Here is a 57671-nt window from a genome sequence, read left to right on the forward strand (position 1 = left end):
GTGTCAATTTTGGCATTGCCTTGTTTCAGAAGGGTGCTATTTACTTTGGTTTTGGATACGGATTTCTTGAACAGCAGATAGCCTTCAAGCTGTGCATAGCTTCCTTTGATCAGTTTGTTATGGATTTTTTGCAGCTCCGCGTTCTCTGGCTTGATCTGCTTCAGCATGGACACATACTTGGTGTAATTGGGAACCGCAGTATTGTTCAATTTCAGGAAGATGGATTTGCGGTTGGCGGATGTAACATACGTGCTGCCAATGGAATCCAGGGCTTTCTTTTCATAAACAGTTGTGCGATCAAGTGCATCCAGGTAGTTCAGGAAATCTTCCTCTTCAGCGCTAGGAATCGGCTCTTGTTCCGACGTGTCCACTTCCGTGTAGTTCTCTTCCGAATATGTAGTGGTGGTGTCTTCCGCTGCAGCCGCATAGGAACCAGCAGGAGCGAATACCCCGCCCAGCAATACAAAACTCATAATAATGGATAATACCCAAGACCTCTTTTTCACGTTACATGTCCCCTATCTATAGATGTGTTTTTATTCCAAGGGATAATCTAACATAGGATTACAAGAAATTACAGGAATAGTTTTACAAATATTTGGAGACCGGCGTTGTTTCCTTAAATTTGAATCGTTAGACTGATACTTCATATAGGTATAAAGGAATATCCATATGTTCAAATATGAATGCTCAGCTGAACATGAGTAGATGCCATCTGGCCCCCATAGAATTTGTAATGTGGATTGTTCATATAATCTCACCAAAAAATGCATGAAATTAACGTACATCGAAACCATCAGATGATATAATCGGTTGGAGTATCTATGTCACGTCGAACCGTTTTCGAAAAGGTTATCGGCGAAAGTCGCCATTTTATGTAACCGCAATCATAAATCACACAGAAAGTGAGAATACCGATGAACCAGAAAAAGCTTTTTAATGATGGATGGCAATTTGCGAAAACCAAACTGGATGTTACGAACCCTGCGGGACTGGCATTCGAGCCTGTGGAGCTTCCCCATGACTGGCTGATCTACAATACGCTCGACCTGTACGAAGACAGCATTGGGTGGTACCGCAAAACATTCCCGTACACGAAGGATGATCAGCAGCATCTGCTTTGTTTTGATGGCGTTTACATGAACTCTTCCGTATATGTGAACAACCAGCTGGTTGGGGAGTGGAAATACGGTTATTCCTCGTTTGAACATGAGATCACGGATGCGCTGGTGGAAGGCGATAATGAAATCATCGTAAAAGTGGTGCATCAGAGTCCGAACAGCAGATGGTATTCCGGGGCTGGAATTTATCGCAATGTATGGCTCAAGACGAGAGATCGCAACCATATCGTAACCGACGGCATTTACGTATCCATTAAGCAGCAGCCAGCGGGCTGGCAGGTTGAACTGGACACGGAGCTGAATATCGATCAGAACGCACAGCTTGTGCATACGATCCGATATGCGGGTCAGGTTATTGCGACTAATACAGCGGCGGTTACGGCTGCTGCAGGTGGAGATACAGAAGTAACGGACCGTCAGCAGATTGTGGTGGAGAACCCAAAACTGTGGAGCACCGATGAACCGAATCTGTATGAACTGGTTACGGAACTGCAAGTGGTGGATGCGGACCAGCATGTACAGACGCTTGAGTCGGTATCGCAGCGAATTGGCTTCAGGGACGTCCAGCTGGATCCGAACGAAGGTTTCCATCTGAACGGGGTCAAAATGAAAATGAATGGTGTGTGCGAGCACCATGATCTGGGCGCACTCGGGGCGGCTTTCAACCTGACGGCACTTCGCAGAAGGTTCAATCTGCTGCGGGAGATGGGCGTCAATGCGATCCGGACCGCGCACAATATGCCTGCCAAGGAGTTCATGGAGCTCGCAGATGAGATGGGCATGCTAATCGTCTCGGAAGCCTTCGACATGTGGGAAAGATCCAAAACGCCTTATGACTATGCGAGATTTTTCCCGGAATGGGCACACACGGATGTGAAGAGCTGGGTGAAGCGTGACCGCAACCATCCAAGTCTGGTCATGTGGAGTATCGGGAATGAAATCTATGATACCCATGCGGATGAACGGGGACAGGAAGTAACGCGAATGCTGATGGAGTATGTACTGGAATTCGATCCAAAAGGCAACGCAGGCATAACCATTGGTTCCAACTACATGCCTTGGGAAAATGCGCAAAAATGTGCGGATATCGTGAAGCTGGCAGGCTACAACTATGCAGAGAAATATTACGACAAGCACCATGAGGAGCACCCGGACTGGATTATCTACGGTAGTGAAACATCATCTGTGGTGCAAAGCCGTGGGATCTATCACTTCCCGTTCGAGCAATCCATTCTGGCAGATGATGACGAGCAGTGCTCCGCACTGGGCAACAGTACGACAAGCTGGGGTGCGAAGTCTGCAGAATACTGCATTTTGGCAGAACGGGATCGGCCATATTCACTGGGGCAATTCCTGTGGACCGGATTCGACTATATCGGAGAGCCGACCCCATATCATACGAAGAATTCATATTTTGGACAGCTGGACACAGCGACGTTCCCGAAAGACTCCTACTATATCTATCAAGCAGCCTGGACCGATTACAAAACAAGCCCGATGGTTCACCTGTTCCCTTACTGGGATTTCAGCCCTGGTCAGCTGATTGATGTACGCGTGTGCAGTAATGCGCCGAAGATCGAATTGCAGCTGAACGGCAAGACGATCGGGACATATGATATTGATCATGCGAACGGAACTCAGCTGGTTGGCTGGTGGAAAGTGCCGTATGAAGAGGGCGAGCTGAAAGCGATCGCTTATGATGAGAACGGAGAGATTATCGCAACGGATGTACAGCGATCCTATAAGGACGCACAGAAGGTTCGTCTGCAAGCGGATAAAGAGCAGCTGCAAGCGAATGGAACTGATCTTATTTTCGTGGAGATTCAAGTGGAAGATGAAGCGGGCAATCCCGTGCAAAATGCAAACAACCGTGTACAAGTTCATGTGACAGGTGCAGGGCGACTGCTTGGTCTGGATAACGGGGACAGCACGGACTATGATCCGTACAAAGGTCTGAGCAGAAGATTGTTCAGCGGCAAGCTGATGGCAATCATCGGGGCAACACATGAACCGGGCAGCATCCGGATCGAAGTAACTTCCGAAGGACTCCAGGGTGCAGCAGCCGAGTTCGAATCGAAGGCAGTGGATGGCGAATTCATGAGTGCGTCCGCATCCGTTGCGACTCAGGGAAAAACCGTGTTAACCGAGAACGAAGAACGCCCAGTCCTCACCGGACGTGCGCAAGAGATTCCTTTGCGAAAAATCGAGATTATCAGTGAAGCTGGACAAGCCTTCGATCCGTCGATCCAGGAGATGGTGGTTACCGCCAAGCTGTATCCTGAGAACACGTCGTACCGTGACATTGAGTGGGCTGTGGTCAATGATGCCGGTATTGAGTCCAACATTGCGAAGGTCGAAGCGAACGGTCTGGAAGTACGCGTGTCGGCGCTGGGCGATGGCGAATTCCGCCTTCGTGCAACGAGCAGCAATGGTACGGACAAAACAAAGCTGATCTCGCAGCTTGAATTCAAAGCAACGGGTCTGGGTACAGCCTACAAAGATCCGTACGGCTTCATTACTGGTGGATTGTACGATTACACCAAAGGCGATGTCGGTAACGGCAACGAACGCGGTGTAGCGACAAGTCGTGATGGGGAGACGCATGTCGGCTTCCGTAATATCGACTTCGGACCTTACGGCTCCGATACCATTACGATTCCGATCTTTGCACTGTCGAGCGAGGATTATTTCCTGCAAATTTGGGAGGGCATGCCGGATGAGGAGGGCAGCACGCTGCTGGCTGACGTGGTCTACCAGAAGGAATCCAGATGGAATGTGTATCAGGAAGAGACGTATCAGCTGTCCAAGCGGCTGAGCGGCATTACGTCGATCTGTTTTGTACTGAAGCAGAAGATTCATATCAAGGGCTTCTCGTTCGAGCGTCAGAGTCGTGCATTTGAGCAAAACACGGCCGCTTCATGCGACCATCTCTACGGCGATACGTTCTCGATCCAGGATGAGTATGTAGAGGGGATCGGTAACAACGTGTCACTGGAGTTCGAAAATATGGACTTTACGGCAGAAGGCACGTCGAAGCTCGTCATCTATGGCCGTTCACCGATTGATAAAAACACGATTCATATCCGCTTCGCAGGCGAAGATGGACAGAGCAACCAGCTGGTCGAGTTCACGCACTCGGAAGAGTATGAGGAACGGGTATTTGAGCTTGAACAAGTATCAGGCGTGCAAAAAGTAACCTTTATCTTCCTGCCGGGAAGTCAGTTTGACTTCGGATGGTTTCGGTTTGAGAAGTAAGTGGTTTTAAGAAACAGATGCTTCTATAGTAAAGAGTAAACTAAAGTGAAAATAGATCCCCTTCAAGGTGGTGCAGTTCGTGTTCAAGTGAACCTGTACCGCACGCGTGAAGGGGATTTTGGTATGTAAAATATTCGACAGATTAAGGATTAACGGAATTGTTCTGCACGTATGGAGAGGTCCATTTCATGCCCTATTCTGCTGTAGATATACACCTTGACACTAGTGTTTTGCAAGGCAAGGAGATTGACGGTTTTTTCACTGTTTTTGCTGATCATGGTCTCCATAGGCTCACTGTAGTCGTCGACATACAGGTTCATATACATGGGGTGATTACTATGATTTTCAATGATGATGTCTGCAAGTGTTCCATTGTCAGCAACCATCGTGAAGCTGCCGGTGTATGCTGCACGGCCTTGGTGATGGGTTTGACCAATGAGCAGAGCATTCAGATCTGGTTTTACTGAATCTGCTGCAGTATTGACTACCTTGGATGACGGTTCAGTAGGGGATTTCCCTTTCGCATCCAATGTACTAACGGGCATGAGCAGGACAGAGAAAACGATACCTGCACCTATTATCTTTTTTAACCACATTGTAATGAATCCTCCTGTACATTATGAATGATCTCGTTGCTACGTATCACTTTGGATAGTTAGCTTGCTTGTCTCTTCATCCCAGTTCACAGTAAGCCACAGGGCCTCAAATACTTCAAAGGGAACGGTCGTCGCACCCGAATAATTGCCCGTTGGTTCTGGTAATGAAATGGATTGAGCTGTAGAGGAAGAGGTGGATTTCACCATGGCCTCCGTCTCGTTAGGGCGGATTGTGACGGTACGATCTTCATATTGCAATGAATAAGCTTCGACTAGTCCGTTTACCTGGTTCATCTCAAATGTTGCCCCAATCGCTTTGGCTACGGCTCTGACTGGAAGTTGAACGGTATGTTGGGTTTGGACTGCCGAATACGTGGACTGGAGCAGCTCATCGTTGATATACACATCGATGCCCAGCTTGGCCTGAACGGGTTGGTAAACCATGCCTCCAGATGATGTTGCAGGTGCGCCAGCCTCCTGATACTTGTCACTTCCCCAACCCCAGACAGTTCCATTGGAGGATAAGGCCAAATTGTGGTGATACCCTGCCGAAATATCGGTAATACCCGACAGATGCTTAACTCTGCCTTCTTTGCCTGTAACCGTCCTCCCGTAGCTGTACACCTCACCGGAAGTGGTTAACAGCAGGATATATTGCGAATTCCCGTCCATCTGCTTCACCTTGAGGTCGTGATGCAGAGCAACTGGCTTACCCTTCACGTCCAGCCCCCACACTTTCCCGTTCTGGTCCAGTACAAGCAGCGACGTATCTGTGCTTGTGATCGATGATATGTTGGACAGACCCTTTAGCCTGGCTGGCTTGGATGGGGATTTATCTGGTTGGTTCGGTTCATCCCATGTCCACAAGGAGCCATCCTTCTTCAAGACATATCCTTGTTGGCCGGATGATCCTACCTGAATGATGTCTTTCAATCCGCTTACGGCGTGTGGACGGTGCATAACTTCAGATTTGTTTCCTTGAGTACTTGGGCGCTGCCATGACATAACTGTACCGTTCCGGAGAAGGGCAATATTGAAAGAACCAGTCACCACATCCTTTGCAGAGGAGATGCCTTCGACTTGGTGGGGGAGTGTACCAGCGCCCCATTCCCACACAGTTCCATCTGCCTGAACGGCAGCGTTAATCCCACCTCCTGCAGCTGAAATAGCTATAACATTCGAAATTCCCGGAATGCGAACGGGACTAGTTGTATGGCGATAGCGGATGTCTTCACTGACACCAAGCTCTCCGAACATATTCCGACCCCAAGCCCAGACGGAACCGTCATTTCGCAGTGCGATCGTATAATAATGAGCCCCCTCCACAGCGGTATAGTGAAGTCTGTTTTCTGTGGTTGCTGCGGTGGAATGGACCGTAGATGTACCGCTGGGTGGCAGCGGAGTTGTTGCTGCGTACGATATGGAGCCATGGCCCAGCCCCGTTAATAGGGTTGTGGTTAACCAAGTAGAAGCGACCGCCAGGCGCCATCTACGAGCAGGTTTACTTTTTACAGGGGGATCGGGTGGTATGAAGGAATTTTGTTCTGGGTTAGTTCTATGATCAGATGGCTCTGGCCAGCTCATGAAATCGCCTCTTTTTCGAGTGGGTTAGGGGACTGTGGTTTTTCTATATTTCTAAACGCTCTTAGGAGTGATGAAGTTACAGAGAAATGATAAAATGCCTATATATTGAAAATATTTTAGATCTAGCTATGGAATCGATGGACCATTCAGGTAAGGGAGAAAAGGAGGATGAACCATGAAGTTTAGTGAAGATGTACTATGGAATCAACTGCAGGATGTGAGGCAATTTACGCTGGACGTGTGTGACTCTATGGATGAAGGACAGGTTCATGATGTACCGAAGGGATTCAATAACTCCATCCTGTGGAATGTCGGACACATCATTCTGGACCAGGATATGTGGTTTCATTATCTTATTGCTGATGACTCGGAAGTTCCCGCGGACTATGCAAAGTTCTTCGGTTATGGGACAAGCCCGGCAACGTGGGATGCCGCACCCCCATCTTGGACCGAATTGATAGAGCGCCTAAGGGCACAACCAGACCAATTGAAAAACAAATTTGCAGGTCGTCTGGAAGAGCCGTTGCTCCGAGAGAGCGAGTTAGGTATGAGTACAATCGGCGAAGTGATTCCGCGTACGCTCTATCACGAGTGGTACCATCTGGGATACATTCAATCTATTCGTAGATGTCTGAGTGTATCTTCAGTGGGTTGAGGCTTACTTATATTAAAATTGTGTTGGATGGAGAAATCCTGTGGAGCAGAGTAGAAAATAAGAAAGAGTTAACTCATGGCGATCATGAATTAACTCTTTTTCAGTTCCAGTGTATATGGAGAGTAAGTGCTATGTTCCAGCGGTGCTGATTCATCAGACACTTCAACTGCAAAGTACAGTATGATAGGGAGAATGAGCACAATAAGGCCGATAATTATAGCAATGATGATCCTTTTTTTGTTCAAGCGGACAGACTCCTTTCTAGAAATAAGGTTTTAGCTTTTTGAATTATAATGTAAGATTAACCAATTTATAAGTTTGGAGGGGGTTTGGTTATGAGAAGATACGGGATGTTGTGTCTGTTAATACTACTGATGGCGGGATGCAGTCAGAATAATAGGGAGAAAGCCATTGAATATCTATACCAGCACCAAGTCAATGATGCTTCACTAATTGTGTTTACAAATAAACCCGCAGAGCGCTCTTTCATTACTGAGTTGCAGACGAACATGGATTATATTAATAATCAGAAGCTAAGAGAAGAAGGTCCCGTTACCAATGTGAATTTTTATGATGTTCGTGATGAACAACAATTCAATTACGAACAGATATTTAATATGAGCACTTATCCGTACATGATCCTTATTGAAAAGGGTCAGATCGTCCTAGAAACACAGGAACCTGAAGAGATTGTAAAGTATTATGAAAAGAGATAAAGGTTATAGATTCTCCAGTTGAATCGTGAAAGTACTTAAAGAGGGTAAAACTTTCAAACGAGGATTAAATTGTTTGTTACGACGATAAGCTAAATCGGTGTTGTTGCAGTGATGTTTAAAGAGATCAGGAGAGTACTTTTAAACAAATGTGTGTGCACTAATGCGAAAGTATACCACCTAAAAGTATGTTGCTCGACTACCGTATAACCTTAGAGAAAATGAATCCCTCGTTTGATTCCAATACCCCTTCTGACTTGTTAAAATTTAGGTATATATACTACGGTCAGGTTGGCGGTGAAGAGGAATGCAGCGAATTGAGGTTCATCCCGATGTATTAGATGAAAAGGCGAGGTTCGTTCAGCAAAAGAAACAGGAACTGGAGCGGATGGTCTGGGAACTTGAAAAGTCGATCTATCTCTTACAATCCGATTGGTCTGGCGTAACAGGAGAACGATTCTTTTGGGACTTCATGCAAGTAAAAGAAATTTTCCCTACGACATTGGGTCTCTTGGATAAAATACAGAATGAGTTTACCTTTGTAGCCAAAAATTTCAGGACGACAGATGGTTCAGGCGAGGTTGCGCTCTATATTCCCGAGGAGCTTAAACCAACTTTTGCTAAGGGGCTTGCGGATGGTTCAGTTGGAGAAACGGTAACTGGAATGGGGCAGACGGCCGAGGCGCTCTTTTATGATCCGTTCGGCACGGTGGCTAGTTTTGCCTATGCGATGACTCTTGGTAAAGTTGTCGATGCTGGGCGAGGCATTAAGTTTGCTTGGGATGCAGCATGGGGAAATGGTACGGCCAGATCCGATGTGGAACAATTTGTGGAAGAGCAGAAGAAGCAGGTAGACCAAGATGGACTTGGTTATTACAGCGGATCGATGGCAGGTCAGGTACTGGCCTATGCTTTCTTTGGCAAAGCGTTTCGGGCTGCTGAAAATAAGCATAGCGATCTGGGAGGGTCGGGTGGAAGTAAGCCGGAGGCAGGAAAGGGAACTGGAGGGACAGGCAGTTACAGTAGGAATAACCTAATAGAACCTTCTTTACCACTAGGGGGAATCCCTAAAGGAAATTATGCTAATGTTGAAGGTGGACGAGGAAATGTTAGGCAAAATGAATCTGCTAATTTACTCGCAGAACAGGGTTATGATATAGAAATGTTAGATGAAGTTGTTGGCGGGAATGGTTATGGTATCAAAAAAGGAAAAAATCCAGATTTTATAATTGAAGGAAGAGTTTTTGATTGTTATTCACCTGATACTGATACTCCAATTGATAGTATTTGTGCGAAAATAAAAAACAAAACGAAAAATCAGGCGCAAAGAATTGTGCTGAACCTGGATGATTACCCTTCGGAGAAAATAGATGAACTCCTGGAAACTATTTTGAGGCAGACAAATCCACAAGCAAACTTAAAGCACTTGGATGAGCTAACTATGATTAAGGATGGAAAAATCACAAAAGTTTTTGGGAGGTAGTAGAAGGTGGACTACGAACTATTTATAAATAATAGCTCTGAGGCAGAAAAAATAGGTAATATTATATTTGAAATAATGAAAGAAGTTATAGGTAAGGAAGTCAAATTCGAAAAATTGCAGCATAAATTAGGGTATCAATATGTTTACATTGAATCAGAATATTTAACAATTGATATTGATTTGGATGATGAAGATGGTGAAATGGAAGAATACCACGAGATGAACCTGAAATATTATAGCGTAAATACAAATATGCGTATCAATATTCAACTGTTCTCACAGACCTTTGATACAAGTTGGTCGAAATTGATTGAAACAGTGGGGCAATTGTTATCTGTTGTGGAAGGAGATGTACTTTTGCTAGATGATAGATCCTTTCCAATAATGAAGAGAACCAACAATGTCTTGCTTGTAAATAATGATTTAGATGAGTATCAAATCAAGTATATTACTAAAGAAAGCTTAAAACTTCTTAACTGTCATTATGTAGAGAGGAGTTTCAAAGCTGAATAGAAATCTTGTAATTGATGCGCTGTGCAATTCAACCTCAATAGTTTGAGGATTTTGCATATTTCAGGAGAGAAAAGTCATGGAATATTCTCTAAAGGTTACTGGAAAAGAAGAGGCGTTATGGTTAAAGGAATTATTAGAAACTAAAAATCTCGAATTTCGTTATATAAACAAACAACATAATTCATTGTCTATTGATGAATTTGATCTAGCCAATGGTCTGAGAATAAGTGTTTATGAAAATAATTTTCCACCCAATCATCCGGCGGCTACTTATGAAACTATGTTTCAAGAAGAGGACTTTGTTTATGAACAAACAATATCTTATGAGTTAGAGAATAACGAACAATTCGAACTTTGTTATAAAACGATGTACGAAGTTTCTTTCTCTATCTTAGAATCTCTCAAAGTAGATGGGGTATTTTATCATACATCAGGAGAAGAGATATTTTTCTATAGAGATGGAAAGTACACCTTTAACGGGAAATATCTTGAATTGCTCGAAGACCAATACAGCGAAATTCTTAAAAGTATCAATTATACGCTTTTTGGTAGCTAGAGATTAAACTTTAGGACATATTCGAAATGAAATTAATTAAGCACTTCTACCAATACAAGAGTAGAGGTGCTTTTTGCTATGAATTCAAAACAACTAATGAAATCTTCCACACGTTGGACGATAATATAGTAGAAACATGATGTAGTTCTAACCTGTACATACAGAATATCTACAACCATCCTACACCCACACGAGGTATATTCATGAAACAAGGCATATATGAACAGCTTATCAACACCATCACCAGGCAGGAGATTTCGGCACTAGATCCGGATGTGTATAACATTGGGACTGAGAAGCTGGATGCAGAGGAAGCGCGAAAACTACTATCCACGTATTTGGCTGCGGTGACCCGCCGAGCTCTGAAGATTGTGAGAGAACAAACCGAAGATAGTACAGCAGTACTTGCACAGATCCGTACATCTAATGAAATTATCGCTACGTTAAAAGAGACGCTGGGGGAAGAGGAGTATAGTGAATTACAGCTGGATGAGCAAGGTGAAGTGCTGACCCATGTATATTCCAAGCTAAACAATATTCGGGCCGTACGGAATTCTAAAATCATTCGCCCAGATACGCCTATCGCTCAAAGCTCATTATTTACTGGGGCAAAGTCTGAGCCGAGTATGCTTCTGGAGTTGCAAAAAGAGATCGTGACAGCAGACCGGATCGACTGGCTCGTGTCTTTTATCAAATTCAGTGGGCTTCGCCTACTCTTGGAACAACTTCAGCAATTTACATCTGGTGGCGGGAAGCTGCGAATCATCACGACCACCTATATGGAAGCGACGGACCTTAAGGCCATTGTCGAACTCAGCAAACTGCCCAACACCGAAATACAGATTTCATATGATACGAAGGTTACACGGCTACACGCCAAAACGTACATTTTCCACCGTGATACCGGATTTACGACCGCCTATGTAGGCTCTTCCAATCTGTCCAACCCTGCACTGACCAGTGGTATGGAGTGGAACCTCAAGGTGACGGAGAAGGATTCACTCGATGTATTGCGCAAGATTGAAGCGACTTTCGAGAGTTACTGGAACGACCGTGAATTTACAAGGTATGTGGCTGAGAATGAGAGACATGAAGCGCAGCTGAAGGCGGCATTGAATCGTAAAAAAGATAACCTAAATGCATTTCACCTCGATATCCAGCCATACGATTATCAAAAAGAAGTGCTGGAGCAGTTGCACGCGGAGCGTACACTGTATGGGCGAACCCGTAACCTGATCGTCGCTGCCACAGGTGTGGGCAAAACGGTTATCTCTGCTTTCGACTATAAGCGGTTTCTGGCAAGCTGCGCGGGAGCCAAAATTCTTTTTGTCGCACATCGTGAAGAAATCTTGAAGCAAAGCCGTGATACGTTCCGGTATATCCTGAAGGATATGAACTTTGGTGAGCTGCATGTGGGGAATCATCAGGCACAGGCGCTTGAACATCTATTTATTAGCATTCAGAGCCTTAACTCCATGAAGTTGACAGAGATCACAAGTCCGGAGTTTTACGATTACATTATTGTGGATGAATTCCATCACGCTGCAGCACCTTCGTACCAGAAGTTGTTGTCTCACTATGAGCCGAAGATTTTATTAGGATTAACAGCTACCCCTGAAAGAATGGATGGCAAAGATATTACCGCCTACTTCGATCATACGATTGCCGCCGAGATTCGTCTGACCGATGCAATTGATCGGAAGCTGTTGAGCCCGTTTCAATATTTTGGCGTAACCGATACCGTCGATCTGTCCCGAGTAAAGTGGTCACGTAAAGGGTATGACCTTAATGAACTGGAGAAGCTGTATACTCACAATAAAATCCGAGCCACTCAGATCATCCATAGCCTGAACAAATACGTGACTGATCTTGAAGAGGTCAAGGGACTCGGGTTTTGCGTAGGGGTGGATCATGCACTGTATATGGCAAAAATCTTTAACGAAGCAGGCATTCCATCCATGGCCCTGCATGGCGGGTCGAACGAGCAGGAGCGTCATTCTGCGAAAGGGCAGCTGGTGAGCGGGAAACTGCGAATGATCTTTGTGGTTGACCTATACAATGAGGGCGTGGACATTCCGGAAGTGAACACCATTTTGTTTCTAAGACCTACCGAGAGTTTGACTGTATTCCTGCAACAATTGGGTCGCGGATTACGTATGGCAGAGGGCAAAGAGTGCCTGACCGTGCTCGACTTCATCGGGCAAGCGCATCAGGAGTACAATTTCCAGGACAAATTCCGGGCCCTGATCGGCACAACCAAACACTCCATCTCGCACTACGTCGAGCACGGCTTCTCCAATCTGCCTCGCGGCACATTCATTCAGTTGGAGAAACAGGCAAAGGATTACGTCATGCGTAATCTGAAGCAGATGAGCCGTAGTCGCAGAGCGTTGATCCAGAAGCTGCAAACGTTCCAGCAAGACACCGGATTGCCGCTGACGCTGGCTCATTTTGTGGAACATCACGGAATGACACTGGTTGAATTCTATGGCGGGCGTTCGGGAAGAAGGTATTTCCGCGGTATGTTGGCCGAAGCTGGATTGACAGAGCCTATCGAGAATGAGCAAGAGGAATATATCCGCAGAATTCCATCTGTGCTGACGATCAACTCCCGAAGCTGGCTGACGTTCCTGATCGACTATATTGAAAAAGAGAAAGAACCCACGACAGCTGATGAACGGCGCATGTTGATCATGTTCTATTACACCTTCCATCGGGCTGCACCTGAGAAGCTGGGACTGAACAGTATCGAAGACGGTGTGAAGCGTGTACTGTATTGTGAGGCATTCCGGGCAGAGCTTGTGGATATCTTTAAATATAATTTGGCTCATCTGCGATTTGTGGATAAAAGCAATTCATTCCCGTACACTTGTCCACTGGATATCCACTGTATGTACTCTATCGACCAAGTGCTTGCTGCCTTCGGCTACTGGAATGTTGAGCAATCGCCCGCCTTCCGTGAAGGCGTGAAGTATTTTGCCGATGAACAGACCGATATCTTCTTCATTACGCTGAACAAATCGGACAAAGATTTCTCTCCATCTACGCTGTACGAGGATTATGCGATTAATGAACGTTTATTTCATTGGCAGACACAGAGCCGGGTGTCGGAGCATACGGCTACGGCGCAACGGTATATTCATCATCGGGAGACGGGCAACCGGATCGCGCTGTTCGTGCGGGAGTATAAGGAGGAGCATGGCTACACGTCTCCATTTGTCTTTCTGGGCGAAGCCGATTACGTAAGTCATGCAGGGAATAAGCCGATGAGCTTCGTGTGGCGGTTAAGGGAAGAGATGCCTGCGAAGATGGTGGCGGTGGCGAATAAGTGTATTGTTTGAATGAAATGAATGACCTGCTTATGTATAGCAGGTTTTTTTGTTTAATAATGTATTTTATAGTGGAAATGAGTAGTTTATTATCGGATAATAAGTCTGTGGTCCTAAATTAACTTTGACTTTACTGATCTATTAGACCTGTGTAAAGGTGCGTCGAAAAACAAGAAAAGAAGGTGATACATTGGGAAAAGATGTAGTATATGCCTACAATATCAACAGTAAAAGAAACGCTATAAATTTTGTACTGCAGTTGGATTAATAATAATATTGTTTAACGTGACAAACACGACTAAAGAGATTTTGATCAAGGTCGTAAAACTTTGATAGAAGATTTAAAAAAAGCGACTACACAACAAGAGTTAATATCTATTTCTATCTTCAATATGGACTTGGGACAGAATGGCTGGGTTCGTGGAGAATATTTTTTGTTAGACTTCAATAAGTCAGATTTAAAGGAGTACTAATGTACATATTATTTATGGGGCATAGTAAATAGTTAAATAGAGATATTAATAACATTATCAAATCCTTAAGGAGAATATTAATGAAAGAAATCATATGGTTCGTCATTGGAATTATAGCCCTAGGGGTTCTTGCTGGATTATTACAACCTTCAAAAAAGAAAAAAAGAAGAAGTTCCAGCACACGGAAGATAAAGACTACCAAAAAGCCAGTGAATAGCGGTTTTAATCGTGCTTCTTCTACGTGCAGACCTGACGAAGTGATTCTAGCTTTGCCGTTAGATAAAATGACTGGAGCAGAGTTTGAACGCTTGCTTACGCTCTACTTTAGAGACAAAGGTTATACGGTAAAAGAAGTTGGCGTTGGGGGTAAAGATGGTGGAGTAGACCTGGTTATCACGGACAAGCGTGGTGAGAAAACAGCGGTTCAGGCAAAGTGTTATGCTGAACATAACAAGGTGCAGGTGATGACTGTTCGTGAACTAGTAGGTGCGAAGAGGAATCATGACTGTATTTTATCTTTAATCGTAACTACATCTGATCTTACAGGTCCAGCAAGAAAAGAAGCAGATCAATTCAAAGTGGATTACTGGCACGGTGGATTAGTAGACAGTAAGCTGCGCAGTTGGGGGAAATGGACGCCATCCATTAAAAAAGCTAAAACCATTACCACCAAGAAAGATCAATCTTCATCTAAGATAGTATCTAATATTAAGTGCAGCTGCGGGGCTGCAATGGTTAAACGAAAGAATAAGGCTGGAGCGGAATTTTGGGGATGTAGCAACTTCCCGAATTGTCGAAAAACAAAAGCTATTTGATTATCCACATTTAATGATGATAGAAATAAATGATTCTAAGTAAAAAATGAACAGCTCGTATAATTGAAGGCTCATTTTAACTCGATTTCGAGTGAAAATGGGCTTTTATTGAATAGACATGAGGATGTACTACTTTACAACATCAACGCATCTCTCCCCATGGCAAATGGTATAATGGCAAAAAGGGAGAAGGCCGAAGGCTCCCACAATAGAAAGGATGTTATACCACATGCCTACATATAACAAATTGGTACGGGACAAGATTCCGCATATCATCACATCCAGTGGTAAGGAATGCCGGATACGTATTCTGGACCCGGAGGAGTATAAGCAAGAACTAAAAACGAAGCTGCGTGAAGAGTCGGATGAGTACATATATGCAGCGAACGATCAGGAAGCGCTGGAAGAATTGGCAGACATGTTGGAAGTGATCCGGGCGTTGGCGGAGGTGCATGGTGCGAATGCGGGCCAGCTTGAAAAACTGCGGGCGGACAAAGCCGAAGCGCGTGGCGAATTCCAGGAGCGGGTGTATCTGATCGATGTCGACGAAGCTTAACGTTAAACTCATTACAGATAACTTGGCAGACGAACTCATTTCCCGGATGCAGCATGCGTCCGGGATTTATATTATGACTTCCTTTATTATGCAGTCTGGTGTGAAGCTGCTTGCTCCGCATTTGAAACGGGCAGCAGAACGTGGAGCCGAGGTGCGGATGCTCGCGGGAGACTATCTGTATATCACGCAGCCGGAGGGCTTGCGGGCATTGTGTGAGGTCAATCCACGAATTGAAGCAAGACTGTGGCGAAGTATGGGAACTTCTTTTCACCCGAAAGCCTATCTGTTCGATCATGACAACGGGGAAGGACTGCTGATTGTCGGATCGTCGAACTTTTCGTTCACGGCGCTGAAGACGGGGTATGAATGGAATCTCGCAATGAATGCAGAGGCAGAACCATATACGTTCCAGATGGCTTTGGACAAGTTCATGCAGAGCTTCTATCATGAGACGACATTGCCGGTGAACCCGGATTCAATTGCGCTTTATGAAGAAGAGTACCGAAAGTACCACCAGAAGAACCCGGAGATGATCCAGCGGATCACGGAGATGGAAGAAGCGGAATTTGGGACGAGACTGCCGGAAGGAACAGAGGAAGAAACCACCGAGCTATCGCTTGTACCTATTCAGCCACGTTTTGCTCAGTTGGATGCGCTTGAGGCATTAAACGCTACCATGGAGGAACAGTATGACAAAGCCATGGTCGTTATGGCGACCGGGCTTGGCAAAACGTATCTGGCAGGCTTCTTCGCCCAGCAGTTCCAGCGGGTACTGTTTGTGGCACACCGGGAAGAGATTTTGTTCCAGGCGAAGAAGTCTTTTCAGCGGATCATGCCGGAGCGCAGTCATGGTATCTACAACGGGCAGCATAAGGATGGAGCAGCGGATTGTGTGTATGCTTCGATCTTTACGCTGAGTATGCAGAAGCACCGGGATGGGTTTGCGGCGGATGCTTTTGATCTGATCGTGGTAGATGAATTTCATCATGCGGCAGCGAAGACGTATATGTCGGTCATTGAGCATTTTCAACCTAAATTTCTGCTGGGCATTACGGCTACTCCGGATCGGCTAGATGGCAAAGACGTATATGCGCTCTGTGATGGGAACGTGGCCTACCAGATGCATTTTATTGATGCGATCCGGCGAGGATGGCTTGCTCCATTTCAATATTACGGGGTATTCGATGATACGGATTATTCGCAAATTCGTTGGATCGGGACAAAGTATGATGAAGAACAGCTTATGGCGGTCCAGTTACATGAGGAGCATGTGGAGAACATCTATTCAGCCTGGATGCGGCATAAACAGACACGAACGATTGGCTTTTGCTCGTCGATCCGGCAGGCAGAATATTTGGCAGCGTATTTTCGCAGTCAGGGGGTGAGGGTGCTCAGTCTGCATTCGCGCACATCGGAGATGTCACGGGAGGAAGCGATCCGACATCTTGATGCGGGTGAACTGGAAGTTGTGCTAACGGTGGATCTGTTCAACGAAGGGACGGATATTCCAAGTGTGGATACGCTGCTCTTCGTGCGCCCAACTGAATCACTTACGGTGTTTACCCAGCAGGTAGGCCGAGGTCTGCGGCTGACGGAGGGTAAATCACATTGTGTCATTATCGACCTGATCGGAAATTACCGAAATGCGGATGTGAAGCTGAGTCTGCTGGATGTGCGTGGTGAGGAGGAACGAAGCGGGAAAGGAATGGATTCGGCTGTGCCGGAAGTTCCGGACAACTGCGGGATTCATCTTGAGACCCGAGTGGTGAATCTGCTTCAGGAGCTAAGCCGTAAACGACTGCCACGCCGCGAGAAGATGCAACAAGATTTTCTGGATGTGAAGCGGGAACTCGGGCATATTCCGACATATCTGGAGCTACACCTCATGGGACGTTCCGGAAGTATAGGGTATCGGAGCGAATTTGGCTCGTATGTTGGGTTTCTCTATTGGGCGGAGCTGCTGTCCTCGGTTGAGGCAGAGGTGTATGTCCGCCATGAAGCGTGGCTGCGCGATGTGGAGAAGACGATCATGAACAAAAGCTACAAGATGATTGTGCTGCTGTACATGCTGGAGCGAGGCGAGGAGCACTGGATGGACCCGATCAAGCCGGGCGAGATGGCGAGATTTTTCCATACGTATCTGACGGAGAAGGAATACCGGAAACGGAAAGACTTTTCGGACAAGGACAAGCTTACACTCTGGGAATGGAACGGGAAAACAGCAGCTAGAATAGAGAAATTGATTATAGAAATGCCAATGTCTATGTGGGGTAAGGCGAAAGGGAGTATGGCGAGTTTTGAGGATGGGATATTCTCACTGAACGTACATGTGCAAAATGTGGAGGAACGGGCATTATTATACCGTTGGACAAAGGAGATTTGTCTATATCGATTGCATGCGTATTTCGAGCGTGGAAAAATAAATTGATATAAAAAAGCTGCTTTTGGAATCAGTTAGACTGAATTTTAAAAGCAGCTTTTTAATCATAAATATGTCCGAATTAGAAAAATTCACTGCGAATTAACAGCGGCCTCACTTTTTCGTTTCTTTATGAAATCTTCAGGTCCACTTTCTGACTTAATTTCGAGAGAGGGGAAGTAGTAATATAGTGAAACTTTAGTATAAGGATCCTGTTTAAGGTGACCTTTTAAGACCATAGTTGAGGACATCGGTACATTGATATAAAATTCAGTGAATTTAACTTCAGCGTCATAATATTTTCTGAAGAAGTCTTGACCGATAGGGATTGCCTTTTGATAATATTCCTGCTCTTCTTTATCGGACAGCCTCCCACAAGCAGTTAGTAGGGTCACTAAGACAATGAAAATTAAGCTGTTACGGATATAAGTAAGCAATTGGATTCACACCCTCGCATTTATCATTGGAAAATATTTTAATCTATGGGACTTGGGTAGTAAAGAAATGATGATTACTCATTTTTACAAAGGTTAAATCAGGAATTTGGAAGGATGTCTCCACAATATAACTTCTGCTAACATGGTGGAATCCTATTATAAATGACGGAGAATAATATGAGTAGAATTAAAGTTACAACGGAGCAGCTGTTGCATGTATCCAGACAGATTGAGCAGGGGAGACAGCAGTTGGAAGGTATACGAAATGACCTGACTGCTCGGATTGGATTCATTCAGTCTCAGTGGGCGGGAGCAACACAAGAACGGTTTTGCTATGATTTTCAGCAGTCACGTTCTGTACTGGATCGAGCGCTGGAGAGTATGGTGAAATCATCACAAGATCTCATGGCGATAGCTGAGAGATTCGAACAAGCGGATCAGGAACAGGTGAGCCTGGGAGCTGTTACTGGAAATATTGCTTCAAATATGATGGCAAATCATGCTGCAGGTGACACAGTGGATAAACAGAAAATGGTGTATAATCCGCTGTTGAGAGTTTATGTCCCTGCGAGTGAAGCCGAAAATGGTATGACAGGACAAAAAGAATTTACTGAGTACTGGAATAATGGTGGTACTTATAAGGAAATGAGAGGTGGGCCACAGCAATCTGAATCCACTGGTAGGGATATTTATGATGAACAGATTAGCTCTTTTAAGGAAGGGATACATCCGGCAACAGGAGAATCTGTGCCAGCATGGCAAGCAGCTGTTTCTATAGGTAGTCTGCAACTCGGTAAAATCGCGATCGCTTTCACTGGAATGTATAATAGGGGCTATAAGGTTCCTAGAGAGGGATTTAGATTACCAAAAGACACGGCTGTAAAGCCTGGTCAAATTCAGAACCGACCATCTCAAGATAACCCAATGCTCAGCAAAACGAATAAAGGATTAGAAGTTCAATATACCAACGTTACTGGAAACAAAATCTTTTGGGTAGAGCAGAATCCCAAAAATATACCTAATGCTATAGAAGCTGCAAAAAACAGCCGAGACACAGGGAAAGTTGTGGAAGGAAAAGTTGGTGAGTTTGTAGATCGCCATGTCGGAGTAACTGGGTTTGGAGTGGAAGTTAAAAATATAGATAATAAATTAAGAGTTACGGATTTGGATGTTGTTACGAACTCGCAAATTATTGAAGTGAAAAAGTCAGCGGGAGCAGTGAAAACAGACCAAATCGATAGACTAGTAGATACAAATAATAAAGAGTTTTTTAATTATGATAAGAAGGAAGTTGTTTTATATATTGATGCACCACTAGAAAAAGCGGGCCCAATTGCATCTGAGAAAATTGATTATATCAGGAGCAAGGGCGTCAAAGTGGTTAACTCGTTGGAAGAATTAAGGGAGGTACTGAAGTAATGGCATCTGCTTTTGTGTTGGTAGAAGAAAACAGTAATATTCCCATAGACCGATTGGTTCGAGACATAGAACAAACTTGTTTGGAAGCAAAGTTAAATTTAGTTTTTGGGATTCAAGATATAGATTCAGAACAGAACATGAAACATTGCGCCTTAGGCATTTCACTCCCAGACCAACAAGTGTTAGATCATGGTGAGATAAATACTACGATCAGAGTCGATGTATATGATGAACCAGCTCCACATCAATACAGAGAATTAGAATGGAGAGATACTAGGCAGATATATTTTAACACGCTCATTATCGATGAAGTATATCAACATGAAGAGGTCGCGCTAACCTTTCTGTATCATTTTCTAATGAGGTACCCTCAGATGGTGGTATGGATGGAGGAAGACTGGGTCTATACATTATCTGACCTGGAGAAAGCTCTGAAAACTTCAAATCAATCTGATTGGTGTTATGTGAATCCGAATACTATATAAGTAATACAAAATCTCTGAGTAGATTTCAAAGATCTTGGAGGACTAGGTAACATCTCACTAAAAGGACCTTTTCTTAACGCCAGACAGGAGCCGCTTAATCTTGCCCAACAAAATGCGTAGGGGAGATTCATTTGGCAAAAAGTGCAATTCGTTATGCTAAACAAACAAGGTATATTCAGGATGCTCAATTAGGGAGAGTGTTACATTGTATTTTTAATGTTATTGATGGTAGTAGGTCTGTAGAGCTCATCGAACATGAATGGTTGCTAAATGCAATAAACGATTGGTGGAGCTACTTTTAAGATATGCCGCCAGGATTAAAGGATATTGAATTAGACAAATGGCTTACAGATGTAAACCTTAAAATCTTGCATAACTAACATGAGAATGATTGGATAAACTCATTGCAAGCAAGAAGGGGATTTGTCTATATCGACTGTATTGAAATCGAGTATAAGACAAAAGATTTTCACAAAAAAAGGCTGCTCAAATTCAGTTTATCTGAGTTCATAGCAGCTTTTTAGATTCTTTTAAGAATGAAGTACCATATGATCGGGAGCTAGATTTTTCATTTTAGGGCTCCCCATCTTTAATAAAAACCATAATAGCTTCATACAAAAACCTCAAAAAGTCCTCATCGCCAAACTGAGCAAAATAACCAGCATAGCGGCGATCTGATACATAGGCTTCTGCGATACAACTCAAAATCTCTGCATCACACACCATAAATGTTTCGAGGCAGCTTTTCCATTCCCGAATGTACTTTTGCACCTCGACAGAAGCGGGAGACTGATCCTGGTGTTGAGCCAGCTTACGAAATACCTTCTCCATGTTTAACGAAAACTGCTGGTTGGCTTGTTGTTGCTCCTCGGAAGACAGGCGGTTCACATTTTTCTCAAATTCCTGGTACTTTTCCGTATCTCCATAGACGAGCTTCGCCTCGGAGTCGTATTGCTCTTGAATGGACAGGATGGGGGAGTCGTCAAACATATTGAGATGAACGATATCCGTCCCATCTACATACTCGTCCAACTGGCTGATGATGGTTTCGAGCTTTTGCTTTCGTTGCACAATTGTACTGCGATGCTCTCTTAAGATTTCTTTCTGTTCTTTCTTGGAGAGCTTCATCATGGCTGCAATGTCCTTCAATGGAAAATTCATTTCCTTGAACAACAGAATCGTTTGCAACTTCCCCAGTGCTTCCTGATCATAGAACCGATAGCCATTATCCTCGACTTTGGTCGGTTTCAATAGATTGGTTTTATCATAATAATGTAAGGCGCGCTTGGTAACGCCCGTAATCTGAATGATGTCTTTAACGGTGAAATAGGGTGTCTTCATTCCAAAAGTCCTTTGTTTCAGCAAGGATCTCACTTGCCGGAGTGATGGTTGCTTCGGTGATATGTTTGCCTGTTTTGTTCAAATAGTACTGAATTAAGTGATAGCCGCAGGCATAGCCAGCAACATAAGGCATCCCTACGGGAGTAAAGTTCTGCGTTCTTGCAAGATCGTCCCCGTATAGAAAGGGATTAATCTGCTCGAAGCCTGTAATATGCAGTTGGTCCTTCATTTTCGGTTTAATGATTGTATTTAGGGTTTCCATATTCGTTTTGGCTACCCAGGGTCCTAATAACTCTTCACCATACAGAGATGTTGCGAAGCTTTCTGCGAGTCCCTCACTAACGACCATTTCTCCTAGCGTAACATACGGATCCCACTGAATAAATTGATATCTCACGTTATGATTGCACTCATGGGCTAATACGGATTGGATGCGAGGTAACGTATATGCATTCGGGATCAGGTTCGCGATAATATAGCCGGGGATTCCACCATCTCCGCAGATTCCTTCATTCATTTGCATTGCCTGACTGTTCTGATCTCCTATTAAAACGGTGTATAGATATTCCGATATTGGAAGCGGAGTGCCATTGTCCGTAAATGTGGTTAGGCTTGCCCTAACAGCTTCATCGCATTGTTGCCAGAATGCTTCAGATGAAATAGCTGCGAGTGGTTCGTTAATTTCAGGCGTGATGCCTGCAGGTGAGATGTTCATCAAATTATTCATCGTGATAACGTCAAAGCCATGAGGCTCACTTGATCGAAAGGGGATCTGTTGAATGTTAAACTTCGGCATAAAAGGGCCCATCATCTCCTGCCGGTATAACTCCAATTTCTGATCGGGTGACGTATGAATAATCTTCTCATAAATTTTATCTGAACGTAACGGGGTAATCTTCATTGTAATCTCTCCTTCTTGTAAGCTTGATTTGATTATCAAGTATCACCTTACGTAACAGTCAAGGAGCTAGAAGAAGAAAGTTATACAAAAGGTTAACCCCAGAACGACAAATCCAATACGTTTCATAAAACGTTTACAAACTTTCAATTCTGCCCTACCTTTTTAGGAGCGAAGCTGAGATAATGGGAGAGGAATATGGCAAAGAAACCAAAGGCAGAACAGTCTTCACCCACAGCATAAATAAACGCTACATACCCATAGGAGGAGTAGAGATGACAACACAACCATTACAACTGATCCAGTCCGCAGAAGGCCAAGCATTGCTTGCTCAAATGTATGGACAACAGCAGGTAGAGGAACAGACTGCACGTTACACGAAGCTAAATGCTACCTTTGAAGAGTACTTTGGTGTGCAAGAGGGCAGCAAATTGTTTAGCGCCGCAGGACGCAGTGAGATTGGTGGTAACCATACGGACCATAATCATGGCAAGGTACTGGCAGGCAGCATTACGCTGGATACGATTGCAGTGGCGGCACCAACCACGGAATCCGTGATTACCTTTTATTCGGAAGGTTATGAGAAGAAATATGTAATCGATCTCACAGATCTGACGCCGAAGGCAGAAGACGACGGTACGACGGCGTTGATTCGCGGTATGGCTGCGGGATTCGGAGAGTTTGGATACAAGTTAGGCGGCTTCCAGGCGTACATCTCCAGTAACGTGTTCTCTGCATCGGGTCTAAGCTCGTCGGCTTCCTTCGAGATGCTGATCTGTACCATTCTGAATCATTTTTACAACGAAGGAACGCTGGATGTTGTGGTGATGTCCAAGATCGGTCAGTATGCGGAAAATCAATATTGGAATAAACCTTCCGGTCTGCTGGATCAGATGGCTTGTGCTTATGGTGGTCTGATCGCGATTGATTTTGCGAATCCGGCTGAGCCAGTCATCGAACCTGTGCAATGGGATTTCCAACAGAATGGCTACTCCCTGGTGATTGTAAATACAGGCGGAAACCACGCCGATCTGACCGAAGATTACGCTGCTGTGCCGTATGAGATGAGAGCGGTTGCTCAGGCGCTGGGCAAAGAGTATGTTCGGGAGATTACAGCCGAGAATATCTACGCGAACCTCAAGCAGGTACGTGAAGCTGCCGGAGATCGTGCGGTGCTGCGTGCACTTCATTTCCTGGAGGAGAATAACCGGGTAGATGGCCAGGTGAAGGCATTGCGGGATGGACGTTTTGCGGACTTCCTGAATTTGATTACAGCGTCAGGAAACTCGTCCTGGAAGTGGCTACAGAATGTATATCAGAGTGGTTCTGTGAAGGAGCAGGAGATTGGGATTGCGCTTGCCCTGACTGAAAACTATCTGCAAAACTTGGGCGATGGTGCTTGCCGTATTCATGGTGGTGGATTCGCTGGGGTTATCCTGACCATCCTTCCAAACGACAAAGTCGAGGAGTATATGTCCTGGATGCACGGCATGCTGGAAACGCCAATTATTGTCGTGAACGTGCGCGCACAGGGTGCAGTGTGTCTGAATGAATTGATTAGCTAGGTATAAAGTCATTCTTCCCATTAAATTTATGGGTAACGTGTAACGCTTCGAACATAAATGATTGTAGAACGTGAACAAACGAATCAGAAGAATAAATAAATGTTCAACCAAGTCCGGGCCTGCCCGGGCTTTTTGGTTTATTTTAATTTTGACTAAAGTCCAAACTTTGAAGATGATTTACGTGTTGTTTAGGTAGAGGGTTAGAAACGGCGGGCAGTTGCTTGGATGGGATTTAACATGTAACAGAGGAATATTTCAGTACGTTTTGACAAGGGGAGGGTATGAAGGATGACTATAACCAAAGTGGCGGCTGAGCTTGAAGAGGAACAATTATATCAAGAGTTGAGGCGTGAACTGGAAGATGTAGAGGACGGCGAGCAGCGGCAAAGAGTCCTGAATCGAATGATCAGACAGCTCAAGTTTGCCAAATGGAGAAAAGAACGAATGCACAAGTTAGACACCTACTTCCAAAATGTAAAACCGGTAACACTTTGGGTTATTTTAGCGACCGGGGCACTTACGCCAGTACTGTTATTTAGCATGTTCATATGGGTGTCGCTGTGGGTGGAATGAGATGGAAGCAGCGAGGGTAATTACCTTGTATAGGGGAAAAGCAAAAGATTGACATCAAGAGACAAGGGAGGTACTTATGATATTTGCCGTTTTTTTGTTGCCATTCTATTCAGTGCTCTGCTGATCTTTCGAATGGATGAAGGAAGAAGACTGAGAATCAGCGCACTAACGGTTGTGGTGTACTGCATATTGCTGTGTATATTGCTTGTCTTTCAATCGGTTAATCAGGGTGAAGATTTTATGTATCTGGGATTCTTCAATATAACCTATGTGGCGGCCAAAGTATGGATTAACATTTACGTCGTCATTGCGCTGGCAGCGTTCTTAACGTATCTGGGTGCGAGCGAAGAGGAGTAGGTGTTTTGAAGTTATGGCAGCGGCGAGTGAGATTGTATGTATAGATGTATTTGGATTCTATTTCTTTTGATCAAGAATTTCTTTGGGAACAATCGCATTCTGCACTTCAAAAGTATCATAATTGACGAGAATCGTGATCTCCGTATTTTTATTATTCTTTACATGTCCGCTCAAACTCACATTATGACTCAGGTCAGCGGGAAGGAATTTGTGATCTGTGAACTCTACCTCCACACCATAGTTCTCCTTAAGATAGGTGAGACTCACTTGCTGGGCTTTCTCTAAAGTTTCCTTTTGCTCATTAGACATACAGCCGGAAAATAAAAAAATGCATATAAATAAGAAAGAAAAAGTAAGATATTTTTTTATGAGCATGTTAACTTGATTACTCCTTGCTGCTATTAATTGAGTAGGATGCTGTTCCTTTCTAAAAAGAAGCTATAAATTTTCTAATCAAAACTAAAACAGCTCTTCTCCTTCATTAAAATAACGATGCAACCCCTTTATATATAACATATTACAATTATATTTGGAATTAATTAGTGTAAAAAAGAGAACCGAAAATCACCAGAATGGAGCATTCGAATGGTTAGCGGTTCTCTGAGTTAACTTTATTAGTGTGACCCTTGCGGCTGTTTCTGTTCCAGAGGTTGCACTTGCCCTTGCATATACTGGTGATATTCACGGAAACTGCTGATATGATGCAAAGCATCCGTTTTGGATGACTGGATTTTGATCTTACCGTTTCCAGGGTTCTTTTTCATCTCGGTCAGTGCTGATTTGGATCCTTCGATATCACCTGACATTTCCTGAATTCGCTGCAGCAATGCGGGGTGCCCTTCATGCTGAAGCATTTCAGCAAGGGGTCTCATTTCCTCAAGCTTTTGACTGGATCGTTCGAGTGTGGTCATCACCTGAGCCCCATCGGTATGGGAACTCAATGAGACCATTCGGTGAATATGATCTTTCTCCATACGCTCCAGTGCCTCAAGATGAGAAGCCTCAAGTCGCTTGGGGTCATTCCAGCTTTCAACTTGAACCTCTGGTTCATTTTGCTGTGATGCCTGGTCTGCACTATTTCCGTTATTCCCGCATCCCCATATTAATGATGAACAGGTCAGGATTGCACCGACTGCAATGATGCGTTTCAAGCTCATGTTGTCACTCCTTCTATTTTTTCCTGAAGGTAGTATGAGCCAACATATATCGAATCATGCCTATTCCGCAGAATTTCTTTCCTGAAATTACGCATATCCCCAAAAATTCTGGTAACAACAGCCTACGTTAATTCTGTAGTGATGGTACTTCTATGTCATTAATTGCAGACTTTTAGCTTATTTTTGCTGACCTGTGTTTTCGGTATACGCATCTTGATTTATAATTAATTTTATTTGAATAAGAGGTAATTATTACAAATGGACTACATCTAACGGTTACACAAAGAGACCCGATAGTTCTCCGGGTCGATGTTTGCTAACACAGCTATTTCATTGCAGTGATTCCTTAGGATGAGGGGATTTCCTTTTTTGGATTACGGCTATCAATGAACCAGCCTGGTCCTTCGACACTGAGAACTTCCTGTGTGTCATAGTTATACGAAACTGTAATCCGTTCATCTTCATGCCCCTTTACATAACCGTACAGGTAAAGACGCGAATGGATTGAAGGATCGTCAACATCGTGACTGGTTACAACAAATTCAGCATTGTAATATTGCTTGATGTACTCGGTGCTGATAGGCGTAGCAGTTTCTACAATTTTTTGTTGGTCTGCTGTGGACATGCTCGAACATCCTCCCATTGCAAATGTAAGAATAAGCAGGATTGATGCCATGACTAGCTTTATTCTCATTGGCTGAATTTCTCCTTATATGGAAATAAACTCTAAGGACACTTTAATACAAATATTTACCGTAGACAAGGTGGGATATGATGACGTACATAAATGACAAGTATTACTGGACCATAGCAGATGAGGTATATAAACGCGACCTTCCTTCCTCTGGATACAAGAACGAGAATCTCCCCGGTTGGACTATAGTTGAACCTGAAGGTGCATTGCTTCATGATACGAACGGTTCAGGCTTTGATGCTTCAGTGTTTTATAATGAGAGTAATAATCAAGTTATTATTGGATACAGGGGAACTGAGCCTCCTAATCGTCCTAAATGGAGTGTGCTAACAGATTGGGAGACAGATTTAAATGATGTTGTAGGCAATCGCGCCAAAAATTTAGAGGAAACTCACAATTATATGGAGCAATATAAGGATGAGATCGCCGAGTTGCCTTTACATAAACAGATGCCCTTTATTGAAGCTGAATCCAGATATCAGAATAATCAGTTTGTTCAGGCGATGAATCTTTACAATAAAGTGAAAGAACAGTACCCGGAAGCTGAAATTTCGACAACAGGACACTCATTAGGAGGGGCACAGGCTGAGTATGTTGCAATACGTAATGGGGTTTCCTCTGTAAGCTATAATCCACCAAGTATTGTACATTTGCTTCCTGATGATCTTCAACAGAGGGTTCGTAATGGAGAATATACAAAAACAAATGTAGCCTATATTCATCCAGGTGATTCGGTAGGTTCCGGTGTAAAAGACGCAGAACCGCATGTTGGAGCGACTTATTATATTAATTCGACGTTCAAAGATGCTAATAGATATGAAACAATACCTATGGTTTTTCCTGTGGCACAGGATACCTGGTGGGAACAAAGGTTGTTTGGTAATAAGTTGTCTTTTAAATTTATTCGTGTTCCTTCCATCTCGGGAGAACAGAGCGTGCTGTCCAAATTTCTGGATTCTATGTTGGTTGGACAAAAAACGCACAGTATGGATCACTTCACTTTCGATGAAAAAGGGAACATAAGCAATACATTGTATACGATGGATGGCCAACGAGTTAAAGGTCAGCCTAGAGTAGACAATTATGCAGATATGATGCTGGCGAGAGAAGAATTCAAGGGAGCGTTGACTTCACTTATTGAGAAGCATGGTTCATCCATGGGAGGCTTTGGCCAATTTGCTGCAGCAGCCTTGGGAATTACTCCTGAACATATGAACAGACAGAACTCGGCGTACTATGTCGGGGATCGAAATAAAGGTACCATTCAGCTAACACCTGAGGAGCTCGGACAGGCTGCCCGGCAGATGCGTGATAGTTTACATGGCTTTTCGAATGACGCAAGTTCCTCAATACAGATGTTTCAAGCGCACATTTCAACAAGTGAGAGTCAGTCATTTACTCCGATTGCATATGATGCAACAGCAACTCTGGAACGAGTGAATCGGTGGTATCAGGAATCCATCACTGAAATCGCAGACTACATTGAGCGGAAGAGACAGGATTTTATCTTAGCCGATCAATGATGGTTAGTTCTAGTGAAAGTACAGGAGGTGTACATATGGGGAGAATATCTGTATCGCTGTCCGATTTGAAGAGAGCAGTCCAACAGTGTGAGCAGCTACAGCAGCGATTAATTCAACAGGAACAACAGATGGGAAGCATATATGGAAGGTTGCAAGAATGGAAGGGCGAATCTGCAGTCCAGCTGTCAGCTAAAATGTCAGCATTTCTCGAAGGCACTACGGCCAGGTTATCTGAGCTTGAAGCACACAAAGAACAATTAAAACGATATATTCGAAAAATGGAAGAGGCAGACCGCGAAGAGCATCGAAAAGCAAGAATACCTCAATAATGCGTAAGTTCACATCTAGGGAGGAAGCGATGCACATCTATAAGAATCCGATTTGGCGCTGGACCTTTACACTGCTGTATCCAGCCATTATTTTCATCTTTCAGAGCTGGGGGCCGATATTGGAATCATGGGCGGGTCCCATTATCTTTATTGCTTTATTTTGCTTTCTGTGGAGCGGGATTGAGGAGATGTTCATCTCGACAGGGCTGACCTGGTTAGTGGCCATCCCGTGCTGGTGGTATTTTTTTGAGCGTCCGCAGCCGTCTTTCGGTGCGGAGAATTTTGCGGCACATTTATGGTTAATTGTCATTATATATATCGTTTTCGTCCTCATTCCTCAGGCACTGATCCTGACCACTCGTCTACGGATCATGGATTATTATAAGAAGTGATGGGGGAGTTACATCGCGTTTCAACGTAAGGGAGGAGGGGACATATGGAACGTAAAAAGAAACGGGGAGCATATGTAGCGTTGTATGTATTGGTACTCGCAGGGCTCCTGCTTTTGATCCGTTCATGCGCCCCACAGGACATCGATTCCATGCTAAGCGAGGATGGCATTCATTCAGAACAGGTAATGGTTGTAACCCCCATAGATTCACGAACTCATCTGGTTTTATATCAGAATATTACTGCTGATGGCTTAGCATCCGGATTGATTGAGCAAGAGCCATGGTCATCCCGGGTCACGCTGCCACAGGACGTTCTTCAGGATAATCCCAATGAGTCGATATCTTCTCATAGATCGGGATACCAGATGCCCGATGAGAAAACGTTCGATGTTGCATACGGATATGTCCACGATCCGGAGATAACGAAACTGCGCCTTCGATACGAGCTGAATTCATCGTCTGAGGAAGTGGAAGCCGATATTCTTGAACCCTCGAATAAGAATGAAGAGAGGCTATGGTACGCCATAATTCAGCACCCGACAACGGGGATACAGCTCGAGATATAGGGGTTGGACAATGGAGGCCAAGTGATCTACTCATCGCAGGAGAACGAAGATTAGGAGGAATGTTCTTGAATCATGTAAAAAGAATAAACAAACCCTACTTCATCTTCCTGGTCTGGAACGTACTTATGATCTTTGCCATACATGGGTTAACATTTCAACATGAAGCTGGTAGAGGAGTCTCCGGCAATGGTAACCCGGGGATACTCATCTTGTTTCCGTCCCTTCTTACGTTTTTGATCCTGTGTATCTGGACGGTGTCACTGTCCAAGTGGTGGTTATATGATCAGCGTCAGCGCTGGGGCAAGAAAAAACATGTCATGGTACTCCTGGCTGCTTTGCTACTATGCGTGTTGTCTGTCTTTTGGCAACTGTTTATAATTAAGGACCTGCGAGTGCAGCTAGGTGGTTTCACGAATGATCCAAATTCGGTGGTGTACCGTTTTGGCTGGTTGAATCAATATACGAATACTCTTTATTATAATGTTCCAATCCTGCTGTTCGGATTGTCATTGTCTATATTCATTGGTTGGTTAATGGAACGGAGTCTACGCAAGAACGGTTCATAAATCACTTTCCATCTTCTTTCACATATCTGAAATAACCCAACTAACACCCAAATAAGCCCTCTTGTCCGGTTTGACCAGTCAAGGGGGCTTACTGTTTCACCTTTGCTATACTCTCCTCTGGAATTTTCCCGTATAGGGAATGGTGATCTTGATGTTCAGGTTCTGAATGGAGTCTTCGGTCAGAATCATCTTCGAGCCATTATTGGATAGCTTACGCCACAGGCCTGGATTTTTGCGGTACAGCTTCTCCTGAAGGCCATACACATCGACTCCGCGCCGCAGCCCCTCACGGTACGTTTGCAAGATCTGATCCTTTAGTGTCTTCTCACTATATTTGACCATTTCATCATAGGAAATGGGGGTGAGATATTCGTACAAGGCGGTTAGGTATTTGGCATCGATATTGAAGTGAACCTCATTCCCCTTAACAACAGGCTTGATCTTAAGATTGGGCAGACCCACACTGAGGACCCCATAGATGGTTCCCTCATTTTCAATCATCAGTGGTGCGCGCCGCAAATCCTTGAGCAGCCAGTGGTATCCTGGAATTTTGGGGCGGGGCAAATATTCGAAGTTATTTACGGTTCTTTCGAAAAAGGCCCCCTCGATCACAAACAGTTCATGTTTCTTTTTGTTCTGCGACCAATGCTCCTTATTCAGTGAAATACATGGCAGATAGGTTGTTGTGGACGGATCGTTATGGGTGGCAATGAGCTTGAAACTGAGCACCGGAGGAAAAAGAGACTCCTCCAGAAAGCTGGGAAGCGGGTTGTGAAGAATGCTGTCCAGCGGCGACATGTTGTAGATGGACGTGGCACTCATTATATTTTCCAAAGGCTCACGAGTGCCATACACCCAAGTGGTATATCTGGATTCGGGGAAGCGTCCGAGCATATCAAACACACCCTTGATATGATTGCTTGTCAGAATGCTCTCGGCCATAACGATTGCCGTCACATGACCCCAGGCAATATGGAGCTGGGCACTCCGGAATAGTTCGTTTATAGCCAGGTTCAATGTTTTGCCCGTTGCATGTCCAACCCATATGGGAGGGGGTTCCTCATTTTTGGTTGAGCTCTCACTCTTGGCTACACTGGCAAAGTCCATGGTCTGCACGTACACGTGATACATCCCGTCTTTATAATCGACGCCGATTGCCTTGGCGTAGTCGACCTGCTGGATCTCATAGGCACTCCAGCACCCGCTGGTCACGAAACACAGAGCAAGACTGAGCAGACCTAACGACCAACGGCGTATCTGCCGTTTCATCGATCATTGCCTTCTTTGCGTGGCTTCTGCGTTTCGAGATACACGGGTCTGCGTTTCATCCAGCCCTTCGGCAGCTTGAATAGGGAAGCGAGGGCCTGTTTGAAATTAAGTGGCGTCAGTGGTGTCAGGTAAGGAATGCCGAATGACTTGAGATCAGTCAGATAGATCAGGAACAGGATAATGGACAGAATGAACCCGTATATGCCAAGGGACGCTCCAAGTACATAACAGAAAAAGCGCAGAATCAGAACCGAACTGGTCATCACCTGATTCACAATCGTTGCCCCGGCGACGACCGTGACGGCAATGACGACAATCATGAGTGGTGAAACCATGCCGGCGCGGATGGCTGAATCCCCGATAATCAGTCCACCAACCACGGTTAGTGTCTGACCAATAGCACTGGGAAGCCGTACCCCTGCCTCCCGGAACAGCTCCATCAGAAGCATGATGAGAAACATTTCTACGCCAGATTCCATTGGCAGCCCCATTCGTCCAACCGAGATCGTGGCAACCAGCGGGAAGGGCAGCTGGTCCATATGAAATGAAGTTAGAGCGATATAGAAACCAGGCAGGAATATGGTCACCAATAATCCGATAAAGCGCAGCATGCGGCCCACATTCACCGGCAAAAAGGGGAAACTGGCATCTTCAGGAGATTTGAGAAGCAGAAACAGATTAACCGGACCGATAATGACACTAGGATTGCCATCCACGATGAGAATAAAGCGGCCATTCAGCAGACATTCTGCTGCAAAGTCGGGCCTGCCGGTGTAGTGGGTGACCGGGAAAAGCGTAATTTTCGAAGGAGAAATTAATTCCTCCAGCTCGTTGGCGGTCATGACTCGTTCCGTATCAATCTTGCGCAGCCGATTCTGGACATCGTCAATCAGATCGGGGTTGGCAATGTTTTTGATATACATAAGAGCCACTTTGGTCACGGAACGTGAACCGACTAATTCGATGTTACAGGCCAGGTCGGCTGTACGCAGACGTGTACGAATCAAGGCGATGTTCACCGATAGCCGTTCGATAAAGCCATCCCTTGATCCGCGGATGGATACCTCAGTGGTGGATTCTTCCGGTGTACGCGTAGGAATACTGGAGATATCCATGCTCCACATCGTCTGAAGGGAAGGAATGCAGATGAGCATATGCCCCTCGAATACCCGAAGGGACATCAGTTCTGCACCCAGCGTATCCTGCAAATCCATACGGGTCCATTGAAGGGTAATGGATCCCTCAATATCCGATGTACGAAGGAAGTGCGTACGCTCGTAAGCGCGCGACAATTCAGGAAGAATAATATCGTATATGGATTTGCTGTCTACCATACCGCTGCAATACACGACAATAATCTGTACGGGAGACTCCCCGATCATGTGACTGCTGATGATGACATCATCCGATCCGGCAAAAAACGTCTTCAGGCTATGTTCATTGATTCGAAAGGGCTCAGCCGGTTGATGGTCCTTCTTGGGTGTGGTTGTGATCGGCATGGGCAGGAGCCTCCTTGTCTTTTTTGTGTATGAGCGCGGCCAGAGTCAACAGGACGGTGACAATGGATACGTAGGCGAGCATCACGGGAAACTGAATGTGGCTCACATAATAGTCGACGTAATCAATTCGCCACCACTGTACGGCTATGAAGCACATGATGAAGGTGATGGACAGTACTGCAATGTACCTCTTTCTCGGCCTCCGAAAATCAAGCAGATCCACAATGAGATAGATGGAGATAGCCACTCTGGCAAAAGAACCACTCAGCCACTGATAGATGGATAGGAAGTCTACGTGCTGGAGCAGTTTTCCGATATTCACCAGTTTCCATTGTTCATAAGGAGTATTTCGCTGTTTGGCCGCTTCCTCCGGACCAAATTCAACAATAGCTCCCAGGGTGGGGCCGACCGCCATGGTAAGCATGAATAATCCCAGCAGCAGTATATGCCACCAACGAATTTTGCCTTTCACATCGTGCTGAAACAGCATCAGGATCCAGATCTCCATCAGCCCTGCGAGTGAATAGATCATGCCTTTCATGACAGGACCGGCACCATATTCCATAATCGGGAACAACTGTCCGTAGTCCTTGTATTTCATATTGGCAGACATTACAAAATACCCGAGCAGAATGACAAAGGGGAGCAGGATGCTAGAAGTCATCGCAATGGAGCGGATTCCTTTGGCAGCAGACCAAGCCGCAACCAACGCGCCCACTCCTGCGAGCACGTAGGGCGGGGTGAATTGCAAATAGGTGGATACCGTCCAGTTCGTTGTCTCATATAAGGTATGTGTGGCAAGTGCGAGCAGCAGAAGAGAGGCTGAAATACGGAAGATCCAGGAAAATACAGCACCGAACTCCCGCGTGATCCAGTCCGTCAGGCGCTGTCCGCGTACCCGGCGAATGATTACGAACATCATACATAAAAAAAGCATGAAAAAAGGCGCAGCAGCCACTACAGATAGCCACCCGTCTCTGCCAGCCTGGTCCAAAATGGCCGGGATAGACAGCACGTGACATACGAGTCCGGCACTGAGCAGAATGATGGAAAAGGACAGCCATATCGTGATTTCATCCTTTTCACGGCTCATGGGAATCCTCCTTTCCGTCCAAGGAAGTTTCCGTTAGCTTGTACAGCATATGGGATTTTGATTCTTCTGGATCTGCTTCTGAAGTAAAACGTTCAAAAGCATAGCAATCAGACAATTTTTGTCTTCCTTTTCGCAGCGTTTGCCATCATACCGCAAATCTTCCCGGGTAGAACGGACATATATTTCCTTCTTCACATCTGCAAAAAATGTCCCTACTGTGCCTGCTGCCCAAGGTATACCGTTAAGGTACATCGCAGACAAGAGGAGGATGATGCGAATGAACTGGTGGTCTTCCAACCGCCTTCGCCTGATTCAAAACAATCTCCGTGAGATTGATGCGGACATGAATGTGGACCTGTTGTTGCAGGAGCTGCAGGAGTTTCAAGCCAATGTGCTGATGATGAATGCGGGAGGGATTTTTGCCTTTTATCCATCTGCACTGGAGCATCAATATGTCACACCTTATCTTCATACCGATTTATTGCAAGAAGCTGTATCGAAGGCCCATGTACTCGGAATGAAGTTTATTGCCCGCTTCGATTTCAGCAAGGCGCACGAATCGCTCTTTGAGGCACATCCGGAATGGTTTTATCGTGATCGTAACGGACAGGAAGTGAACTATTATGGCATTGTGCATACGTGTCTGAATGGGGCGTATCAGCAGGAAAAGTCGATTGAGACGATTACGGAGGTGCTTGAGAAGTATCCGGTGGACGGCATTTTCTTCAATATGTTCGGATACCAGCATTGGGATTATAGCGGCAACCATTATGGACCTTGTTATTGCGACAACTGCAGGCGTCGTTTTCAGGAGACCTGCGGGGCTGAACTGCTGAATTATACGGGGCCGGAGCATGAACTACATCGAACGTATCTTCATTTTCAGGAGGTTACATCCAGGGCGATCCTGGAGAACATTGCAGACCGGGTAAAATCCCGTTGGCCGGATGTGGCCATAAGCACCTACCACCCGCACAGGGTTGACATCATTCGCAAGGAATCGAATACATCGCTAACCCGAAGCTTGCCTTTATGGGAGTATTCCGCCTCAGAGAATGTGGCCTCCGTAGTGAGCAGCTGGGACGATAAAATAGTTAGCAATTGCAGCATCAATGCCATAGATCTGACCTATCGATTCACCGGAGTGTCACCCTTTGAGACAGAAGTAAGGTTATATCAGAACATTGCCAGCGGCTCCGGACTTGATTTCTGTATTATAGGAGCTTTCGAGGGATATCCGGATCGGAAGAACTTTGAATTAGCCCGGGAGATTTTCCGGTATCATGCAGCACATGAACATATCTATGGAAGTCTTGCTTCCATGGCTGAAGTCATTTTGATTAAACCAAAGGCACCAGAGGCAGGGACTGAATATTTGGGTCTGTTCAAAATGTTAAAAGAAGCCCATGTCCTGTTCGATGTCATTGTAGAAGACCGGATTACCGCCATGGCACATAAGCTGGCCGCAGTGAAAGCAGTCATCTTGCCTGGTTTGCAAAGGCCTCACATCGATACCAAGGAAACGCTGGCCAAATTGCTCAGCCAAGGCGTTGCTCTGCTTGCTACAGGAAATGCCTTAAGAGAGGATGCAGATGCATTATCAGACTGGTTCGGAGCTGTGCATACAGGGAATACCAACTTGCTTCCCTCTGCCTATCTTCAAGTGGCCGATGCCGATCACTTCCCCAGCTTGAAGGACCGGGAATGGATCACGGTTAGCTGTAGTTTTGATCACGTGAAATTTGACCCTTCGAATACCGAATGCTGCATGCCCTATATTGAACCTGCATCTTTTGGCCCGCCGGAACGGGCGTATGGACACCAAGTGGGCGAAAGTTACGGACTGGGGATCTCCCATCCGGCAAATGGTGGTACAGCCGCCTATTACACATGGAACCCGGGCGTTCTGTATTACAGACACGGCTTCGAAGACCACAAACATGCCGTGATGGATGTTCTGGCCCGGTTAACCGGGGAGAACCTGGTGAAGAACGATCTGCCTTCCAGTACGGAGTTATTCCTGAATCGGACAGAACAAGGGCATGTGCTTCTCCAGCTCCTGAACTTGTCCGGCTTCAACGGAACGACATACATGGAAGCGATACCGCTATACAATCGCACGATTGAGTTTCGCGATATAGGAGTACCTATTCGGGCGTACTCATTACATTCGACGGAGACCCTTCCCATCCAGGCCGAGGGAAATAAAGTCAGACTAACCATTCCCGAACTAAAGCGGTATGAAGCCATTGTAATGGAGATGGACCATGCCCCGAAGAAAGAGGTGACGTAACCGAATGAAACCCCAGATAACGACGGTGAATCGTGCCACGGGCAAGCTGCAATCGGGCAGCCTTCTGTCACGAATGTATAAACACCGGATGATCTATTTGCTTATTTTGCCGGGGCTGCTGTATTTCCTGCTGTTCAAGATTGTACCTCTCTGGGGACTGCTGCTGGCTTTTCAGGATTACAATCCGTTCCTCGGTTTTACGGGAAGTGAATGGGTGGGATTCAAGCATTTTAATGAGCTGTTTGCCAGCTCCAACTTCTACATTATGCTGCGTAATACGCTCGCCATTAATCTGATCGCACTGGTATTCCATTTCCCGCTGCCGATTCTGCTGGCTCTCATGTTGAACGAAATTCGGCATGAGACGTTTAAACGCATCAACCAGTCGATTGTGTACTTACCGCACTTTCTGTCATGGGTCGTCGTTGCCAGCATGACGTTTTTTCTTCTCTCCACGGACGTCGGCATTGTGAACAAGCTGATTGCACAGAGCGGGAAGGATACGATTTCGTTTCTATCGGAACCGAATTATTTCTGGGGGCTGCTTACGGCTCAGAGCATGTGGAAGGAAGCCGGCTGGGGAACGATCATTTTCCTCGCGGCCATGGCGGGAGTGGACCCTCAGCGGTATGAGGCTGCCGTTGTTGACGGAGCCGGACGTTTCCGGCAAATCTGGCATATTACGCTGCCTGCCATCCGGCCGACCATTATCATTTTGCTGATCCTGCGCCTCGGCAGTATGGCCGATACCGGATTTGAACAAATTTTGCTGATGATGAATCCGCTCGTTCGTTCAGTTGGAGAGGTATTTGATACGTATTCCTATACGTACGGGATATTGCAAGGCAAGATCAGCATTGGGGTTACCGTGGGGCTGTTCAAGGGACTGGTTGGATTGTTCCTGATTGTGGCAGCCAACAAAATTGTAAGAAGACTTGGACATGAAGGCATCTATTAATCCCATGGGTTGGTGGTCTGTCAGAAAGGAGGATAGGTTATGAGCTTTGTTGTGCAGAAAAAAGGGCTCACGCTCTTTGACTGGATTAATTACAGTCTGGTTGCTTTGATCTCGCTGGCATGTATATTCCCGTTCTTATATGTCTTCAGCGTTTCGTTTACCGATCCGAAGGTGTATGTGCCGCTCAAGTTTTATCTGTTCCCGGAGAAGTGGTCGCTGGAATCCTACCGGTATATTTTATCAACCAACAGTTTTATCAATGCGTTTAAAAGCACGTTGTTTATTACCGTTGTAGGCACCATACTGAATATTATCGTATCCTTCACCATGGCTTATGGGTTAACCAAACGCTCTCTGCCCGGGCATAAGTGGATTATGGGATTGGTTATTTTCACTTTGGTGTTCAGTGCAGGGATTATTCCGAATTACTTGCTCGTGAAGGAGCTGGGACTGCTGAACTCCTATTGGTCCATGATTTTGCCTGGACTAACGAATGCCTGGAGCCTCATTGTGATCAAAAGCTTTCTGGAATCGCTGCCTTCGGAGCTGGAGGATGCCGCACAGATCGATGGATGCAGTGATCTCACGGCATTTTTCCGGATTATTGTACCGTTATCCATGCCAGCGATCGCCACGTTTACATTATTTTTCGCGGTAGGACACTGGAATGCGTATTTTAATGCATTGATCTATTTATCCGATTCAAGCAAATGGACGCTGCAGCTGCTCATCAAGACGCTCGTCATCGATTCGAACTCCGTCGCCGTAGCTCAGGCAGGAGCAAGTGATGAAAGCGTCGTTCCGCAGGAGACCATTCGAATGGCGTCAATTGTACTCGCGATGGTGCCGATCCTGATCGTGTATCCATTTTTGCAAAAGCATTTTGCCAAAGGGGTCATGATTGGCTCCGTCAAAGGTTGAACGCCGATGAAGTTAAATCGTGCTTTATGTATAAATGCAAACGCTTACCAATGCTAACGACGAGGGAGATGGATCGAATGAACAAGGGGAATAGACGATGGACGACATGGCTCTGCATGTTTCTGGCAGTCACCATGCTGGCGGCATGTACGGGGAACAGTGGTTCAGGTGAGACAGCAGGCAGCACAAATAGCGGAGAATCCGGTGGAGACCAGCCGCTGGACATCAAGATGTTTGCCGGATTGTACAATGAAATTCCCGATATGAACAACGAATACTGGACCGAATGGGAGAAGCGCACCAACGCCAAACTCGATATTGAATGGGTGCCTTCAGGCGATCTGGATACAAAGCTGGATTTGCTGCTCGCCTCCGGCGATCTGCCAGAAGTAGTGGCCTACCAGAATCAGATTCGCCCCACGCTGATTACCGCGATCAAGAACGGTGCGTTCTGGGATTTGGCTCCGTTCCTAGGAGATCTCAGTGAATATCCGAACCTGAAGGAGAATCTGGCGCCGGATGCGCTCAAATACCTGTCGGTGGATGGAGGCATTTACGCCGTTCCACGCTCCCGTTCCCGGGTTGATGGCGGACTGAAAATTCGGGAGGATTGGCTGAAGCAGCTGAATCTGCCGATTCCCAAAACGTTCGAGGAATATAGAGAAGCCCTGAAGAAAATCGTGGACAGTGATATGGATGGGAACGGCAAGAAAGACACAGTTGGCCTGTTATTCGTCAACAACCCACCTGCCATGTTCCAAGCCGGATTCGGGGCGTATAACCCAACCTATGATAACGATGGCGGGCTGATGAGCCCTGGTTTAACACCACAATATGTGGAGATGGTCGAGTGGTTTCGGGAACTGTACGCCGATGGGCTGCTGTCCAAGGAATATGCCGTCATGAAGGAGAGTCAGGCTGAAGAACTATTTAAGACCAACCGGGCGGCTTCTTACGGACGTCCGATCTGGTGGGATCATGAGTGGGAGCAGGCTATGAAAAAATCAGGGCAGCCTGACGCCAAAATTCTGAACTTGTCTCTGACAGGTCCTCATGGAGATGCAGCGGTCGGTCTGGAGACCGGAGTCGCGGGTGGATTCTACATTTCCAAGAAGGTGCCTGAAGAGAAGGTGAAGCAGCTCCTGAAGTATTTTGATCTGACTGCTTCCCAGGAAATGACGGACTTTGCCTACTATGGCATCGAGGGTACGCACTATACGGAACAGGATGGTCAGAAAGTGCTGACGGAGCAAGGCGTCAAGGAAGTGAACACAACGAGTAAAGGAGCAGGTGTGCTCGCCTATGCCAAGTGGGGCAAGGTCATTAGTGCTTCCGGAGACAAAGCCTATAATGACGCCAAAATCAAGGAAGTTGAGAATTTCGACGAGATTGGGAAGATCGACTTCTACCGGGTGATTACCTCAGAGGCCTGGAGAGAGACATGGCCCAAATATGGAGACGAATACAGTTCTATGATGACCCGAACGATTGTAGGGCAGATCAGTGTCGAAGAATTCAGAGCCTATGTAGACAAGTTGAACAGCCAGCCGGACATCAAGCAGGCCTATCAGGAAATGGCCAAGGCTTATGAGCAGTTTAATCAACAATAACGAGGTAAAGGAGAAGCGATGAAGACTCCCATACTGAGCGATAAGGAACAACGACCCTGGTGGCAGCAGCCGCTGCGCATCATTCAACCTAACATGCAGGTGAAGGATACCGAGAAGATTGATCCCGAACGGCTTGCGGACCAAATGATCGAGATGGGTGCCAATGCCATGGTGTTTAATGTGGGTGGAATCTATGCCTGGTACCGATCGAATGTCGCATTTCATGTCCAAAATGAATACTTGCCCCGCGGCAGCGATCTGCTGCGGGATATGATCCAGAGCTGTCATCAGCGGGGGATTCGCTTTATTGCCCGCTTCGATTTCAGCAAGGCAGAGGACTCCGTTTATTTGCAGAAGCCCCAGTGGTTTGTCCGCAAGGAAGGGGGGCAGCCCGATATTATCGGTGCCACTAGGCCGGGGGCCTGGCCTCTGTTAATGTCGACCTGCATTAACGGGGGCTACCGCAACGAAGAACTGGCGGTTCCTGTAATCCGGGAAGCACTGGAACGTTATGAGATTGACGGTGTCTTCTTCAACGCACCCGGATATGTATACTGCCAATGCTCGCATTGTCATAAGAAATACAAGGGATTGTATGGGACAGAGCTGCCGAGTACTTCAGCAGAGCTGGCGTCTGATTTTGCAGCCCGCTGCTTCGATGATAATCTGGGCCGGATGTATCAGGAGATCAAGGCTGTTCGGCCTGAGGTACCGATGATTCTGTACTACAATCTGCATCGGGATAATCTGGAGAAACGGGTGTCCATCACCGACATGCTCTGTACTGAACCGCAGGATGTGTTGTCACTGGGGCATACCCGTATCCCGGAATTCTGGCAGCCTGCGCTCAGTATCAAGGTGGGGCGTTCCGTTCCGGGTCGCCCTGATCCCTTCGGCATTGTACATTCTTGCCCCGGCATGGACTGGCGGCATACCGGGCTTCCGCCTGCCGAATACCGCTTCTGGCTCTCGCAAATTCCGGCCAACGGCGGTCAGCTCTGGCATTCATTAACCGGAATCCCGGATACGATTACGGATAAGCGGATTTTGCGAACCGTGACAGAGGTCAACAGGGATGCCGCGAAGCTTGCTTCCCATATGGACGGCGCACAACCAATGAACCAGGTGGCGCTCATGTGGAGTGCCAATCGTTCAGCAGAGGGCTTGGCGGAGGCGCTCATCCATAAGCATATTCCCTTCGATGTGATTCTGCCTGAACAGGTGGCCAGCGTGAACCTAAACCAGTATCCGGTCGTTATTTTGCCTGAAGGATTCGCACATTCGTCCCATTTTATAGATTTGCTTCGCGATTATGTGAGTCAGGGAGGCAGCCTTATCGCAGAGGGAGAGCTGCCGAAGATGGAAGCTCTGACGAATTCGATGCTGATGGACCTGTTTGGTATTTCCGGGGAAATGCAGGAAAGTGAGTATTTGGCTGCATCCTATCTGCGGTTTGAACAGATATCTATCACAGGAAATGAAGGGAATCCACTGCAGCGGAAGCTGGAGGAAACGGAACTTATACCGCATCGAGACAAGGTAATGTACTGTCAGCCCAGGGATACGGATGTGCAGGTGTTGGCAACGTTAGTTCCTCCGTTTTCCCCATTGGAAAGTGTCGGGGCTCCTCCCGAACGGGCTTCACTGGCTGTGAAGCAGACCGATCTTCCTCTGGCACTGTTACGGACCTTGGGAACAGGGCAGACATTATATTTTCCATTTTCGCTTAGCGGTCTGATACAAGAATTCAAATTGGAGGAACATTTCCGGTTGTTTGCCAATGCCGTTCATATGCTGCTGAAGGATAGAGCTCTGGTATCGATCACGGAAGCACCAGGATTACAGCTGACTGTTTTCCGCAAGGATAACGACCTGCTGATTCATCTGGTGAACGGGGCAGGTCGCAGACCGCTGTCATCGGTGCTCCCCATACATGATATTGAGATTACAGTTCATTCAGGGGAGGATCATTCTGCAGGGGACGCTGAAGCGTTAATCGCAGGAACGAAGCTGAGGACAGAGCGTACTGGAAATAAACTAAAAATTAGAGTCCCCACGCTGGACGTTTGGGAGTGTATCCGGGTACCTCTCTTGATATAATGAACCCGAACAGAGACAAGCGAAAATGAGCCTAAGGCAGCATACGGGGGTGATTCCATGAGGCGGGCAATGCAAACCATCCAATCAGCGCTGGACCGCTGGTTCGCAACGAATGGTTATCTGAAAAGACTGATCTGGTTGGGCTGCATGTCGGTGGTCATCCCGGTGGTGCTTGCCGGAAGCGCGTACTATCATTTCTCGATGATCAAACTGACCGAACAATTCCAGGATAACAATATGGCCTCATTGAACTTGCTCAAAGACAGGGTGGAGAATATTCTGACCAATATTGAGCATGAATCCATGCAGCTTGCTAGTGGCCCATTGATGCGAAATGCATTAGGCAGTGCTCATTATGAGAGCGATTACTTTCTCCATCTGGATCTGCTCGATCTGTTTCAGCTCCACAAAAACACCAATAATCTAATTGAAGAAATGATCTATTATGATGCTAAAACAGATATGGTTCTGTCCCATTATTACGGATTGGTCTCGCTGGCAGATTACAAGGAGAAGCAGGACATGGAGACGGCTCTGAAAGGCCAGGCAGCTGCTGGCTGGAGCTACCTTCCCCAGTCCGGAGAAGCGGGCTATATCTCCTATGTGAGGCAAGTGCCAGTCATGGGACAGGGAGAACCGCGCGGAGTGGTCATTCTCCAAGTGAAGGAACAGGAGCTGCGGAGTTTGCTGCGCAGCTATTCTGTTAGTCTGGAAGACCAGTCCCTCGCCATTCTTAATGCAGATCAGCAAATTATTTTGCACACGGACGGCCCTAGAGAGATTGGCAAACGGGCAGCGGAGGACGAGGTGCTGCAGCAGATCGCATATGCAGAAGGCAGAGAACGCTCGGGCCATGAGGTACTGAAGGGAGAGCATGGGAATGAGCTTGTGGCATATGCCTCGGCATCCATGGGGAGGACCTATATATCCCAGCTCCCTGAGCAGGAGATGATTGCCCAGTTGAATTGGATCAAGGTGCTCATCCTGATCTCGGTGTCCATCTTCGTGTTGGTCGGTATGCTGCTCACCTGGTTCAGCTCACGGCTGGCGTACAACCCTATTCAGCAGCTGCTGCGATATGGAGAGCACTTGCGCAGGAATGGGCAGGAAACAGCTCCGCAGGGGAATGAAATCGAATATATCCGGTCTTCGCTCAGCTATCTCAATGAACAGACCGAAACCCTGAATCGGTATATAGAGGGCATACAGCCAGATCTCCGCGATCGTTTTTTGCAGAGATTACTGCAATCCAGCGGTTCATGGACCAGCAGCAGGTTGGAAGAAGAATGTGCCAGACACGACTTCCGGACAGAGGGACAATTTTTGGTGTTGGTCGTCAAAGTGGAAAATCTAGTCAAGAAGAAACGATTTTTACCCAGTGAAGGCCCAGTCATTGTATTTGCCCTGAGAAACGTCATGGACGAACTGCTCAGCCAAAACACGGATCTGACGGGGTATGTTGTAGACAAAAATGATAGTGATTCGGTGGCTATCCTGCACTTCGATTCAGAGATTTCTCCTCGTGAAGCGAGGCAGAGGGTATGCAGCTATGCAGAGAAGATTCATCATGCACTGGATAAGTACCTGTCTTTCTCGGCAACGGTGGGCGTAGGGCGTCCGGGTCAACTTCATGGGATCGCAGAGTCCTTTCGGGAAGCGCAGCTCGCCCTGCAGTATCGGCTATTTGATGATGCCGAGAACGTTTTGTTCTATGAAGATATTCTGGCCACCCAGCGTAATCCGGTCTTCATGTATCCCCGGGAGATCGAAGAGGAAATTCTTGAATCACTATGGAACGGAACGCTTACGCATGCGGAGGATGCGCTGCATCGGTTTTCCAAGAAAGTGCGTGCTTCCGAGTCCTATACGGTTATGATTCAGGGATATCACATGCTGCTCTCGGCCATTATTCAATCCATGGAGACGAAGGGTCCCGGTATGCTCGAACGACTGGGCAGCAACCTGTTTGATCAGCTGCAGGAGAATCAAACATCGAAGGAGATGCACGACTGGTTTATCGGTGTGCTGTTTCCATTATGCATTGAGGCGAGTCAGGATCTTCGCACCAATTCATCCCGCCTGATGGTTCAGCGGGTCTGCGAGCATCTGAGCAGCCATCCCGAAGGAATGCAGTCACTATCGGATTGTGCAGAACTCGTGAATGTCAGTCCTTCCTATCTAAGCAGGCTCTTCAAGAAGGAAATGGGGGTGTCCTTTATCGAATACCTAATGAATCTGAAGGTGCAAAAAGCGAAGCAATTGTTGAAGGATACCGATTGCACCATTACGGAAATTGCCGAACAGGTGGGATATTCGGAACGCAATCTGAACAGGGCCTTTCAACGGTTTGTTCAGATGTCGCCCAATCAGTATCGAATGTCCGTCCGCTAGATTTCATGTAAATGATAGACGGCGGCGTACGAAAGCTATAACATACAGATATAGCAATCCAAGACAAGCACCTCATCAAACCATAGAGAAACAAGGAGGAAACCTACGATGACAAATACGACGAAGGCACCTGGAGAGACGAAAGTTGGCTTTATCGGTACAGGCGTTATGGGGAAAAGCATGGCAGGTCACATCCAGAAAGCGGGCTACCCGCTGCATGTGTATACCCGCACAGCCGCCAAAGCGGAAGCGTTGGTGAATGAAGGGGCCGTTTGGCACGATACACCAGGCAAACTTGCGGCTGAGTGTGATGTCATCATCACCATGGTAGGATATCCGAAGGATGTAGAGGAGATTTATCTTGGCGAGGACGGTCTTGTGGCCAATGCCAAACCGGGTTCAACCCTGATTGATATGACGACATCCAGTCCCATGCTGGCTGCTCGCATCTTCGAGGCGGCAGAAGCCAAGGGGCTGCATGCATTGGATGCACCCGTATCGGGTGGAGATATTGGCGCACGCGATGGCAAGCTGTCCATCATGGTTGGTGGCACCCCGGAAGCATTCGAAGCAGTACGACCGCTGTTCGAGTGTATGGGCACCAACATTGTATTGCAGGGCAAGGCGGGTTCCGGTCAACATACCAAAATGTGCAACCAGATTGCCATTGCATCCGGCATGATGGGCGTATGCGAAGCACTCGCCTATGCCAAGAGTTCGGGGCTTGACGCGGAGAACGTGCTGAAGAGCATTGCTACCGGGGCAGCCGGAAGCTGGTCGCTGAGCAATCTCGGTCCGCGCATGATCGCAGGCGATTTCGAGCCTGGATTCTATGTGAAACATTTTATCAAAGACATGGGAATCGCCCTCGAATCGGCCAAGGCCATGGGCATGAAGACGCCAGGGCTGGCACTGGCTGAATCCCTGTACCAGGAAATATCCAGAAACGGTCTGGATGAGAAGGGCACGCAGGTGCTCTATACGTACTATCTTGAGGCATAAATAGCGTTTGTGGTAAGCGGCAGCGTGTTCTTTTTCTTACATGGAAAGGGATGCGCTGTTTTTTTAGAATTTTCAATGGATCGCATGTGTCTAAAGTCACGATATTGGTTAAATATTTTCGTATACTTTGGTTTGTGTAAGGAAATTAGGCCTGATGACCTTTATTTTTACCCGTCTTCATCCGACATAAGTAATAGAAGTTTACATAATGGAAGTCCAAAGTTCTTGTTATGTTGTTCAATTGTTGTAACCGATCACCTGTAACTCACACTAAATTTTAGAACGGAGCTTGCCCATGTTCAAAAAAATCCTGTCTCTGTTCAAGACACAGCCAGAGCTTGCGAGTTCAATTACGGCTTCGGCCCCCGCAATCCCGGATACGAGCCCTGCACCTGCCCGAATGACGCGGAGCAGACGCAAACCCAAATCCAAATCCAAACATGAACCCGCCTGGATCAGCGAGCCGGAAGAACCGACAACAGCAGAACGACTGTACAGTCTCCCGGGACAATATAAAGTTTTGAGTGATCTGCTCGTGGCCAATCCCAAATCCCGTTCAGGCTATTCTCAGATTGATCATGTTGTTATTGGTCCGCGGGGGATCTTCGTCATCGAGACCCGTAACCTCACAACAGGCGAGATTCGGGGTGGGCGCAGAGAAGCCAACTGGACGGTCAGTACCAGTCGCATTAAGATGTATAATCCGCTGATGCAGCATCGGGGTCATGTTGAGGCGGTTCATGCACACCTCGGAGATTATAAGCGCATCCGCATGATTTCCATGGTGACCTTCACCAATCGCTGCCGGATCAGTGTCGATCCTGCGGTACGGTATGTGAATTCCGATGAATTGGTGATATATGATCATGAATTGGTTGAGACCATTCTGCGCAAAACGGAAAGACTCGAAGCAGAAGTGCCTGAAACGTTGTTTAAGGAGCAGGATATCCAGGCTATTTATTCCCTGCTGTCGTCAGCCAATTGCACAGAGCCTCAGACCCGGGCGGAACATATCGAGAAGGCTAAGGGGATTAAATAGCGTATAGATAGGTTTCTTGCAGACACTGTTGTCCTTCGGGATGACAGTGTTTTTTGTACTTTTGTCGGGGGCATCCAGTCATGACAGCTCAAGGAGACAGGTATATCGTCGTATACACCCAGAATTTAACTTATGTTAGAATGTAGACCAATACTTACCTGTGAATACGGCATGTTATGCGAAGATAGATCATATGGAGAATAGGAGTTCAATCGTACATGCCATGGTTAATGTAGATTAGAGATGCATACATAAGATAAGGGGAAGATTATACCATGAGATGGATACAACCAATTCGGATGTTTACCGTGATCTTCAGCTTGGCTGCGGTTTTATCCGCATGCGGTGGCGGGGCCAAGGAAGGTGCCAGCCCAGAGCCTGCCCAAGAGGCAGCTGAAGCGACATCAACAGAGCCGTCAGGTGCAGATACGGCAATAGAGGGTAGTGAGAGCAATGCGGCGGAACCAGCCTCGAATGCTACGGAGACGTTGAAAGAGCTGCAGGATCAATACGCTGACAAGCTGGGCTATATCCGCATTCCGCTGGACGACCATCCGGTTCGCCGGGTTAGTGAGGAAGGGTCCAAGAATATTAACGTTGCCAATTACAGCGATACTGTTGTGGATATGAATGCGGAGGTTCCGATTCATGCCAATACACAGCGTTTAATCGATGACGCCTTTCCTTTCTTTACAACTGTACAGGCTCCTGACGTGACCTATATCACTTGGGATGAAGCTACGAACCTGGAACGGGCCATGGTCAAGACGCTGTTTATTTCTCGTGAAGGTCTGCTGATTACGGAAGATGCGATGAATAACAAGGATTACAGCAGCCAATCGTTTCAGGATTCCATGGATTTCTTCAGAGTTACCGCAAAATTCGAATCCATGGCTCCGGTGGCACAGCATCCATATGACATTACGTTAAGCGAACTCTACGACAAGGCCCGCAAGTCATGGGGGGAGCTGGCAGCAATGGACCCCAAGCAGGATGAGGCAGCGTTTGCCGAGAAGTACCAAACGGCGAGAAGCGATGCCAATAATGCCATGGGACTGCTTAACATTTTGCTGTCCACGAATGAGGAAGAGCGTATGGAGCAGACATACGGAAAGTAGAATGAAAACGGAGATTTGAAACAACTCTGACCGTCTTGGATGGTCAGGGTTTTTCTGTTTTTTTGAACATGGGTGTGATATGTTTTTAAGCATAAGACGGGGACGGGATAAGGGTGAGGTGCGTGTGCAGAATATGGTGGGATAACTTTTGTAAACGCTTTAAATTTAGGACGAAATTAATTTTGTTTTTGTCGGCAGCAACGGTATTCATCTCGGGAATGACAGGGCTGATCACATATCGCATCCATATTGCCCTATTCAATGAAGAAGTCAGTCGTCAGTATAGTCTTACGGCAGAACAGGTTCTGGCAAGGCTGGATTCGCGGGTCAACGACATGTACAAGGTCACGGATTACATCACACTCAATCCTTCCGTGAAAAATGCCATTAAGGCACAGACTGCAGGCATCTCGTCCTACGATCAGATGAAGCTTGAGGATGAACTGGATGATCAGTTGTACCAGGTAAGGCTGGATGCACCGGAGATCATGGGACTTCGCATTTATGATCTGAAGGGAAATATATTTAATCTGGGCGCCTTTGCCGGCTCGTTTCAACAGATGAATCCTTCCTACTTGGCCGAGATGGTTCATAAGCTGGAAGGGACGGGCGGTCAATATGTGTGGAATCGTCTGGGGCCGGATGCTTTCCTGCAGGAAGAGCAGTCGAATTGGATATTGGCTGGACGATTAATGCGATCAGTTGATCTGGAAACGTACGGAGTGATGTTGATCCTGTTTAACACCTCGCTGTTTGAGACGTATCTCAAGGACCTGCGATTGAACGAGGAAGTTGCTGTTGATCTGTTTGATGCGGAAGGGCACCTGCTATATGCGTTTCATAAACCGAATATAGACCCGCCACCGCTTACACAGCTAAACCTGGGGGCAACCGAAATCAGGGACGAGCAGGGATACACTCATTTGTATACCAAACAAACCTCGGATAAGGCACGCTTCACACTGGTGAGCAAGGTATCCCTCGCTCAGATTCAGAACAAGGGGAAGCTCATCCTGCAAGTCGCCGTGTTCTCTGCCGCAGCCAGCATACTATGCTCATGGTTCATCATCACGATCATTAGCGGCAGATTGCTGCGTCCGCTGGCCAGCCTGGTCAATGCGATGAAAAGAGTGCGCGATGGCCGGTTCGATACTAGGGTCCGAATTGAGACGCGGGATGAGCTGGGCTTCATCGGTGAACGGTTCAATGCAATGGCTTCACGGATTGATACGCTCATTCATCAGGTGTACGAGCGGGAACTCAGTGAAAAGGAAGCCGAGCTCAAAGCCATTCAGGCGCAGTTGAACCCTCATTTTCTATATAACACACTAAGCATGTTTTTCTGGAAATTCTATATGCTGGGCGATGAGAAATCCGCTCGTCTCGTTACGGCCCTGTCTGAAATGCTGCAGTACACATTGGAACCCGTGCAGCGATTGACGACTCTCCAGGATGAGATGACGCAAATCGATCATTATCTGCAAATTCAACAGGCCAGATATCAGGAAGCATTATCCGTAGAAATTTCAATTCCTGCGGAGCTGCTTCGCTGTCAGGTGATCCGATTGCTGCTTCAGCCTATCGTCGAGAATGTGTTTGTCCATGCCTTCTCAGACAAGAGGGATAATCGCCGTTTGCAAATTCGTGGTTTGCAGCAGCCAGGACATGAGACGGAGAAGGAAGCGGACATGCTCATTATTGAAATCGTAGATAACGGCTGCGGCATGGATGCAGCAGTCATTGAACGAATAATGAAGCCAGTTCCACCTGCGGAAGAGGAACGTCAGCATATTGGTATTCGAAGTGTACTCCGAAGAATCGAACTGATTCACGGGGAGCCTTATGGCGTACAGATCGAGTCAGCTGTGGGTGAAGGGACGCTTGTACGCCTTCGTTTACCCTATCAGATCGGAGCAGGAACCACGCCCAGGAATGCGGATGATAGAGAGGAGCAGGTGCTGTGAATGGACGAATGCTTGTAGTCGATGATGAAGCGTTATTCCGTCAGGGGCTAATTCATCTGGTTCGGAACAACCCTCTTGGATGGGAGGTTGTGGGAGAAGCTGCTGATGGAGAAGAAGCGATTCAGGCGGTGCACAGCTGTACGCCTGATCTGATAATTACGGATATTAGCATGCCTGTAATGGATGGTCTGGACTTGGCTGAACGCATACATGAGAGCGGGCGGGATATCATGATTATCATTTTGACAGGATATCGTGAATTTGAATATGCACAGCGTGCCATCCGCTATGGAGCCATTGAATTTTTGCTCAAGCCGTTCTCCCTCGATGAAGCATGCAAGGTGCTGCGCAAGGCACATGAACGGTATCGCCGGAAGCAGTCGGACATTCGAATCAGGGAGCAATACCACCAGGTGGACCGTACCGAGAGATGGCGCGAAGAACTGGCTTCACTGCTGCTCCATCAGCAATTTGAGGAGATGAACAATTGGGTGGAGGGCCTGCTGGAGGAAGCCGCCCGAATGCCACTGCCCCAATGCAAATCCGAGATCCACTTGCTTATGAAGGTCTTGACGGACATGCTCGCACAGCAGCTTCAGCCACAGGAGTCCGGGGGACTGGACACATTCGGTCCAGATCCGCTGCTGTGGATTCATACCGTGCCCGAAGTCATTGCATGGGCTCGCTCGAAGAGTGAAGAGTGGATGGATATGATGATGCGCCTGACCCGGGAACAGCAGGATCATGTGATCACACGTGTCATCCGGTATATTGAGATGAATTACGCCGGAAGCTGCACGCTGCAGGCCGCTGCTGTTCATGTACATGTGACGCCAAACTACTTGAGTCATTTGTTCAAAAAGGAGACCGGACAGGGCTTCAGCCAGTATGTCAGCAAACGCCGGATCGAAAAAGCGAAGCTGCTGCTGCACAGCACCCGGCAGAGCATGGCCGATATAGCAGAACAGACAGGCTTCGATAACTCAAGCTATTTCACTACCGTATTCAAACAGGCGACTGGATTGTCTCCTCGCGAATATCGTAAGCAGGGAGCTGCTGGAGATCACCACGAGTAGCACCTGTTCTTTATGTGTTTTACAGCCAAGATCAGATCATTAGGAATCTGTATGCATACAGCCCCGTTTCCTAGGACAACCCCACCATGTGGGGTTATTTTGCGTAGATATTTTAAAAAGGATCGTTAAATAACAAATGTTTACGCTTACATTTTTATCTAAAATACAGCTATAGCACATCAGCAGCAGAGAGGAGTGATGAAAAATGAAGGGGGAGCTGGCCGCTGGAACACCGTCAGGAATACAACCACCAAATCATGAAATGAAGCATCGAATCAGGCAGCAGCGGCTGAGACGGTTCAAGACCAATATTCCGTTAATCCTGATGTTTATTCCGGTGATCCTGTTTTACCTGACCTTTCGTTATGCACCCATTGGAGGACTGGTCATGGCCTTCAAGGACTATAACTTCTATGACGGGCTCTGGCATAGTCCATGGGTAGGCTTTCAACATTTCCAGACGCTGTTCAGCGATCCGCGCACGGTGGAGATCATCCGTAACACTTTGTTCCTCAGTTTGTTAAGCATCATTGTAGGATTTCCCATTCCGATTATCCTGGCCATTATGCTCAATGAAGTGAGAAACATGGCCTTCAAGCGGACGGTGCAGACCGTAGTCTACATGCCGCACTTCTTTTCCTGGGTCATTATTGCGATGATGATCATGACGGTTTTCTCTTTGGAGAACGGGATCGTAAACCGCTGGGTCGAGGCTTGGACAGGTGAACCTTACCCGTTTATGTACAACAAGGGCTCCTGGATTGCGGTGTTCGTCGGATCAGGCATCTGGAAGGACATGGGCTTCAATGCCATCATTTTTCTGGCTGCATTAACGACCATTGATCCGAGCCAGTACGAGGCTGCACAGATGGATGGGGCGAGCAAAATGCGTCAGATCTGGCATGTGACCCTTCCGGGCATACGCTCGACAATTATTCTTCTGCTCATTCTGTCGATGGGGCGGGTGATGGAGGTTGGCTTCGACCAGGTCTATATGCTCCAGAATTCCAATGTCAACGAGGTTGCTGATGTCATCAGTACGTATATTTATCGCACGGGTCTTCAGGGGGCACAGTTCAGCCTGACGACAGCGATGGGATTGTTCGAATCCCTGGTGGCCTTTATTCTCATCTTTTGTGCGAACTATATTGCACGTCGATTCAACGAAGGTTTGTGGTAGGGAGGGAGAACAGCATGAGAAAAACCAGAGGAGAGAAAGTCTTTTATCTGATCAATTATGTGTTGTTATCATTGGTTGCCGTCAGCTGTATCCTGCCCCTTCTGAATATCATAGCTCTGTCGTTTAGTGATGCAAGAGCCGTCGTGTCCGGTAACGTGGGGTTATGGCCAGTCGATTTCACCTGGTTTTCCTACCACAGCCTGATTACGGGGACGCCAATTTTGAATGCGTTCTGGAACAGTGTGGAGATTACGTTAATCGGTACAGGGCTTAGCATGGCCGTGACCATCATGGCGGCTTATCCGCTGTCACGGAGGCATTTCTACCACCGTCGATTTTTTACGATGGCGATGGTGTTCACGATGATCTTTAACGGGGGACTCATTCCGACGTACCTGGTGGTACAAAACCTGGGGCTGGTGAACAGTTACGGTGCACTCTGGCTGCCTGGCCTGGTGAGCACGTATAACATGCTGATCATGCGCTCCTATTTTGAGAATCTGCCCGGGGAAGTAGACGAGGCGGCCCGCATTGACGGTTGTGGTGAGCTGGGACTGTTGTTTCGTATTGTGCTGCCGCTATCCAAACCATTGCTGGCGACCATTGCTCTCTTTTACGGCGTGGGGTACTGGAATTCGTTCATGAGCGTGATGATCTACATCAACGATACGTCCAAATACAACATGACTGTACTGGTCCAGAATATGATTATGTCCAATCTGAATGTACAGGACTTTACCGATCCAACGATGATTTCGAATCTGACGCCGGAAGGTATCCGGGCAGCAGCCGTGATTGTCATGGTTATTCCCATTTTGGCGGTATATCCGTTCTTGCAGAAGTACTTTGTCAAAGGGGTTATGCTTGGTTCGATCAAAGGGTAAAACAGGCAAACAGGATATCGGTCATATTACGTGGGTGTCATAATACAGGGAGAGAAAGAGGGTCTTATCTATGGCGTTAACGATGAAGGCATGGGTGAAGTCGGGTCTCGTTCTGGGCTTGATTGGTGGATTACTGGCAGGCTGCACAGGAGGGGGCGGCAGTGAGGAGGCGGAAGGTGAAGGCAGCAGAGGGAATATCACCTCAACGATCTATGATCGGGGTGCGGTTCCGAGCGGTATGGGCACGATTGAAGATAATATGTGGTCCAAGTGGATTAACGAGAACGGTCCGGCAAATGTCAAATATACGGCAGTTCCCCGCTGGGAATCCCAATCCAAGTTAAACGTATTATTTGCTTCAGGCAGCGCGCCGGATGTCATTTTTGAATTCGGTACGCCCATCCGCAATACCCTGTTTAATCAGAAACAGCTTATGCCGCTGGATGACTTGATCGAGAACTCCAGCGTGGAATACAAAGCACTCATGGAGAAATATCCTCAGCTGAAGAAGGCCGGCATCAAAAGCGATGGCAAGTTGTACGAAGTCGGGCGCATGAACGAGGTGTTTCCGCTGACAAGCTTTTTCATCCGGGAGGACTGGCTGGAGAAGCTGAATCTGGAGGTGCCGACGAACGAGGAAGAGATGCTGGCCGTAGCCAAAGCCTTCACGGAAAATGACCCTGATGGAAACGGAGCGAATGATACATATGGCATCGGCGGGTTTCAATTCGGGGATACAGCGGGTCTGTTCCGCTATATGTTCAACGCCAATTGGGTCAATGTTGAGAATGGAGAGGTCGTTGTGGGTCCTAACCACATGAAGGAAGCGACCGCATTTAAACGTGCCCTGTTTGAAGCGGGCGTGGTGGATAAGGACTTTTTGACCGATAAGGACGGTGCCAAGGCGAAGCAGGATTTCCTGAATGGCAAAATCGGCATGTATGCTGCCATGACATCGGATTATACGGGTTTTGCGGCGAAGGAACTGGATACGCTGATGCAGAATGTTCCGGAAGCGAAACTAAAAGTCATTGCGCTGCCAACCACTTCGGTTGGACAGTACACGATGGTATGGAACAACCCGGTGCAGATGACGGCGGTCGTCAATGCACGCGCCAAGAATCCGGAAGCAGTCATGAAGTATATTGATTTTTTAACCAAAACAGAGTCCGGTCGAACCTTCAAAAATGGATTTGAAGGTACGCATTACACCCTGAACGAGCAAGGTTGTCCGCGTATCTCCGATCAGGAGAAATACAAGCAGGAGATCAGCTGGGCAGGAGACTATGCCATGATGTACAGCCGCCTGGAGGAAGGCAAATGCGGGTATACCGAAATGCTGTTCAGTGAGGAGATTCCATCCCAGAAGGAAGGGCTGCGACTGTTCAAGGAAGCAAGGGAAGTATACATGACAGATCTTCCGGTCGGAGAGGGCGTGACCCACTCGGAACATATGCCGCAGCTGCCGAAGGAGCTTCAGGTGAAGCTGACCAATGTAACGACAGCCATCAACGATATTTTCACACGCTCCATCATCGGGGGCAGCAAGTATACGGTGGAACAGGCTGCGGCCGAGGCCCAGCAGAAGTGGGAGCAAGGCGGAGGGCCAGAGATCGAAGCGTGGTACAAAGACTGGTGGAGCAAGGAAAAGGATAATGTGCTGGTATGGGACGATTTCTATGAAATCTATGAACAGCAGCAGGCTGATTTTAAGAAGGCGGAGTGAAAGATTCCCCAGATCGGTTTCGGAGAAACCTGAATTTACTAACCAGTTGATGAGAAAACCTGGGCCGCTGCCCCAGGTTTTTTTGTCCTCGATGGATATCCTCATGTCCATTTCAGGTTAATAATGAGAAGGAATGAAGATATTAACGATTTGATCGTGGAAAATGCGATATAATAATCGTATTGGGTACGTGAAATTTTACATAGAGTTAACGAAAGAGAATAACGGAGCTGGCTGCGTAGACCAAAAAAATGAGTCACGGTAATCTAGCCCTCCGGTGCCGGAGGAATGGTAATGATCAAGCTGTTGTACTACTTGAAGAAGTATCGGGTTGCCGCGATCGCAGCACTGGTCATGATGCTGATTGAGCTGGCGGTGGAACTGGCTCAGCCTTACCTGATCTCCAAAATCATTGACAACGGGATCCAGCAAGGTGATCTGTCCGTGGTTTGGTTGTGGGGCGGTGTGCTCGTAGGTAGTGCCGTTGTGGCATTTGCTGCCGGGATTGCCAGTTCGTTTTTTGCGTCGCATGCGAGTCTGGGGTTCGGATATGACCTGAGGGAGAAGCTGTATGACAAAGTGCAAGCGTTCTCTTACGCCGTATTTAACCGATTCGCCACGTCATCGCTGATTACCCGATTAACCGGGGACGTGACCCAGGTGCAGGATACGGTATTCATGAGTTTGCGATTCATGACCCGTGTGCCGCTGGTGGTTATCGGAAGCATGATTATGGCCGTTATCGTGAATCCAAGGCTCGGGCTGCTGCTTGTGGTGATGGTGCCTGTACTGCTCGTATTTGTCGTTTGGATGATCAAAAGGGCCGCGCTGCTGTTCCGCAATGTGCAGCGCAGACTGGATGCCGTCAACGGAGTCATCCAGGAGAATCTGACAGGCATCCGGCTCATCCGTGTCTTCGTCCGGATGGGCCATGAGATCGAGCGCTTTGCCGGATTCAGCGGCAAGCTGATGAAGGGTACAATCTCCGCGCTGCGCCTGACGGAAACCACAATGCCATTCATGCTGCTCATGATGAATGGCTGCATCATCGCCGTCCTCTGGTTTGGACGGCGGGACATCTCCACCGGCAGCGCAAGCGTTGGTGAAGTGGTCGCGGTCATCAATTATTTGCTTCGCACCATTGGGGCCATGTCTGCCTTGTCCTGGATTCTGGTGACCTTCTCCCGAGCCAGTGCTTCGGCACAGCGGCTTAATGAGGTGTTTGATACGGAGGATGGTTCAGAGACTGTTCAGAATACAACTTCAGCACAAAATTCCGTGACTGGCGAAAAGGTTAAACGAGCTAACCCTGTTCAAGGTGCCGTTGAATTTCGGGGTGTAGGATTCAGCTATCCGAACAGTGATATTACGGTTCTGGAGGATATTACGTTCTCCGCCAAACGAGGGGAGCGCATCGCCATCATGGGAGCGACAGGATCAGGTAAATCCTCACTCGTACAGCTGATTCCAAGGTTGTATACCGAGGATCAGGGCAAGGTGTTCATTGATGGCAGAGATGCAGACCAACTGGCAATCCCTACATTGCGGGGTGCAATCGGTTACGTGCCGCAGGAGGTGGTTCTCTTCACGGGTTCCGTGCGGGATAACATTGCCTGGGGACGGGAGAACGCGACGCTGGAAGAGATCAAGGAAGCTGCGAAGCGCGCCCAGATTCACGACACGATTGAGAAGCTCCCGAACGGATATGATACGCAGCTGGGCCAGCGCGGGGTTAACTTGTCCGGTGGCCAGAAGCAGCGCCTGTCCATTGCACGCGCATTGATCAGACGTCCGAGTATTCTGATTTTGGATGACAGCACCAGTGCACTTGATGTGGCAACGGAAGCGAGGCTGCTGGATGCACTGGAAGAGCTATCTTGTACAACCTTTATCATCACCCAGAAAATCAGCTCAACGACCTCTGCGGATCTGATTCTGCTGCTGGACGATGGACGTCTGATTGGACAGGGTAAACACGAAGACCTGATGGATTCGTCCGAGCTGTATCGCCGAATCTATGGATCACAATACGGGGAGGGTACACCGCATGTTCAAAGCGTTCATTGAACCTTTCCGTCAGCCTCCGCCGCCACTGGACCCCGAAGCCCTAAAAGCAGGGGGAGGTCGTAAGCCGAAGGCACGGGCCAAGAACTGGTCCGGTACACTGGGCCGGATCTGGACATATCTGGCCCGCCGCAAAGTGAAGCTGACGCTGGTGCTGCTAATGGTATTTGCCAGTTCCGCACTGGCGTTGCTTGGTCCGTACATGGTCGGTGTGGCCGTGGACAATTATATGGATGGAGAAGCGACAAGCTCCAGCTGGATGATGTTTCTGCTGGGTCTTGCTGCGGTGTATGTGCTGTTCTCGCTCACATCCTGGCTGCAAAATATATGGATGATCGAGATTGCTCAGGAGACCATTTTCCGGATGCGTTACGATCTGTTCTCCCATCTGCATAAGCTGCCGATTCCATTCTTCGGCAAACGTCAGCAGGGTGAGATCATGAGCCGGGTTACGAATGACATCGAGAATGTCAGCGGTACGCTGAACAGCTCGGCCATTCAGATTTTCTCCAGTGTGCTGACGCTGCTTGGGACGTTTGGCGTGATGCTCTGGTTAAGTCCATTGCTGACCTTGCTGACATTTATCGTCGTACCGCTGATGGCGATCGGCATGCGCTGGATTACACGCCGAACCGGACCGCTCTTCAAAGAACGTCAGCGTAATCTCGGTGAACTTAATGGGTATATCGAGGAAACCTTGTCCGGACAACGAATCATCAAAGCCTTCTCCCAAGAGGAGCGGGTCGTTCGCGGATTCGAAGAGCGGAATACCCGAATCCGGGTATCCGGTTTTTGGGCACAGACCATTTCCGGTTTTATCCCCAAACTGATGAATGGATTGAACAACCTGAGCTTTGCTATTGTGGCAGGGATCGGGGGGATTTTGGCCATCCAGGGTACGGTTACCGTTGGGGTCATTATCATCTTCGTGGAGTATGCTCGTCAGTTCACTCGTCCGCTCAATGACCTGGCGAACCAGTGGAACACACTATTGTCCGCGATTGCAGGAGCGGAGCGAGTGTTTGAAGTGTTGGACGAGGATGAGGAAGCGAAGGATGAAGGTGCTGCGGTTTCTCTGAACAAGGTGGAAGGAGCCGTGCGCTTCGATCGGGTT

At 47.0% G+C, this 57671-nt stretch carries 48 protein-coding genes (2 of these 48 cut by a window edge); 36 read left to right on the forward strand and 12 right to left on the reverse strand.

Annotation, left to right across the window (positions count from 1 at the left end):
- A protein-coding gene (locus AC3RCI_RS04520) for a hypothetical protein (RefSeq protein WP_492527648.1) crosses the window boundary here: on the reverse strand, positions 1-506 show its 5' portion. 73 nt of this gene lie to the left of the window's left edge; the window shows 506 of its 579 coding nt (coding positions 1-506); the start codon lies at positions 504-506; the stop codon falls past the left edge of the window.
- Between the two features lie 411 nt (positions 507-917).
- On the opposite strand from AC3RCI_RS04520, the gene AC3RCI_RS04525 reads away from it, so the two are divergent.
- Positions 918-4376 carry a glycoside hydrolase family 2 TIM barrel-domain containing protein gene (locus tag AC3RCI_RS04525; RefSeq protein ID WP_492527649.1) on the forward strand — a complete coding sequence of 1153 codons (3459 nt, stop codon included), beginning with the start codon at positions 918-920 and terminating at the stop codon, positions 4374-4376.
- A gap of 149 nt (positions 4377-4525) precedes the next feature.
- On the opposite strand, the gene AC3RCI_RS04530 is transcribed toward AC3RCI_RS04525, so the two are convergent.
- Together AC3RCI_RS04530 and AC3RCI_RS04535 are read right to left on the reverse strand one after the other, a co-directional pair.
- Positions 4526-4972, reverse strand: coding sequence for a hypothetical protein (locus tag AC3RCI_RS04530; protein WP_492527650.1), 447 nt, complete (start codon positions 4970-4972; stop codon positions 4526-4528).
- A 39-nt stretch (positions 4973-5011) separates the two neighbouring features.
- Entirely contained in the window at positions 5012-6556 is a 1545-nt protein-coding gene (locus AC3RCI_RS04535; RefSeq protein ID WP_492527651.1) for a stalk domain-containing protein, read from the reverse strand.
- A 175-nt stretch (positions 6557-6731) separates the two neighbouring features.
- Here AC3RCI_RS04535 and AC3RCI_RS04540 point away from each other — a divergent pair, with 175 nt between their 5' ends.
- Complete coding sequence (locus tag AC3RCI_RS04540; RefSeq protein WP_492527652.1) at positions 6732-7211, forward strand: DinB family protein; 480 nt, start codon at positions 6732-6734, stop codon at positions 7209-7211.
- Between the two features lie 89 nt (positions 7212-7300).
- Here AC3RCI_RS04540 and AC3RCI_RS04545 read toward each other — a convergent pair whose 3' ends face one another.
- Positions 7301-7456 carry a hypothetical protein gene (locus AC3RCI_RS04545; RefSeq protein ID WP_492527653.1) on the reverse strand — a complete coding sequence of 52 codons (156 nt, stop codon included), beginning with the start codon at positions 7454-7456 and terminating at the stop codon, positions 7301-7303.
- 90 nt (positions 7457-7546) lie between these two features.
- Here AC3RCI_RS04545 and AC3RCI_RS04550 point away from each other — a divergent pair, with 90 nt between their 5' ends.
- The 10 genes from AC3RCI_RS04550 to AC3RCI_RS04595 all read left to right on the forward strand — a co-directional run bounded on the left by AC3RCI_RS04550 (position 7547) and on the right by AC3RCI_RS04595 (position 20409).
- Positions 7547-7927, forward strand: a complete 381-nt coding sequence (locus AC3RCI_RS04550; RefSeq protein ID WP_492527654.1) for a hypothetical protein — start codon at positions 7547-7549, stop codon at positions 7925-7927.
- Between the two features lie 304 nt (positions 7928-8231).
- A complete protein-coding gene (locus tag AC3RCI_RS04555; RefSeq protein WP_492527656.1) occupies positions 8232-9407 on the forward strand; it encodes a CdiA C-terminal domain-containing protein in 1176 nt (391 codons plus the stop codon).
- A 6-nt stretch (positions 9408-9413) separates the two neighbouring features.
- Positions 9414-9920, forward strand: a complete 507-nt coding sequence (locus AC3RCI_RS04560) for a hypothetical protein (protein ID WP_492527658.1) — start codon at positions 9414-9416, stop codon at positions 9918-9920.
- Positions 9921-9996: 76 nt separating this feature from the next.
- A complete protein-coding gene (locus tag AC3RCI_RS04565) occupies positions 9997-10476 on the forward strand; it encodes a hypothetical protein (protein WP_492527660.1) in 480 nt (159 codons plus the stop codon).
- A gap of 203 nt (positions 10477-10679) precedes the next feature.
- Positions 10680-13817 carry a DUF3427 domain-containing protein gene (locus AC3RCI_RS04570; protein ID WP_492527662.1) on the forward strand — a complete coding sequence of 1046 codons (3138 nt, stop codon included), beginning with the start codon at positions 10680-10682 and terminating at the stop codon, positions 13815-13817.
- A 541-nt stretch (positions 13818-14358) separates the two neighbouring features.
- The gene (locus AC3RCI_RS04575; RefSeq protein WP_492527664.1) at positions 14359-15093 is read left to right on the forward strand and encodes a restriction endonuclease; all 735 of its coding nucleotides are present in this window, start codon (positions 14359-14361) and stop codon (positions 15091-15093) included.
- Between the two features lie 229 nt (positions 15094-15322).
- Positions 15323-15649 (forward strand): nucleoside triphosphate pyrophosphohydrolase, encoded by a 327-nt coding sequence (locus AC3RCI_RS04580; protein WP_492527666.1) that lies wholly within the window; start codon positions 15323-15325, stop codon positions 15647-15649.
- The gene (locus AC3RCI_RS04585) at positions 15633-18077 is read left to right on the forward strand and encodes a DEAD/DEAH box helicase family protein (protein WP_492527668.1); all 2445 of its coding nucleotides are present in this window, start codon (positions 15633-15635) and stop codon (positions 18075-18077) included. Before AC3RCI_RS04580 ends, AC3RCI_RS04585 begins: the two co-directional genes overlap by 17 nt.
- 605 nt (positions 18078-18682) lie before the next feature.
- Positions 18683-19924 carry a WXG100 family type VII secretion target gene (locus tag AC3RCI_RS04590; RefSeq protein ID WP_492527670.1) on the forward strand — a complete coding sequence of 414 codons (1242 nt, stop codon included), beginning with the start codon at positions 18683-18685 and terminating at the stop codon, positions 19922-19924.
- Complete coding sequence (locus AC3RCI_RS04595) at positions 19924-20409, forward strand: hypothetical protein (RefSeq protein WP_492527672.1); 486 nt, start codon at positions 19924-19926, stop codon at positions 20407-20409. The genes AC3RCI_RS04590 and AC3RCI_RS04595 overlap by 1 nt, the downstream gene beginning before the upstream one ends.
- A gap of 573 nt (positions 20410-20982) precedes the next feature.
- On the opposite strand, the gene AC3RCI_RS04600 is transcribed toward AC3RCI_RS04595, so the two are convergent.
- Together AC3RCI_RS04600 and AC3RCI_RS04605 are read right to left on the reverse strand one after the other, a co-directional pair.
- Positions 20983-21750: a MerR family transcriptional regulator gene (locus tag AC3RCI_RS04600; protein ID WP_492527674.1), complete on the reverse strand. Its 768-nt coding sequence runs from the start codon at positions 21748-21750 to the stop codon at positions 20983-20985.
- Positions 21725-22651 (reverse strand): DUF2268 domain-containing putative Zn-dependent protease, encoded by a 927-nt coding sequence (locus AC3RCI_RS04605; RefSeq protein ID WP_492527676.1) that lies wholly within the window; start codon positions 22649-22651, stop codon positions 21725-21727. Before AC3RCI_RS04605 ends, AC3RCI_RS04600 begins: the two co-directional genes overlap by 26 nt.
- 272 nt (positions 22652-22923) lie before the next feature.
- Here AC3RCI_RS04605 and AC3RCI_RS04610 point away from each other — a divergent pair, with 272 nt between their 5' ends.
- The 3 genes from AC3RCI_RS04610 (at position 22924) to AC3RCI_RS04620 (ending at position 25143) form a co-directional block, all read left to right on the forward strand.
- Complete coding sequence (locus tag AC3RCI_RS04610; RefSeq protein ID WP_492527678.1) at positions 22924-24213, forward strand: galactokinase; 1290 nt, start codon at positions 22924-22926, stop codon at positions 24211-24213.
- 288 nt (positions 24214-24501) lie between these two features.
- The gene (locus tag AC3RCI_RS04615; protein ID WP_336781332.1) at positions 24502-24786 is read left to right on the forward strand and encodes a hypothetical protein; all 285 of its coding nucleotides are present in this window, start codon (positions 24502-24504) and stop codon (positions 24784-24786) included.
- Between the two features lie 48 nt (positions 24787-24834).
- A complete protein-coding gene (locus tag AC3RCI_RS04620) occupies positions 24835-25143 on the forward strand; it encodes a hypothetical protein (protein ID WP_492527680.1) in 309 nt (102 codons plus the stop codon).
- A gap of 57 nt (positions 25144-25200) precedes the next feature.
- Here AC3RCI_RS04620 and AC3RCI_RS04625 read toward each other — a convergent pair whose 3' ends face one another.
- The 3 genes from AC3RCI_RS04625 to AC3RCI_RS04635 form a co-directional block, all read right to left on the reverse strand.
- The gene (locus tag AC3RCI_RS04625; protein WP_492527682.1) at positions 25201-25518 is read right to left on the reverse strand and encodes a hypothetical protein; all 318 of its coding nucleotides are present in this window, start codon (positions 25516-25518) and stop codon (positions 25201-25203) included.
- 239 nt (positions 25519-25757) lie between these two features.
- Complete coding sequence (locus tag AC3RCI_RS04630) at positions 25758-26300, reverse strand: hypothetical protein (RefSeq protein WP_492527684.1); 543 nt, start codon at positions 26298-26300, stop codon at positions 25758-25760.
- A gap of 346 nt (positions 26301-26646) precedes the next feature.
- On the reverse strand, positions 26647-26925 hold the full coding sequence (locus tag AC3RCI_RS04635; protein WP_336781329.1) for a hypothetical protein: 279 nt from the start codon (positions 26923-26925) through the stop codon (positions 26647-26649).
- Between the two features lie 149 nt (positions 26926-27074).
- Here AC3RCI_RS04635 and AC3RCI_RS04640 point away from each other — a divergent pair, with 149 nt between their 5' ends.
- The 5 genes from AC3RCI_RS04640 to AC3RCI_RS04660 all read left to right on the forward strand — a co-directional run bounded on the left by AC3RCI_RS04640 (position 27075) and on the right by AC3RCI_RS04660 (position 30370).
- Complete coding sequence (locus tag AC3RCI_RS04640) at positions 27075-28517, forward strand: lipase family protein (protein WP_419720019.1); 1443 nt, start codon at positions 27075-27077, stop codon at positions 28515-28517.
- 35 nt (positions 28518-28552) lie between these two features.
- Complete coding sequence (locus AC3RCI_RS04645; RefSeq protein ID WP_492527686.1) at positions 28553-28846, forward strand: hypothetical protein; 294 nt, start codon at positions 28553-28555, stop codon at positions 28844-28846.
- 29 nt (positions 28847-28875) lie between these two features.
- Complete coding sequence (locus AC3RCI_RS04650) at positions 28876-29238, forward strand: hypothetical protein (protein WP_336781326.1); 363 nt, start codon at positions 28876-28878, stop codon at positions 29236-29238.
- 44 nt (positions 29239-29282) lie between these two features.
- On the forward strand, positions 29283-29804 hold the full coding sequence (locus tag AC3RCI_RS04655; protein ID WP_492527688.1) for a hypothetical protein: 522 nt from the start codon (positions 29283-29285) through the stop codon (positions 29802-29804).
- A 65-nt stretch (positions 29805-29869) separates the two neighbouring features.
- A complete protein-coding gene (locus tag AC3RCI_RS04660) occupies positions 29870-30370 on the forward strand; it encodes a hypothetical protein (RefSeq protein ID WP_492527690.1) in 501 nt (166 codons plus the stop codon).
- A gap of 105 nt (positions 30371-30475) precedes the next feature.
- On the opposite strand, the gene AC3RCI_RS04665 is transcribed toward AC3RCI_RS04660, so the two are convergent.
- Genes AC3RCI_RS04665 through AC3RCI_RS04675 form a run of 3 tightly spaced genes read right to left on the reverse strand, consistent with a single transcriptional unit; the run spans position 30476 to position 34231 of the window.
- Positions 30476-31639: a Ger(x)C family spore germination protein gene (locus AC3RCI_RS04665; protein WP_492527692.1), complete on the reverse strand. Its 1164-nt coding sequence runs from the start codon at positions 31637-31639 to the stop codon at positions 30476-30478.
- The gene (locus AC3RCI_RS04670) at positions 31636-33138 is read right to left on the reverse strand and encodes a spore germination protein (RefSeq protein WP_492527694.1); all 1503 of its coding nucleotides are present in this window, start codon (positions 33136-33138) and stop codon (positions 31636-31638) included. Before AC3RCI_RS04670 ends, AC3RCI_RS04665 begins: the two co-directional genes overlap by 4 nt.
- A complete protein-coding gene (locus AC3RCI_RS04675) occupies positions 33095-34231 on the reverse strand; it encodes a GerAB/ArcD/ProY family transporter (protein ID WP_492527696.1) in 1137 nt (378 codons plus the stop codon). Before AC3RCI_RS04675 ends, AC3RCI_RS04670 begins: the two co-directional genes overlap by 44 nt.
- Positions 34232-34508: 277 nt before the next feature.
- Between AC3RCI_RS04675 and AC3RCI_RS04680 the strand changes: the two genes are divergently transcribed.
- From AC3RCI_RS04680 to AC3RCI_RS04755, 16 genes are all read left to right on the forward strand, one after another.
- Positions 34509-36524, forward strand: a complete 2016-nt coding sequence (locus tag AC3RCI_RS04680) for a family 10 glycosylhydrolase (protein ID WP_492527698.1) — start codon at positions 34509-34511, stop codon at positions 36522-36524.
- A gap of 4 nt (positions 36525-36528) precedes the next feature.
- Positions 36529-37482: an ABC transporter permease gene (locus tag AC3RCI_RS04685; RefSeq protein WP_095288712.1), complete on the forward strand. Its 954-nt coding sequence runs from the start codon at positions 36529-36531 to the stop codon at positions 37480-37482.
- 39 nt (positions 37483-37521) lie between these two features.
- The gene (locus AC3RCI_RS04690) at positions 37522-38403 is read left to right on the forward strand and encodes a carbohydrate ABC transporter permease (protein ID WP_095288713.1); all 882 of its coding nucleotides are present in this window, start codon (positions 37522-37524) and stop codon (positions 38401-38403) included.
- A gap of 77 nt (positions 38404-38480) precedes the next feature.
- Positions 38481-40013: an extracellular solute-binding protein gene (locus AC3RCI_RS04695; RefSeq protein WP_492527700.1), complete on the forward strand. Its 1533-nt coding sequence runs from the start codon at positions 38481-38483 to the stop codon at positions 40011-40013.
- A gap of 18 nt (positions 40014-40031) precedes the next feature.
- Positions 40032-42113, forward strand: a complete 2082-nt coding sequence (locus AC3RCI_RS04700) for an alpha-amylase family protein (protein ID WP_492527702.1) — start codon at positions 40032-40034, stop codon at positions 42111-42113.
- Between the two features lie 57 nt (positions 42114-42170).
- On the forward strand, positions 42171-44504 hold the full coding sequence (locus AC3RCI_RS04705; protein ID WP_492527704.1) for a helix-turn-helix domain-containing protein: 2334 nt from the start codon (positions 42171-42173) through the stop codon (positions 44502-44504).
- 108 nt (positions 44505-44612) lie between these two features.
- Positions 44613-45506: an NAD(P)-dependent oxidoreductase gene (locus AC3RCI_RS04710; RefSeq protein WP_336781314.1), complete on the forward strand. Its 894-nt coding sequence runs from the start codon at positions 44613-44615 to the stop codon at positions 45504-45506.
- Between the two features lie 295 nt (positions 45507-45801).
- Complete coding sequence (locus AC3RCI_RS04715) at positions 45802-46545, forward strand: nuclease-related domain-containing protein (protein WP_336781313.1); 744 nt, start codon at positions 45802-45804, stop codon at positions 46543-46545.
- 275 nt (positions 46546-46820) lie between these two features.
- Positions 46821-47663 carry a hypothetical protein gene (locus tag AC3RCI_RS04720; RefSeq protein ID WP_336781312.1) on the forward strand — a complete coding sequence of 281 codons (843 nt, stop codon included), beginning with the start codon at positions 46821-46823 and terminating at the stop codon, positions 47661-47663.
- Positions 47664-47845: 182 nt separating this feature from the next.
- Positions 47846-49627: a sensor histidine kinase gene (locus AC3RCI_RS04725; RefSeq protein WP_336781311.1), complete on the forward strand. Its 1782-nt coding sequence runs from the start codon at positions 47846-47848 to the stop codon at positions 49625-49627.
- Positions 49624-50703: a response regulator transcription factor gene (locus tag AC3RCI_RS04730; RefSeq protein WP_492527706.1), complete on the forward strand. Its 1080-nt coding sequence runs from the start codon at positions 49624-49626 to the stop codon at positions 50701-50703. Before AC3RCI_RS04725 ends, AC3RCI_RS04730 begins: the two co-directional genes overlap by 4 nt.
- Before the next feature lie 262 nt (positions 50704-50965).
- Positions 50966-51883, forward strand: a complete 918-nt coding sequence (locus AC3RCI_RS04735) for an ABC transporter permease (RefSeq protein ID WP_164764265.1) — start codon at positions 50966-50968, stop codon at positions 51881-51883.
- 14 nt (positions 51884-51897) lie between these two features.
- On the forward strand, positions 51898-52767 hold the full coding sequence (locus tag AC3RCI_RS04740) for a carbohydrate ABC transporter permease (protein WP_095361125.1): 870 nt from the start codon (positions 51898-51900) through the stop codon (positions 52765-52767).
- Positions 52768-52837: 70 nt separating this feature from the next.
- Positions 52838-54493 (forward strand): extracellular solute-binding protein, encoded by a 1656-nt coding sequence (locus tag AC3RCI_RS04745; protein ID WP_492527708.1) that lies wholly within the window; start codon positions 52838-52840, stop codon positions 54491-54493.
- A gap of 294 nt (positions 54494-54787) precedes the next feature.
- Positions 54788-56560, forward strand: a complete 1773-nt coding sequence (locus AC3RCI_RS04750) for an ABC transporter ATP-binding protein (protein ID WP_492527710.1) — start codon at positions 54788-54790, stop codon at positions 56558-56560.
- Positions 56541-57671, forward strand: partial view of an ABC transporter ATP-binding protein gene (locus AC3RCI_RS04755; protein ID WP_492527712.1) — the 5' portion only. Its footprint extends 711 nt past the window's final position; the window shows 1131 of its 1842 coding nt (coding positions 1-1131); the start codon lies at positions 56541-56543; its stop codon lies beyond the right edge, outside the window. Before AC3RCI_RS04750 ends, AC3RCI_RS04755 begins: the two co-directional genes overlap by 20 nt.

The sequence above is a fragment of the Paenibacillus sp. MT124 genome, from assembly GCF_058792755.1.

Coding starts and splice junctions, on each gene's coding strand:
- AC3RCI_RS04525 (WP_492527649.1), top strand. CDS start 918: ATGAACCAGAAAAAGCTTTTTAATGATGGATGGCAATTTGCGAAAACC.
- AC3RCI_RS04530 (WP_492527650.1), bottom strand. CDS start 4,972: ATGTGGTTAAAAAAGATAATAGGTGCAGGTATCGTTTTCTCTGTCCTG.
- AC3RCI_RS04535 (WP_492527651.1), bottom strand. CDS start 6,556: ATGAGCTGGCCAGAGCCATCTGATCATAGAACTAACCCAGAACAAAAT.
- AC3RCI_RS04540 (WP_492527652.1), top strand. CDS start 6,732: ATGAAGTTTAGTGAAGATGTACTATGGAATCAACTGCAGGATGTGAGG.
- AC3RCI_RS04550 (WP_492527654.1), top strand. CDS start 7,547: ATGAGAAGATACGGGATGTTGTGTCTGTTAATACTACTGATGGCGGGA.
- AC3RCI_RS04555 (WP_492527656.1), top strand. CDS start 8,232: ATGCAGCGAATTGAGGTTCATCCCGATGTATTAGATGAAAAGGCGAGG.
- AC3RCI_RS04565 (WP_492527660.1), top strand. CDS start 9,997: ATGGAATATTCTCTAAAGGTTACTGGAAAAGAAGAGGCGTTATGGTTA.
- AC3RCI_RS04570 (WP_492527662.1), top strand. CDS start 10,680: ATGAAACAAGGCATATATGAACAGCTTATCAACACCATCACCAGGCAG.
- AC3RCI_RS04575 (WP_492527664.1), top strand. CDS start 14,359: ATGAAAGAAATCATATGGTTCGTCATTGGAATTATAGCCCTAGGGGTT.
- AC3RCI_RS04580 (WP_492527666.1), top strand. CDS start 15,323: ATGCCTACATATAACAAATTGGTACGGGACAAGATTCCGCATATCATC.
- AC3RCI_RS04585 (WP_492527668.1), top strand. CDS start 15,633: ATGTCGACGAAGCTTAACGTTAAACTCATTACAGATAACTTGGCAGAC.
- AC3RCI_RS04590 (WP_492527670.1), top strand. CDS start 18,683: ATGAGTAGAATTAAAGTTACAACGGAGCAGCTGTTGCATGTATCCAGA.
- AC3RCI_RS04595 (WP_492527672.1), top strand. CDS start 19,924: ATGGCATCTGCTTTTGTGTTGGTAGAAGAAAACAGTAATATTCCCATA.
- AC3RCI_RS04600 (WP_492527674.1), bottom strand. CDS start 21,750: ATGAAGACACCCTATTTCACCGTTAAAGACATCATTCAGATTACGGGC.
- AC3RCI_RS04605 (WP_492527676.1), bottom strand. CDS start 22,651: ATGAAGATTACCCCGTTACGTTCAGATAAAATTTATGAGAAGATTATT.
- AC3RCI_RS04610 (WP_492527678.1), top strand. CDS start 22,924: ATGACAACACAACCATTACAACTGATCCAGTCCGCAGAAGGCCAAGCA.
- AC3RCI_RS04615 (WP_336781332.1), top strand. CDS start 24,502: ATGACTATAACCAAAGTGGCGGCTGAGCTTGAAGAGGAACAATTATAT.
- AC3RCI_RS04625 (WP_492527682.1), bottom strand. CDS start 25,518: ATGCTCATAAAAAAATATCTTACTTTTTCTTTCTTATTTATATGCATT.
- AC3RCI_RS04630 (WP_492527684.1), bottom strand. CDS start 26,300: ATGAGCTTGAAACGCATCATTGCAGTCGGTGCAATCCTGACCTGTTCA.
- AC3RCI_RS04635 (WP_336781329.1), bottom strand. CDS start 26,925: ATGTCCACAGCAGACCAACAAAAAATTGTAGAAACTGCTACGCCTATC.
- AC3RCI_RS04640 (WP_419720019.1), top strand. CDS start 27,075: ATGACGTACATAAATGACAAGTATTACTGGACCATAGCAGATGAGGTA.
- AC3RCI_RS04645 (WP_492527686.1), top strand. CDS start 28,553: ATGGGGAGAATATCTGTATCGCTGTCCGATTTGAAGAGAGCAGTCCAA.
- AC3RCI_RS04650 (WP_336781326.1), top strand. CDS start 28,876: ATGCACATCTATAAGAATCCGATTTGGCGCTGGACCTTTACACTGCTG.
- AC3RCI_RS04655 (WP_492527688.1), top strand. CDS start 29,283: ATGGAACGTAAAAAGAAACGGGGAGCATATGTAGCGTTGTATGTATTG.
- AC3RCI_RS04665 (WP_492527692.1), bottom strand. CDS start 31,639: ATGAAACGGCAGATACGCCGTTGGTCGTTAGGTCTGCTCAGTCTTGCT.
- AC3RCI_RS04670 (WP_492527694.1), bottom strand. CDS start 33,138: ATGCCGATCACAACCACACCCAAGAAGGACCATCAACCGGCTGAGCCC.
- AC3RCI_RS04675 (WP_492527696.1), bottom strand. CDS start 34,231: ATGAGCCGTGAAAAGGATGAAATCACGATATGGCTGTCCTTTTCCATC.
- AC3RCI_RS04680 (WP_492527698.1), top strand. CDS start 34,509: ATGAACTGGTGGTCTTCCAACCGCCTTCGCCTGATTCAAAACAATCTC.
- AC3RCI_RS04685 (WP_095288712.1), top strand. CDS start 36,529: ATGAAACCCCAGATAACGACGGTGAATCGTGCCACGGGCAAGCTGCAA.
- AC3RCI_RS04690 (WP_095288713.1), top strand. CDS start 37,522: ATGAGCTTTGTTGTGCAGAAAAAAGGGCTCACGCTCTTTGACTGGATT.
- AC3RCI_RS04695 (WP_492527700.1), top strand. CDS start 38,481: ATGAACAAGGGGAATAGACGATGGACGACATGGCTCTGCATGTTTCTG.
- AC3RCI_RS04700 (WP_492527702.1), top strand. CDS start 40,032: ATGAAGACTCCCATACTGAGCGATAAGGAACAACGACCCTGGTGGCAG.
- AC3RCI_RS04705 (WP_492527704.1), top strand. CDS start 42,171: ATGAGGCGGGCAATGCAAACCATCCAATCAGCGCTGGACCGCTGGTTC.
- AC3RCI_RS04710 (WP_336781314.1), top strand. CDS start 44,613: ATGACAAATACGACGAAGGCACCTGGAGAGACGAAAGTTGGCTTTATC.
- AC3RCI_RS04715 (WP_336781313.1), top strand. CDS start 45,802: ATGTTCAAAAAAATCCTGTCTCTGTTCAAGACACAGCCAGAGCTTGCG.
- AC3RCI_RS04720 (WP_336781312.1), top strand. CDS start 46,821: ATGAGATGGATACAACCAATTCGGATGTTTACCGTGATCTTCAGCTTG.
- AC3RCI_RS04735 (WP_164764265.1), top strand. CDS start 50,966: ATGAAGCATCGAATCAGGCAGCAGCGGCTGAGACGGTTCAAGACCAAT.
- AC3RCI_RS04740 (WP_095361125.1), top strand. CDS start 51,898: ATGAGAAAAACCAGAGGAGAGAAAGTCTTTTATCTGATCAATTATGTG.
- AC3RCI_RS04745 (WP_492527708.1), top strand. CDS start 52,838: ATGGCGTTAACGATGAAGGCATGGGTGAAGTCGGGTCTCGTTCTGGGC.
- AC3RCI_RS04750 (WP_492527710.1), top strand. CDS start 54,788: ATGATCAAGCTGTTGTACTACTTGAAGAAGTATCGGGTTGCCGCGATC.